The following is a 57,671-nucleotide window of genomic DNA, read 5'->3' on the forward strand; positions in this document are numbered from 1 at the left end:
CATCTTCATCCAATTCATCTTCAGCTAAAGGCAATTGAGCATCAACGGTTGGAATGACTTCCTCCTGCAGTTGTTCGTCGTCTTTCCGGTCTTCCTCATCTACGACTTCTGGTGTTTCAGCACTAATTTGAGAAACAGGGGTTTCTTCTTCTGAGTCCTGAGACACTGGTTGAGAGATGAGATTATCTTCACCTTCATCTTCATCCAATTCATCTTCAGCTAAAGGCAATTGAGCATCAACGGTTGGAATTGCTTCCTCCTGCAGTTGTTCGTCGTCTTTCCGGTCTTCCTCATCTACGACTTCTGGTGTTTCAGCACTAATTTGAGAAACAGGGGTTTCTTCCTCTGAGTCCTGAGATATTGGTTGGGAAATATTATTGTCATCTTCATTGAAGATTTGTTGAGCATTTACTGCTTGAATTGCCTCCTTGTCTTCATTGATGACTGTTTCAGTGCTATGTTCTGAGACTTCTACTTCTTCTGTAGGCTGAATAAAAGTTGATTCTTCAGACTCTTTAGTCAGTAATTGAGAACCATCACTAAAAACAGGCTCAGCAACTTCATGTGTTTCTTCTGGATCTTGAGCCATGACCTTCAAGCCTTCATTTTCTGGCTTGACTACACGGTCTTTGATAGCCGCCATAGCTGCTTGCCAATCCATGTTCAATACTGTTACTGGTAATGCTTCAGGCTCTTCATTTTTTTCATTGGTTTCTTCCATAACTAGAAGGAATTCACCAATGCGGACAACATCACCAGACTTGAGTGCATAAACTTGGTCTGTCTCAACAAGTTTATCGTTTACTAACGAGCCATTTATACTACCTAAATCAGAGTAATAGTAATTCCCATCACGCAAGAAGAACTTGCCATGTTGACGACTCACATCAAGACTATCAAGAACTAGACCGGATTTAGGAGAACGTCCAATAATGTACTCGTTGTTTTCATTGGGAATGAAGTTAAGGTTAACTTCGTTGATTTTACCCAAGGTTTCTGCATTCAAAACTCTGACTTTCATCATAAAATCTAACTTTTAATAGATTGACTTGAAGGATATAATTTTGCTTGGAGTGTGGCATATAAAATATGCCTATATCCAAACTAATCATTTGAGGTAATGCGCTTGTACAGAATTAAGTTTTTAGAACAAATTAAGCTTTTATTTGCTGATTAATTTTATTAATTTCTGTTACCCAGCGCTGACGAACTTTATGTTCGAGATTCAAAATTTCATCTTGTGACCAGTGAAAATGGTAAGCAAGAAAAGCTACCTCTTCATATAATTTATTTGAAGGGTAGCTTAAGGCTCCCCCACAAGTTCTAACTCCACTGCAAACTCATTATTGCAATGGGGGCACAAGGCAGGAATGCGTGCATTTCCTTGTTGGTTGACACGATTATAAAATTCTCGCAAATAGGCGATGTCGCGGATGACTAACTTTTCTAAAAAATCAGGAGTGACAGAATTGAGACTACCCAAGCGTGTAATAACTTGTGAAAGCATCACTAAGAAACTATAGCCAGGATTATCCCGAACACTAGGATGCTGTTGGGCTAAAATTTCATCTTTTGCTGTCGCCAAACGCATCACGCCTTGACGATGAACTCTGTTTTGATTATCTGTGATACCTTGCGGAAGAATAAAAGTAAATTCATTGTGCAGAGAATCTTTACGGGACATAGGAGTAAAAAGTAGGGAATAAACAACACAATTAAAGTTAACTAGTGAGGAGCGTCATTGGTCATTTGTCATTCGTCGTTAGTAAGGGTTTCAAGTGTATTTACCTAGTTACCTATGCGTTAATAAGTTGTTCGGTAACTTGAGATGTATCTTTAGCAGATGAAACTTCATTCCCAAAACCATTGATACAACGGTAAAAATCTTGAAGATAATTCATGTCTTGAGCATAAAAGTTTTCTACAACCATAGGGCTAAGTTCAGATAAAGCTCCTAAGCAAGTAATAACACGAGACAAAATGATAATTGTGGCATAGGCTGGATTAGACTTGACGCGAGGATCGCGTAAAGGTGCAATTTCATCTATAGCTGTTGCTAGTCGCATAACTCCTTTACGATGGATGTTACCGTCAGGGTCTACATAACCTTTGGGTAGTGTAAATTCAAACTCTTTTTGAAACATAAAGTTGACCGCTCCCTTTTTGCATGAGTAAATTGCGAAAGTTAATGATTGTTTGTGTTTTTCAGGTTGAAAGGGTTCTAATTTGATGCCACGCGCTTAAAGTTCTCGAAAGCAATTTCTAGTTCTTCAATCGCCATGTCTGCCTTACTAGCATGGAAGTCAGTAATTTTGTAATTGGTGACCCAACCTCTCGAAAATTGCAATCTTGTTTGTACTGTATTGGTAGAGTCTTGGATAGTTAAAGAAAAATCTCTACGTTTATTTGCCCAATTGCCTTGTTGAACATCTTCAAACCAGTTCCAAAGTGTCATGGAGTGGGTGAGACATCTACGAAGATTTATATTCCCCATTTTAACATTACCGGGAATTTTAGTTCTTACAGGAAGACCTTGTTGTGCTGAACCCCACTTACGAGGAGTCACTTCGCAAATTTCAATTAAGTCTTGTGAGTATGTAAATCCCGAACACTCCAGAAAAATGGCATCAATATTTTCTTGAGAACCATTTAGTGATAATTCTACATAGAAGCGATTCGTTAGAAGATTTTCAGGTAATACGCCTACAGCCATTGTTAATACTTGAAGAAATGATGACATCAAGAAGGAAATATTTTGAAAAATGGAGTCATAAACCCGTCTAGAAATTAAATATCTCGGGTCGTCATTAGTCATTCGCCATTTGTAAGGGTTTTAATGCATTATCTGAAAGTTCTGGTAGGGCGCAAGGCATTATGCCTTGACATCTTTTTTACCAGATGTCTATTGCGCCCTGACATCTTTTCTGAAAAGATTAACCAATTCCTTCATGCATTAATCGTATATGCTCAACAACTACACTGTTAGCACCAGCAGATAAATCACCCTCTAGACCGTGATGTATGGGATAACAATTAGTAATAGTAAATTGCATTTTAGGCTGTCCTTGAGTATCTGTTAAAAATACAAGACCTTGACCCTTGTTTTTGGATACTTGTGAAACTCCTCCATTCTGAGGGTTGCATTTTGTAAACCAATCCTTCAAACTGGTATCACCATCTGCAATAACTTTGACTTCAACAGGCTCTGGGTTATTTTGTAAACCAGGTAGAGATTGACGGTTTACGCCTTTATTGTTTCTACCAGTAATTTGCTCTCCAGCAGCTTCTACTGTTCTCGATAGATTGTTAATCGCAAAAATCATTTTACTATTAGGAACATAGGGATCTATAGTTAGATACCAAGTATTCCCACGTAAAGGTTCAGCTTGACCAGCCATATTTTCACTCCTTTTGAAGATAATAAATTACAAACAGTTCGCGAACAATGTCAAAAAGATGGGAGTTTTAGCGTTTTATACCAATTGAAAAACAGATTTCTAGGTGAAATCTCGATCGAAAATCCAAAATGGTATTAGCTTTCATTTTCTGCTTCGTAACCATTCCATTGGCTGATTCGGAAAACAACAAACTCAGCAGGTCTTACAGGACAAACGCCTATTTCAATATATAAACGTCCTAAAAGTCTAGTTTCTGGAGGGTTTAGTTCTTCATCACACTTGACATAAAAGGCTTGTTGTGGTGTAGCTCCAAATAAAGCGCCTTCACGCCATATACGCTCTAAAAAGTTACTAACATTGCGTGTAACACGCGCCCATAGGTCAAAATCATTGGGTTCAAAAACTACCCATTGTGTACCTAATTCCAATGACTTTTCAATATAACTTATGAGTCTCCGCACGCTAATATAACGCCACTCGGTCTTGTCTGGCTCAACTAAAGTTCGTGCGCCCCAAATGCGGATTCCTCGATTGGGAAAGTTGCGAATACAGTTGATGCCAAGAGGGTTTAAAAGCTCTTGCTCGCGGAAATTAGTGTCATAGCTCAGACCGATGACGCCTCTGGGAACTTCATTTGCTGGTGCTTTATAAACTCCTCTAGCTTCATCAACGCGACCCCACACGCCCATTACATGACCAGACGGAGGTATAAGAATTGGTCTACCAGCATTGCGTGGGTTAGGCACTTTTATCCAAGGGTAATAAAGCGCTCCAAACATGGAACGGCGGTTAAAATTGTGTAGCCAATCCACAACTTCTTGCGGTTTGACACGATCTGGTGGTGGATCGAATACGACCATGCGATTGGGTGGGTTGGGAATATCTCCACTAGCAGAACCTTCACACATACTGAGCATCAATTCCATGATGCCGTGAACTTGTTCTAAGTTCATGAGTCCTGCTTCATAGACTCGCATGAGATCGGGGCAAGAAATCATGGTGATTTCATCAATTTCAAACAGCCCCCTTACTCCCGTGCGATCGTCGCGTACTCCTTCTACATCTCGCATAAAGCGATCGGGCGAAGATGGCACAATGGGAGGAGCAAGTTCGTACTGACCGTTCGCTGGTCTTCGTGCTAATGGTCTTCCTGTCGAAGTCGCTTCTACTACAGTGACATACATGGAGTTGCGTAATGCCGTGACCGCATAAGTTCCAACTTGAGGAGGAACTTCAGAGTTCATAGTTAAGTTCTCATACTGTTCGAGAATTTCTTCACCTCGACGGATTTGAAGTGTGAAATACTCCCCTGTATTTGGAGGTGCTTCCCCTTCAACGCCTTCCGGGAGAGCACGAGGCGAACTATCACTAATTAAAATGTTAATTAATCCTCCGGCTGCTTGCTCGGAACGCAAGCTGAGAGTGAGGGATAAACGGTTCCCTCGACCATTGATTTGCACAACAGCTGGTTCTGGCGTTGTTAATTTAGTTGCATTGGGTAATTGAGTTCCAATACTCGCTATCCAACAGCGACCACCACCATTTAGAAAAAAGCCGTAAACTGCAAAAGGTAAGTAAGCGTTGAAGTCAGTGAAACCATCCGAGTTCGGACGAGCAAAATAGTTCAGATATTGCGTCCAATTGGTTATAAGCGTGGGCTTGAAGACTTCAGCGCCGTTTCGCACATCTTCTGTAAAGCCAACAAATCCTGCAACCGCAGTGCTAACACCTTCAATCGGTCTGGCACCCCGGTCAACTTCTTCAATGTAAACACCAGGTGCAAAGTAATCCAGTCTTGCCATGAAAATTTCTCCGTATCAAATCAGTTGTCAGGACGCTTTTGCGTTGCGTCTTTAACGCTGTATGTGTCAGTTCTCTTAAACAGGGGTAAGAAAAACTTCTTTAAATGTGAAAGTGTTGCCATCTACTAAGATGTTGCAATCTTGAGATAAATAACCGGAACAATCAAGTCTGACAACATAATTGCCCAATCGCAAGTTCTCAAAAAAGAACAATCCTTCTTGATTGCTTGTTGCTGACTTTTCCGTTCCCATCAAAGTCACTTTGGTTTCTGCAAGTGGTAAATTTGTCACTGCACTTTTAACAGCGCATGCAATCGAAACCCGCTTGTGGAGCATACGACTGTTACCATTTTTTTCCACTTCTGCGCTCAGACCAACAATTCGTTGCCAAATTAAAGGTACTGAAGTTTTATCCGGCTCAAAGGGTACTGCGATCGTTAAATACAACGCTGGACGCAAAGGAACATTTAAAGCACTCCATAAAGAACCTGCTTCAATAAATGGCGTGGCTGCAACATGTATGAATAAATTGCCAAAACCTCGTAGTTCTGGAGCTAAAAATTCTTCTCGGAGCGAACGGTGACGTAGTAGCAAGGTCAACGCTTCGTTTAAAAGATGATACTCTCCTAAAGCTGTCCGATTCCAAGCAGTCAGTATGAGCGATACATCAAACCAAATCGGTAAAGAACTTACATTAGCAGCTGATAAACCTCCTTCTGATATTCTGCGGTCTATCTGCCTTCCTGTTGATTGCACTTGTATGCTCTCTCTAATATCGTACAGGTAAAGATTTAGAAAAGGGCTTGCACTGTCATCCCGTCTAGTACCAGGAATATTAAAGTCAATTTGCTCCATACTGGTGAGAGAGGTTCCTCCAACCAGAATTTCTGCTAAGGTTTGGAGAAGAGCGATAAGCATAGCGGAAGCAGATAATCTGTATATTTTTAGATTAGAATCAAAACCCTATAAACGTGAATAGACTTTTGGCGAAATTCAGTTGAAGATCGCTTAAATATTGCACCAATTTATTATTTAGCTTAACTGGAACTTTAACTGGGTTATCTTGCCTGGTCAAATCTGATATTTTCATAAAATATAATGAATATGTCATTTGGTTAGATAAATGTTTCTAGAAAAGATGTAAGGGCGCAAAAGGTACAGAAAAAAGCAATTAACCGCAAAAGCAATATTTGAGACTAAACCCATGAGCAAAATATATCAGTTACACAAGTGACAGGCTGTTTTCTAAGCCAGCATCTAACGGTATGCAAACCATACTACAGTTTCAAGATGCGGATGGAGTTCGTTACTTTGACACAGCAGGATTTCCAGGTCGAACTGTAGGATTGAATGAAAATAACTTACACGAGATTGAGTCATTTGAGAACAAAAAGAGATTACTGAAAAATTATTCTTGAAGGAGATACTTCAATGTCAATTGTTTTAACTTTTACAAGCAATACTGTTGTTTTTAGGCAAGATCCCCGAAAACCATCTCAAGATACAGAGCATGCTAGTGTTAATGTCGATGAAACAAATATTGAGTTTTCTTCTATTGAAATCACTGATTTTCAAGGAATACCGTTCGCAAAACATTTGAATTTAAAAGTTCATATAGATGGGGATGGAATTGTATCCAATCAAGGGAATCAGATAAATACCTGGTTTATCAGTGTAAATGATGTATCTCAAATAAAATGTGATTCTTAAAAGCTAGGATACTGCGTAAACATAAGTCGATTTACCCCTTTATTTCCCCTTGTAAAGGGGAAAACTAAATTTTACTATTTTTTATGACTAAACTCTACAATACCAATCGGTTTGATAAAAAATTATGGATTGGGTTTCTTACTTTGGCTCAACCCTACTGGTTTCCTCTAGGAAAGCATAGTGCTTTGATAACTTTAGGTCTTCTATCATTATTGTTACTATTTGTTGGTATATCTTTATTTTTATTAGTGACTGCTTTTATATGGATAAGCCATTCTTTGTTTCCTCACTTAACAGAACAAATAGCTCCTGGTTTATTTAAGTTGCTAAATCAATTAATGACTTTTCCCAGTCTCTATTTAATAGCAAGTGGTATCATCATACCTGTCTTATTTTTCATTTTTTTTAGAAAATCATTAATTGCTCGGTGGCAACCTTGGATTTTACTTGCTCTTTTGCTATTTCTTTCATTAGCTGTCAGTGGCTTAAATGTCATTATTAGCTATGTGAGTCGCTTTTTTCAAACAGATTTAGCGAACAGGGATATCCCAGGATTTTGGAGATTTTTATGGGTCTATTTTAGTGTGTTTGTGGTTGGCATACCCATAACAGTCTATTTTAATTACGTACAAAGCAAACTAAGCCTATACTGGCGCGAATGGATGACTTATCGTTTTCTTGAACGCTATTTCCAGAACAAAGCTTACTACACAATTAATAATAATGATACAATAGACAATCCCGACCAGCGAATTTCTGAAGATATTAATTCTTTCACTAATTATTCTCTTTCTTTTCTGTTAGTCGTTCTCAATTCTATTATTTCTTTAATTTCTTTCATCGGAATTCTTTGGTCAATTTCTGTTACTTTAGTTTTTCTCCTTGTTGCCTATACTACCGTTGGTACAATATTTACTGTTATCCTCGGTAAGCGTCTCGTGTGGTTAAATTTTAATCAATTACAACAAGAAGCCAATTTTCGCTACAGCCTGGTTCATATTCGTAACAATACTGAATCTATTGCCTTTTATCGAGGAGAGGAACAGGAATTTCTTACTATTAAGCAACGGTTCATAGAAGTTTTAAAAAATTTTAATTTATTGATTGGTTGGCAGAAGAATTTAGGTTTTTTTACGACAGCCTATGGATATTTAAATGTTATCCTACCTTCTTTGATTGTTGCTCCTTTATACTTTGCACATAAAATTGATTTTGGCGCAATTACTCAGGCGGGTTTTGCCTTCGATCAAGTCTTGGGAGCTATGTCTCTTATTGTTAACCAATTCGATTCTTTGACGACTTTTGTTGCAGGTATTCATCGTCTGGAGGGTTTTCAAGAAGCGATCGCAGAACCATCAGAATCCCAGAGAGTCTTTGGAACAACTTTGGATGTGAGAATTGACAATAAAATTAAGTTAGAACACGTGACATTGCAAACTCCTAATTATGGGAAAAAATTAGTTAGAAATCTTTCTTTTGAGCTTCCATCGGGTCAAGGACTCTTAATTATGGGTAGCAGTGGAAGTGGTAAAAGTTCGTTACTGAGAGCGATCGCTGGTTTGTGGAATAGCGGTACGGGTTTATTAGTCCGTCCACCTCTCTCTGAAATGCTGTTTTTGCCCCAACGTCCTTATATGCCTTTAGGCAGTTTAAGACAACAACTTCTTTATCCACAAACCAGTCGCAATCTAACAGAAAAAGAATTATATGGCGTGTTGCAACTAGTCAATTTAGAAGATTTACCAGAACGAGTTGGTGGTTTTGATACGGTTCTCAATTGGGCAGATATTTTCTCCTTAGGCGAACAACAACGCTTAGCCTTTGCACGCTTATTATTAAGCGCTCCTCCTTACGCCATTCTAGACGAAGCAACAAGTGCTCTTGACGTACAAAATGAAGCTAAGCTTTATCACCTACTACGTACAACTCAAACGACTTTTATCAGTGTTGGACATCGGTCCAGTCTGATTCAATATCACGATGTGCTATTGGAGTTGGATGGTCAAGGAGATTGGCAATTACTTCCTTGTACTTAAATTCCTAAGAGATTTTTTCAAATTGCAATTTCCAACTTCTTGACAATTGCGTCCCAAACTAAAACTACTTACTTCTAAAAGTTTACACTTGAGCATTGGAGAATTTTATGCTGAATCCTTTTTCAAACTTTGAGTTAAATGTTGCTATTGAACTTGGTTATTTGGTTGATGCTGCTTACAATCAGTTCAATGCTAAAAAACAGAAACAAGTATGGACACCTGAAGTCTCAGGTGTATTGAAAATAGATGATGAAAATGAGTATAAAATACTAGCTACTTATGAAATACACGAACCATATAACTTTCTTGATATTTTAGATCGAGATATTGTTCCTTTTGGTTTTATTGCTGCAAAAGCAAATAACATATACATCGTCTTCCGAGGTACTGAAAATCCTTTAGAATGGTTCCGAGATGGAGAAATTCGACAAGTTCCTTATTTAGAGAATTGGGGAAAAGTCTCATTCGGTTCGCAAAAAATTTACCAAACTATTTCATCAAAAATTCTTGAAACGTTAAACGATCCAAACAAATGTGCTCCTGGCTCAAAAATTTTTGTCACGGGGCATAGTTTAGGGGGTTCTTTAGCCAGTTTATGCGTTCCAGATATTATTACTCATACTAGCTTTCAACAACCAATTTTGTATACCTTTGCTAGTCCGCGCACTGGAGATCCAACATTTGCTCAAACTTTTAAAACATCTCATATAGAATGTTATAGAATTGCCAATTCTGAAGATATCGTTCCTAATTTTCCTGTGTCTACATTAGATTTACCAGCAAAAAAAATCAGCTTTTTAAATAAGTTTGTAGCATTTCAAGTGACTAAAACTCAAGAACGTATTACCACAACTAGCTCCTCTATAAAGTCCGTACAAACTCAACCCGTTCAAAAAAATCTTGAAGTCAAGGTTGAAACAACAAGAGGACTTATGAGTGATTTAAATATGTTCAAATATAATGATACCTTTGAACATATCGGAATTCCTATTTATTTCACGGTTCAAAAGAATAGTATTGCTAATAACCACGATCTAAAAGGAACTTACATTCAAGCTCTTACACAAGATCTTAAGGTTTACTAAATGAAATAATCGCACAATCGAAATTGAGCACTTGTCAAGTAGAAATGGCAGTTTTTTTGAAGTTAACTAGATAATAGTCTTTGGACGATCGCCACTGCATTGGCAACTCCATCTTCATTTCTAATTTTTTCTCCCAAACTCACTGCACGCTGACGCATCACTCCATCGGTTACAACTGTTTGAATTGCTTGAGCAAGTCGTTCTGCCGTAAGTTGTTGGCGAGGGATTGGCTTTGTTCCAACCCCTAAGTCTGCAACCCGTTGTCCCCAAAAGCCTTGATCGCCAAAAAATGGAATAATAATTGTCGGCACTCCTGCCCTGAGTCCGGCTGCCGTAGTACCCGCACCTCCATGATGAACAACAGCCGCAACACGAGGGAAAAGCCATGCATGGGGAATGGAATTAACTAGGAAAGCGTTATCTGGTAAATTTTCTTTGTGCATTCCACTCCAGCCAGCGAGCATGATTGCGCGTTGCCCAGTTTTTTTAAGAGCTTGCAAAACCAGATCGGCAGTTTCTTCCGGGTTGCGATTGCCCATACTGCCAAACCCAATATAAACAGGCGGCGAACCTGCTTGCAAAAAGTCCACAAGGGCAGAAGATGGAGTCCAATCAGGTGCAGCGTCTAAGAACCAGTAGCCTGTGACACAGGTATTCTTCCAGTCTGATGGCTTGGAAATTACAGAAGGGCTGAAGCCGTAGAGCGTTGGATAGCGATGAAGATCGGAAGATTGACGAGGACTAAAAAATGAGGATATCGGTAAGTTAAGCACTTGCTTGCGGGCTGCTGTATCCCCCGAACGAGAACTTTGCCAAATAATTTGTCTGACCACTTGATGGGATAACCAATTGACAGTGCTTCCCAATCGGGTAAGCGATTGAGGAAACAGAACCCCAGGAAAGGTTTTGGTTGGGGTAAAGGGAAAAACGAAAGCTTGCAGCAATGGAATTTCTAACTTTTCAGCTAATGCCAGACTCAGGTAAAGCCCTCCAACACCCGCTATCAGTAAATCCATTCCTCGACAAGCCTCTACACCTGCTTGCGCCCAACAGGCTGCCACCCGTTCCGTTTCTTTTGCCATCCTCAAGGTTATGGTGATAAAGTTTCCTTTCTGGGAAAGCTCGCGCATTTCTGGCGTTTCAATCAGTTCTTGTACGTTCCCCTGCATAGCGTAGAACTCTAATCCGTGGGACTTGACGAGTCCCTCAAAGTTCTCGTGGGTCAATAGATGGACATCGTAACCCGCCGCTTTCAATCCCTTGCCTAAAGCAATGTAAGGTTGAACGTCTCCCTGGCTACCCAAAGCAATAATTGCAATACGTATCACAAATACTCCTGTTATTCCAAATTGAAGCGTGTTGACTTAATAAATGACATACCTGTCATTTTGATGATATTGTCATTTTGATAGGAGTGTCAACAATAGGGTATGCTAAGCTCAAGATATTAAGTAATCCCTTATGAAGCCATCTCGTCGAGCATCTATTGGTATGGAAAAACGAGAACGGACTCGATCCAGTTTGATTGAGTCTGCTTATCGAGTATTTGCTCGAAAAGAAATGGATGCTGTCACCGTTGACGATATCATTGCTGAGGCAGGTGTTGCCAGGGGAACGTTCTACAACTATTTTCAGACACGCGAAGATGTGTTGAGAGCCGTTGCAGCCTCCTTAAGTGATGAAATGAATCAAAAAATTTGGGCACAGTATGCAAAGGTTTCAGACCCAGCTGAACGTATGGCGATCGCCTTGCGTCAGTTTTTACACCAAGCGATGCGAGATGACACTTGGGGATGGGTCATTGTTCGCATTGGATTAGTGGCAGCCCCCTTGAGTGAAACGATCGAACGGGGTTTGATGTCGGATCTCGAAGCAGGGATACGGTTAAAGCGGTTTCAGGTTGATACCATGCAGGCAGCGCTCGATTTAGTTTTGGGAACAGCACTGATGGCAATGCGTAGTATTCTAGAAGGACATACCGAACCCAATTACCCAGAACAGATCGCGAAGTTGATTCTGAAATCTCTGGGAGTATCTGACGCTGAAGCCGATGCGATCGCATTCAAAACTTTGGTACCCTTACCTCAAAAAAGTGGACAGTAGGAGATTACCGAGTTATTTCTGGAATAGAAGATAATGTTTTATTAGTCACTGTGATTCGAGTAGGGCATCGTAGTAAGGTATATAAAAATGATAGTTGACAAATTAAGAATGCAAAATTCTTATCGACATTTGGGTTTCCCATTCTCACCCTGACTATCAAGACTGGAGCGATCGAGTTAGCGATCGCTTGTTTCCGAACCCGAGCCGAACAATGTTCCAATAAAATAACGATGAAACGATTGAGGAAGCTGATGAAAGTCTTCATCAACAAAAGCTGTGGGTAAATTTCTAGAGTTATAAGTGTTCCAGAAAAGAATTACCTGATGTTTGATATCTTCTTGGTTAAGATCGTGAATTAGGGCGGCGAATGCCTTTCCAGTATACGTGCCGTCTAAAGGAATATTTTCATAATTATTCATCTGAGTGACGGCTTTCATTCCTGACTCTGTAAAATGAGCATAGTCTTCGCCAAAGAATTCATGCCGAATACACAAATCTTTTTCTGTTATTTGCAAGATGGGAAAAGTAGAGTCTAGGGAGTGTAAAAGTGAGTTGGTTTGATTAAACAATCTGACTATTTTCTTTTCATTTGCGAATTGCGCTTTTACAACTCGAACAGCAATGACTTTTGACTTAAGACCAATCGCTTTTAAGCCTAGTACCAGCCCTGTAGCAGTTCCCATAGTTCCTAATGGTAGGTAAATCAAGTCTGGCTCGGGCATATAACCTTGCATAATTTGTTCTTTTAGCTCAAATGCTGCATTGACATAGCCGATTGTACCCAAGGGTGAAGAACCTCCAGGAGCAATAATGTAAGGTATGCGAGCTTCTTTTAAGGTATAGCGAACAAGTTGGGATACTGTGTGAAAAAAGAGTGCAAGTTGGTTCTGGTGCTGATGAAGATCTGCCTGATAATAATAACTTGTAAGAAGATTACGACGGACATAGCTAGCGTTTATTTGGGGCATGAGCATTGAAGTCGTGCGAATACCAAGAGAATGGGCATAAATTGCTGTTGCTAAGGCATGGTTAGACCCAGCAAAACCAAACGTCAATACTCGCTTTGAATGTTGGTTAAGAACGTCTCCCAACAGAAATTCTAATTTGCGGATCTTGTTACCCCCATAGATCGAACTACTCAGATCGTCTCGCTTGATGTAAAGTTGTTCTGCATTAAGTGTCTTTTCTATGTTATTCAGCTTATGCACCGGGGTTGATAATTCAGCTAACGATACATAAGGCAGTTTGGCTTGTAATTGTGGATAAGCCTTAAACAAAGGAAGCATTTTTCTGTCTCCTAAATAATTTATCATGAAACGTATATGTGTACGCTATTACATTGTTTGTAAGTGTTTGTTTGAATTACTATTTTCCAATCTTCTTCGTAATGCTTTCATTATGTGTAAAACACTGGTGTGATATACAGTGTCAGCAGTTGAGAAAATAATAAACCTCCTAGTAGTAATAGCCCCAAACAACCTTTTTGTATAAATGTAAGTTTTTGTAAATATTTTATAATGACACTCATGGCTTATTAGGAATACTTTTTTATTTATGGTTGTAGATAACATATCTACCTAAATTATGATTAACCCTGACTTATTATCTAGTTTCAGTTTCAAATCTTGGCTTGAGAGTGAAGATGAATCACTTAACAAAAAGTTAATGGTAGATTTATATTAATAGCTGTCAAACGGCTTAAATAGTTTGGAAGAAAATGTACCCTCCCTGTTATTTTTGTAAATTACAGGGAAGTCAAAACAATTTCCAATTCTTCCAAATGATTGAGGACTGCCATATTAACTAATTAATTGGTAGGTACAAAAGACCGCCTGACATTAGGTTGGCATAGGTAATATATAATTGTTACATGGATGACAGCGCTTATAACAGTTAATCCAGCAGTTGTTCGCGCTTGATAAAATACAAAGAAAAACGCAAATAAACCTAGAATTTGAAAAATTAAACTGATTAGCCAACCCCAATATTTGAGAGTAAATAGACCATAAGTTAGAAGAAAACTAATCGAGGAAAGAAATAGGAGAAATCCACCAATCAATTCTGCTACATTGCTTGGAAGTACTGGTGTGTGAAGTAGTTGATGTAAGTTGGAATTTTTGAGGAATAAAATTACTACTCCTTGAAATAACAGTGAAACACTGTTTATCAGTTGTAAGGAAGCGAGAATAGTCACACCTATTGGTCGTTGATTCATAATCGTTCTCCTTTGAGTTCAATATTTTAGTAAGGGATTGTATAGAGGTGATATTAATGCGGTCATAGCAGTTAACAAAGCAGCGGTTTCATGATGATTGGTGTATACTTTGGCTCCCACATTGCCTCTTTAATTGCTTTTTCAGCATCTGCAACTAAATCTGCTAAACCTTCTTTTTGTGCCTGAATTGCTAAAGCAGTGCCAATTGCTCGCGATACCTGATGAGATTCTTCTAACACTAGCATCACTAGTGCATAAGAATCTTTATACACAGGGCATAGCTTTGCCATTGCTTCTACAGCTGCATCATCGTTTCAATTCCAAAATTTGTATGTACTAGCTTTCACTCTGTAAATATTGCTGTGACAGATTGAATAAACACACTCTTAAAGTACAGTTTACGAGCTTCCCTAAGTTTGTACCAGCTAAGATGAACCAGTTAAACCCCTAACTTAACTGTGGAGCGGAGTTTAAGATGAATGCTCGTCAAGATAACATAAGGCACGAAAACGCAACCCAATTAATTGTTCGTACAGTGGATTTAGCTTACACAACGGAGGAATATGGATAGTTAAGTTACCAAACAGTTGTATGTTCCGTTCAAACGGACAAGAGTCTGGGATGAATTGGCACAAAAAGTTCGCCAATTGAATATTATTAATTTCAAATGCATCTAGCTTTTGCTGTAATGGTTGTAGTAAATTCAAATGATATGTATTCATGACGAGTTCCTCTTTGATGTTCGGTTTTTTCTCTTTGATTACCAAGTATCTAGAAAATATCAAATGAGTTCAAGAACAGATATTCCACTTACAAATCAACTGACCGTCAACTATGTACCAGTTAGCAGCTAGTTTTCTTGTTTGGTGCGATGTGTCAACTTTAGTTAAAGAACTGATTGTTGATTCAAGTTTTTGAGAAGATACAGAAATCATGATTGTGTCCATAAGTAATGGTTGTAAAAGTTGTACTTTAAGTTGGTGTGTCATGATTTCAATTTGCCTTCTTAAGAAAGCTATATGGGTGAAGAAAGTTAAGTTAGTCTTGAAGTTAGAAAAAACTTAAATACTCAGATAAAAAATATAAAGGCGGCTTATAAGCCAATGGAAATCCTGTGGGACAAGCATCCTTGCCCGTCTAACCATACTTCACTAGGATAAAGTTACAGGAAAAACTCTTCGTTATCTTTACTCTAACTTATCCTTCTTCGCCCATAGAAGTGGTGCTGTACGTGGAAACTAAGAACATCAGCACCTAAAAATAATCCTTCATCGAACATGGTACTATGATTCAGACTTCGACAGACGCAATGACTGTATATTTGCAGCAAATTAGCCAAATTTCTTTACTGATTCGCGATTGCGAAATTGAGTCCGGCAAACAACTGCAGTGAGCGATCGCATTATATGTAGGCTCTTCGCTGTAGGTTCGTGCATCCTCTTTAGGAATTCCCTCACTGTGTAAAAATCTTACTGTCAAAGCCAATCTTCCCAAGTTCTTAACTTTTTCTTTCTACAGTTGAACTAGAAATATAAAAACAATGAAGACTATGAATAATTTAAACCAAGATACAAAAATTGATTTTTAGCTAATTGATAAGTTGAATTTAGTTGGTTGGGGTTTGAATCCCCAACGCATATGTTCCTTCTGCCCTCTGCCCTCTGCCTCCTACCTTCTTCAAATATCTTGTATAATTTTTAGGTTTTAAACTTATGTCTGTACTTAACGAGCGACAACCAAACGAAATCCAATCGGGAAATTTTTGGATTGAATTCGTCAAAACCATTATTTTTAGCTTGGTTATTGCCTTTGGAATTCGTACCTTTATTATTGAACCGCGTTATGTACCATCTGGATCGATGGAACCAACTATTCAACCAGGAGAGCATTTACTCATAGATAAATTGAGTTATGATTTTACTTCTCCTAAACGTGGTGATATTGTTGTTTTTAATCCTACAAAAACATTAGAAGAAGACAATTTTCATGATGCTTTTATTAAACGTGTTATTGGATTACCTGGAGATAAAGTTGATGTAAAAAATGGGCAAGTTTTCATTAATAATGTACCCATAAAAGAAAATTATATCGAAGCTAAACCAGATTATACGTGGGGACCAGTTATTGTCCCAGCCAATTCTTATTTAGTTCTTGGAGACAATCGAAATGATAGTTTTGACAGCCATTATTGGGGTTTTGTTCCCCGTAATAAAATTGTCGGTCGGGCAATTTTCTCCTTCTGGCCTTTCAACCAAATTGGAGGAATACATAGACCTACTTATAACTTGAATACAATAAATGCTAATAAGAAGGTGTAGAAATTGCCATAACCCTTTCTTTAGCTCCAAGCCAAATCCGAGATTTTATGATATTCTCTCACAGACATATTTCTCTAGAGTTGCGAGTTGGAGCAGACAGAGACACAGAATTGCAAGAAATGTTAGAGGATGAAGCCCATTCTCCTTTTAATTATGTTTTGGAAAAATCTATCCATCAAGACCTTCATGGCTTACTATCTAGGTTGTCTTCTCAACAAAGAGAAGTTAAACGTTTGCGCTTTGGTTTTACAGATGGACATGAACTGTCTTTAGCACAAATCGGTCATGGTATGGGTATTACTCGAGAACGAGTACGATAAATAGATATGAAGGCTTTGAGTATCCCGCGCCGCAACCGAGATAAAATAAGCGATTATTTAGCTAGTTAAAGTTCTACAAACTGTAGGGGCGCGGTGGTTTTGCGCCCTTACAAATAGTGTAAGTACACATAATTTTATACAGCTTTCGCTCGCTCAAATCGAACAACATTCATGTTGAGTAAATTCTCTTTCTTTCTAGAGGGGTGCTGAATGTTTAAACGGTCGAATTCATAGCGAGTTGTATCAATTTGGAGATATTGGCACAGATTCATCAAGTTACTACCACCATAATATAGTAATTTTTTATCTTGGTCGAGTAATACTTCTAGGATTTCCTGAATTTGCTGTTCTTGTGCTTTTTGAGAAGGAAAACTAGTATGAAAAGAGTCAGCGATCGCGTGTAAAATAAGTTTTTCTTCTCTTGTTTTTTCAATATCTTTAACTGTGTTTTTTTCCAGTGCATAGCTCATAAAAAAATTAAGTTGTTTTGTCTTTAATTCAGTAAATACCTGCTCAATGATGTGGTTTTTTACATATTCCATAATTAATGGTTGCAGTGTATATTGTCCCAATTGCATTTCAAGCAAAGAACGCCTAATAAGCCCCTCCAAAGCCTCCAATAAATCTACTTTTGAAACAGTAGGTATAATATCGTTAATTAAATCTGTAATGGTTGTCCAGTTGCCATTGATTGTCAACCAGTACATAATGGTTTGCTCCAAGTGTGAGAGGCGATTGAATTGTTGTTCTAACAAGCGACGTATACCATTGAAAACAACAGTTCTTTGTTTAAGGAATTCTTTGATATTACCGTCAAATAAGTCTAGAATTGAAGTCGCAACAATTTTTATGACTTGAGGGCTATTACCATAGCGATCGCACAATTGTTGTTTTTGTTTTTCACTCCCTATTAATCCTTTTAGTTCGAGTATAGAAGAAGCAGCTTCCTGACAACCCCCTAACTTCAAAGAATGCACGGGTACATCAGTTCCTTCGCTAGAGGCTATCTCAGAAGGCTTTTCACGACTAGTCAACATCAAACAGCTTTGATGTGTTGTTTCTCCAATCACTTGGAGTAATTGACTATACCCTTCATAACCGGGAAGGTATTGTCCTGGGTAACCAGGATCTAACACTGATTCCAAATTATCTAAAATCAACAGACATCGAGAATTACGCAAATAATGCATTAATCGTCCAATATCGCCTTTGGTTTCTTTATGATTAGACAAAAAGGAAACCAAGTCTGCAACCAAAGTGTTGAGCGAAGGCGCTTTTGATATAGATCGCCAAATGAGGTATTCAAACTCATGCTGAACTTGTCGCGCAAACTTGCTTGCAAGAGTTGTTTTTCCAATTCCTCCCATCCCGAGGACTGCAATTAGACGACATCGATCTATTAGTACCCACTGTTGCAACTGCATGAGTTCTTCATTGCGACCTTGAAAAACTCCAATATCTGCTGCTTCAGACCAATCAAATGCTTGAGGACCACCACATTGAGTATAATCTCCTTTGTCTAATTCTATACCAAAGGCTTGAAAACAGTATTCTAACGATCGCTTGTCTACCTTCTCTGTACGTGCCAGGATGCGGGAAATGGTGTGTAATGATAAGTTGGTGCGATCGCTCAGTTCTTCATAAGAATAGCGATTCCCGTTATTATTTTGCAACTCAAACTCGCGTTTAGTGTTCTGGAATTTGTTCCAACCGTTAGTCGTCAGAATAACACCACGTTTGCGGGCTGATTTTGCGGCGATAGACATAAAATTTTCCCCAGTAACGTTTTGCTGACATTTTCAAGCGTAGAGCGTACTCCAGAGTAAAGTCTTGTCCTTTCGCGCAAATGACTTTCCGAATTCGGAAAGTTGCATTGCCAATTTTGGCAATTTTCAAGTTTAATGGCAAAGACGCCCCAGCAAAACTTCTCCATTCGACATTGGATAAATACCATCAGGTTCCGTGTAAATAAATCCTCCTTCATCAGTGAGTGCATCACTCTGGTTTTGTGCTGGTACAGACTCTATCTCATAGGTTGGGAAGGGAGAATTTAGCAAGTCATCAGGTAAAGTAGGTAAGCTCCCATTTGCTGTAATAATCAATCTACTTTGGGGACTTTTGCGAGCGATACATCTATTAGCAATGAGCGTACTTCTATCCAAGACAACTGCAGGCAATTCCACCAATCCATTATTGGGGGTAATATCTTGAACGTTAATTTGAACAATTCCATTGAAGGCAGAATCCTTTCCCGTGGCAGTTATATCGCTCAAAGAAGTATTTTCCGAGCGAAACTGGAAACCCAAAAGAGTATTGGTATTAATATCAACATTTCCCCCACGAGCGTTTGCAGAATTAGCACTAATGTCGCTATTTTCTTTGGGTACAGCTACGAGTGAAGATGTTCTGATACTAATATTACCACCATTACCAGATCCAAATGCCGAGGTAGTGATTTGACTGCCACGTTGCATGAGGAGCAGATTTTTTACTTGTAGATCTATATTGCCTCCTCGACCGGATGCAGTCGCAGATGTTATTGCACCCCCACGATCTAAAACGATAGAATTTGCCTTAACTTGCAGCGTTCCAGCATCACCTGTCCCCTGGTTACTCGCTTCAACACTTGCACCATTGGTCACACGTAACCTTCCAGTATTGATAATAATATCTCCAGATGAGCCTTGAGGTACTGGTGACAGCCGATAAGCCTGTTGCAATTCTCGATCGGGAAGAGGAGCAGACACCCGCACGCTACTTGGTAGCCCCGAATCAAATCCTTTACCATCGATATCAATCGAGACTGTAGCATTGATGACTGCACTACCTGCGTTACCAGATGCTACGGTAGAAGAATTCACTGTTCCCCCATCTCGAAGAACTAACTTTCCCGTGTCGATCGCGATCTTTCCAGCATTTCCATTCCCTAGAGTGGCGGCTGATATATTGCTCGACAAGAAAGCATTTCTCGCTCCAACGATTTCTATCGAGTCAAAAGCATTTACAGTTACCTCCCCTCCTTCCCCATCTCCTAACGTCGAAACTGCAATACCACCTCCATCGCGAATTGTTAATTGCCGAGTTGATATACTAACGCTACCCGCATCCCCAGAACCTAACGCCACAGAAGCGATGTTGCTATTTCTCAAGAGATCTAGAGGCGAAAATCCAAGCACTTGCACTGAATCAGAAGCATTGACGATCGCCCGACCCGAATTACCAGTTCCAAAGGAACGAGCACTCACTGCAGCCCCATCTCGAACGATTAATTGTTGTGTTGCGATCGCAATATCTGCTCCCGTTCCACTTCCCAAAGTTTGCGAGTCCAACCCACTACGAAGTCTACCATCTAGAGTTGTTGAACTCATATCCAAAGAGCGAGCATTAACATTTATACTTCCCCCTTGTTGTTCTCCTTGGTTTTGAACTAGCATCTGCGAGCCATCTGTAAGGGATACCCTTTCTCCCCACACTTGAATTGAACCGCCACCACTGCTATCAGCTAAAGCTTTTTGAGAGAATTGAATATCTTGAAAGTTTTGAATTCCTTGATAGCTCAAAGCCAAGCTTTGAGAAACAAGACTCAGCTCAACTTGTTGTCCGGTTCCGACACTCCCTAACTCAATTCTTCCTTGTTCTGCTGTTAATGTACCGCCCTGAATGTCTATATTTCCCCCAACTAACGCCAAGGTGTTTCCAGGTAGCACAACTAAACCAGTAACGGTGTTACCTTTAATTGTCGGGGAACCAACGGCTCCCGGAACAGATAAATCGTAACCATTTCCCTGCACGCGAATGGTTTTAGGATTTTGTCCGAATTGCAAGCCAATAGGAACGCTCATGGTTAACAAGGGTGCGGCTTGGGGAGCGGTAGCGCTAAATTGAAAACCATCAGCAAAGTTAATGGTATTGGCGGTAGTACCAACAAACGAACCGCCTATATCGAGTCGAGCATTTGGACCAAATACTATTCCATTGGGATTCAACAAAAATAGGTTAGCCTTACCGTTTGCTCGGATTAACCCATCTATATTAGACACTGACCCACCTGAGATCCGACTGAAAATATTTTGGATATCTCCTGCATTGTTGAAGTAAGCAGAACCTCCACCAGAGATAGAAAACTGGCTGAAACTGTGAAACAAATTATTTCCCCTTCTTGCGCCTCCGTCTATCTGAAAGTTAGGATTGCCCGAAACTTGCGTTCGCTCTTGTGCTGACAATGTTTCATCGGGTATAACCTCAGCTATTGCCACTTTCGCCACATTCAGCAAGTCGGACAAAATTATGCCACTTACAGCTAACAGCCACTTGCCAAGACAGTTTCTAGCAATCATTTCCCAAAGGAGGAATACACTATTGAACTTTAATACAGAAGTTTACTATCTGAGTAGGGAAATATGCTCAAAAGTTCTCTATCTAAAGTTGTATTTTTCAGCAACAAATGTATTTCTTCACTATCGTAATTGTATTCTCAATTTGGGTGTTGGAGGTTTGCATGGGCTTACACCAGTGTTTGAAAACTAGCCGCCTGCTGAACCTTTTCTTTCTCTGTAGCTTTACCATCTGCTTGTGTTTGGGTCAAGTTTCCCTGACATTTAGGCAAATACAACTTGGTGGAGTGGTAATTGCTCGATCGCTCGATTGGAAACACTTAATGCAACAAGGGTTAAATTTCTATAGAACCGGAGACTTTCAAGGAGCAATTTCGCTTTGGGAAGCAGCTTTAAGCAGCAATTCCCAACAAAAATCTGAAGATACGGTGACAGTTTTAAAGTACTTGGTACGAGCTTATCAACAAGTTGGTCGGATAGATCGAGCGATCGCGACTCTCAATCAACTCATAGCCCACTATCAAAAAGTTGGCGCGAGTCTACAGCTAGGAAGAATGCTCGCAGAACTTGCTCAGGTATACAGTAGCTTGGGACAGCAGCGCAAAGCGATCGCTCTGTTATGTGGCGACAGTAAGGTAGACCCAAACTGCATCAAAGAAACTGCTTTGAACATCGCCCGCAACCATTCAGATACACTCTCAGAAGTCACCGCCTTGGGTAGCTTGGGTAATGCTCACCGTTTGCAGGGCGATTACGAACAAGCTATTAAATATTTTGAAAAAGTATTGACAGTAGTGGATTATAATGATTACAAATTGCACGTTATCTCTGCGTTAACTGGTTTGGGAAACACCTACACTAGCCTTGCTAAACGCGATTATCGCCGACTTCAGTTTGCCAAACAAGCAGCCGATAAAATGGCAGTGGAAAAATTTGCTCGCAATGCCAATGATTGGGATAGCAAAGCGATCGCCTTCTTTGAAAAGAGCATTGCCCTTGCTCGCAGACATAACGAGCCGATAAATGAACTGCGATCGCTACTCAACCTATTCATACCCTATCATCGGAGTCGCACAGACGTTTCTTTAGGCAGCACTCTACAGCAAGCGTTGAATGTCTTAAAGCGGCTACCAGATTCCCGCGATAAAGCTTATGCAGCCATTCGGTTGGCTAGTTTATATCAACTCCTGAGCTTACCTCCTGCAACTTCGGATGCTGTTTCAGCAACTCGCTGTTTAAGTACAAATGTGCCTTTTGAAACAGTAGAGCTACTCCAGCAAGCCATTGCGATCGCTCAACGCTTGAAAGACCAACAATCTGTATCCTTTGCATTGGGTCGTTTAGGACACGTATATGAATGTCGTCAAAACTATCCTCTTGCATTGCAACTAACGCAACAAGCACAATTGGTTGCAGGAATGCAGGAGAGCCGTTATCTGTGGGATTGGCAAGCAGGGCGAATTTTACAAGCGCTTTCAAGAACTAAAGAGGCGATCGCGTTCTATAAAAGCTCAGTTAAGACTTTAAAAGAAATTAGGGGAGATTTAGCGATCGCTGGACGCGATTTCCAATTTGATTTCCGTGACACTGTTGAACCTATTTATCGTGAATTAACTGAATTGTACCTAGAGCAAGCACAGGGAGATAGAGAAAATGGAAAATGGGGTGATGAAAAAAATCACAAATCCATTGAGTCTGCTCTAGAAACAATTGATAGTTTGCGTTTGGCAGAACTACAAAATTATCTTGGGGATGATTGTTCCTTAGAAGCGATCGTAAAACCCGTCACCCTAATTGATGAAAAAACAGCTGTCATCAGCACCATGATTCTTAAAAACAGAGTTGCAGTCATCCTAACTCTACTAAATCAAGATAAAAGCTTTCAATCACACGTGTATTGGATACCAGCAACAAGTCAGGACGTAATTACAACCGTCAACCAACTACGTCTCAAGCTTGAAAAGCGCTCTGATTTAGCAAATACCTATCAAGAAAAATCACAGCAAGTCTACGACTGGCTCATTCATCCCTTCGCCAAATACTTACAACAAGCACAAATTGAAACTTTGGTCTTCATTCAAGATGGAATTCTCCGCAGTATTCCAATGGCAGCACTTTATGATGGCAATCAATTTTTAGTTGAGCAGTATGCCATTGCCAGTACCCTGAGTCTCACCTTAGTCGATCCAGCCCAACTTAACAGAAAATCTCTACAAGTTTTAGGTTTTGGTTTGACGAAACCTTCTGTAGTTGAGGGACCAACCTTTTTTGAACCATTAAATTATGTCAAGTCGGAAATTGATAGCATCACAACTATCCTTCCCGGTAGTAAAGGATTAATTGATGATGCTTTCACTCTCGAACGCTTAAAACAAGAACTCACGAAAAATCCTTTTCCGATTATCCATCTAGCAACTCACGGGAAATTTGGCATCGATTCACAAGACACTTTTTTAGTAACTGGTAAAAAGTATATGGGAGACAAGGACGCATTAAATCAAAACTTAAAACTTGGAACTTATAACTATAATGAAAAGCTAACTATGAATCAACTTTATCAAATTATTCAGGAGGTGTATCGAGACAAATCATTGGATTTATTAACACTAACAGCTTGTGAAACTGCAGCAGGTAGCGATCGCGATGCTTTGGGTATTGCTGGGATTTCGCTCCAAGCAGGCGCACGCAGTGTTGTTGCTTCTCTTTGGCAAGTGGACGATGAGTCTACCGCTCAACTAATTACTCAGTTTTATCGCTTTCTGGGACAGGGAATGAGTCGAGCAAAAGCGCTGCAATCTGCTCAAAAAATTTGGCTTCAGGAACATCGAGGCGATCGCAGCCATCCCGGTTATTGGGCGGCGTTAATTTTGGTGGGAAGTTGGCTGTGAAGTGAAAACAGTTCCGTAGATGGGGTGGGCTGGAATTAAGAATGGTCAACTTCTTACCCTTGCACAAACAGAGTTTGATGTTTTCATCACGGTCGATCGTAATTTGTCGCCCCGTCAGGAATCTACCACAATTCAATATCACTGTAATTGTTTTACAGGCACCATCCTACCAATTGGCAGATCTGAAGCCTTTAGTACATAAAGTTGTGGCTATCTTACCCACTCTGGCAAAAGGACAAGCCACTGTAGTTAGTACGTACGCAGCCATATTGACTGAATAATTTGAGCGTTTGTATTCACTGCAGTTAAACCACGACTATTTTTTGCATTATCTTTGAATGAGATAAATTTCACTGTTTCGTAGCATTTGCCATTCTTTATCATTCTCGCCAATTTTGTCAAGTAGAGATAACCGAATAGTTTTTAGCTTGGCGTCGTTACTCTCAGAAGTGAAAGTAACTCCCAAAAGGTCATACCAAAGATTTGCCTGTTCGTACAGGGTTGCGCGTTCAAGGGAAGTCTTTGCACGCTCCAATTGAGTCTTTAAATTTAGTGGTGTTGGTACGATTTCAATATCGGATGTTGCAAAGATATTACTGGAAGGACGGCTGGGATCGCAAACGATCTCTACTTGCCAGCGATATTGCTTACCTACTGTTAGTTCTGGATAGGATTGGGTTAGTGATAGCACCGTAATGCCTGGAGCAGTCTTAAAGTTGTCGTCTTTAATCTCCGTGACTAACTTGAAGCGATTCCCGTTTTGAGGAGATGTACCGTTTTCCCGTTCGTATAACCTGAATTCGGCTGCCATAGAACCAGTATCGCGTACAAACCAAGCAAATTTTGGACGAGTGGAAACAGTTTGTCTGGGGTATCCGTTTGGAGCTAGTAGGATGAGTGCTGACACGTTTGACTGTGCGGATAGCTCTGGTGTCCCGCATCCCCTACCGCCGGACGATCTACCACTCGAAGGTGCTCGATCGTCAGGTGGCGTTCTGTCATCTGCTAGTACTGTAACAGGTATCAGCGAAAGCCCAAAAAAAATGCCTGCCATTAACCCAGCAGTCACTTGTTTTTTGAATGTTACCTCTTGTATCATGGCTTTGAGTTTCCTTTGGAAGTTTTTGAATTCGTCTTGCGGAAAAGCAATCGCCACCATGGTGTGATTTCTCTCCAAGTTAATTCACAGATAACTCCTTGGGGTACGTGCGATCGCCTCTGAAATTTGCCTCCTAAAGACCTCGCCAACTCTTTAGCTCGGTATGTACCTCGACCGCTTTTAGGGTTTTCGTTGGGAATAGAGTTAATTCCATTATCAATAATTTGTAGGGTGTAAAGGTTTGGCGATAAGTGGGGTACGCCTTGAGCCAAGGACGAACGCGTACAAACGACATCCAAGCAGCTTGCGTCGAGTGCGTGTTTACCGACATTACACAAAGCTTCTTCCATAAAAATACACAAACCTTGCTTTTGCTCGGCAGTGAGAGTACAGTCTTGGAGCGGGCTAAAATCAGGTGGAATGTAAGTCTTGATGGAATCAAAACCCGGTAATTCTCGCTTTAGCGTATTATCATAGACTTCATATAGCAATTCTGAAATAGAGGCTTGAATGTAACGATTATTACCTGTTGACAGTTCTTTATTCATTAACTCGTAAACCGAGCGTAATTCCTGATTGAGTGACTGTAGTTGCGATCGCATCTTAGTATATGACGGTTCTTCATCAAGACTTCTCAATATAGCAGCGATGGTTTGTAACGGACCGTTATGCACAGCATCATAGGTGCGCTTCAGAGTTAAACTACGCTGTTCTAACAGAATTCGGGAATCTCGATCGAATAATGAAGTCGTCAAGCCAGCAGCACACAATGCTAACAAAGTAGGTACTATAGGAACCCACCAGCTTAAAATTATCAGCCCGTAGCATATTCCTATTAAACAAAGGCTGCAAAGAGCTAACGTTAAAAGAGTCTTCCAAGGAGATTGCAGCAGCAAACCTAAAATGATACCCAACAATCCCCATGCAAAAATCCAAAGGTATTCCCAAACCTCTGACCATGTATGGAGGTGCGGTCTGTGTTTGAGAACTGCGTTAATAATTTGACTGGTGGCGTGCGCTAAATACTCAACTCCATAAATCAACTGGTACTGCTTTGAGTTTCCTATTGCATCCGTCAGCAAGGTACTTTTGGTTGCTGAGGTCATAAATGTATCATTGACACTGTTAGAAGCAGTCATTCCAACAATGACAATGCGATCGCGAATTAACTCCGGCTTGACTTTTCCTGTAAAAACATCTGTCAGAGAAACGATTGAAAAAGGATGTGGATGGCTGTAAAAATTCAGCAAGATTTGGTTACCTCCAGCGTTTGCTCCTACATAGCTACCAGTGTTTGTTTCAAAGCGGGGTAATTGAGTATCACCAAATTGAATGGGATTGTCAGCACGAGTCCCATGTTTAATTGCGATTCCTTGCGATCGCAAATACATCTGTGCAAGAAGTAAAGGAAGAGAGTATTTGATTCTACCGTCGTCAACTCTACTAGAGAGCAACCCTCGTCGTAATTTACCATCATCATCGAGAATAATATCAGCAAGGGCAACCCGATGAGAAGGTAACTCTGGGGGTGGTTTCACTCTGAGATCCGATTGAGAAGCTAAAGCAGCTTCAATACCAATTATGTTGGAATTACTTCTTAAAAGTGTGCCTAATTTAACTCGGTCTGGAGCGCTGTTCAAGTCGCGAAAAAGATCCAACCCAATTGCTCTAGGTCTATGACTTTGGATAATTTGTAATAATTTAGCGAGATCGCGATCTGGAATGGGATATTTTCCAACAGCTTTAATATCCGTTTCATTTATACCAACAATGGTAATTAGCCCATCTGGTGCTTCTACCGGACGCAGTTGCAGAAATTTATCAAACGCTATCCACTCCAGAATTTGGAGAGAACCAGTTAGCCGAGCAATAGCAATACAGCCCACCACAACCAATCCTGGTAAAGCTGCGGTTCGCCAAATCTTCGCTTGTTGCTCGATCTTGTTCCACATTCCTAACTGATTAATCCTAACTTTCTTGCTGCAATTTCAATTTAAATGCGTAGTTCCTTATTTTTTACCTAATTTCTAGTTTATACCAGGCAAGATAAAGCTTTTTAGCATTAATTTAGAAATCAGTGACCAGCGATCGGTAACGAGTAAATAAGGAACGCTACAACGATGCAGCAGTCAAGATGGGAACGACGGTGGCGACGAATGCATTATGAGAGCGTAAAGGCGATCGCATTACCGGAGCCGCCTTAATTATTGAACCTACGGGAACAAATGTAATCGAGCCTAGATGGTATGCACAACTCACTCAACAAAATCACCTGATTTTGAGAAAGGATGACAGTTCGTTCCTTGTTAGCTGAAACGATCGATTTCTCAGAAGAATTCCGAAATTGAGCGCTCGGCGAGTGTAGCTCTAGCGGTTCGCGATTCTAATTCAAGAGATATGTTTCAAGTGGTTAAAAAAGCTTGGCTTTACACCTTTTGCTTGTTTCTACTGAGTGTTGGTTGCACAGAGATTAATTCCAGCAACAGCAAAGATACCTCAAACAGTCAAACAAGTACGCCGAGCGAAGTCACAACCGCCAACACCCCTCGCAGCAACAAATTGCGCGATCTCATTGAACAAATCTCCCATGCGGCTCAAGGGCGGGTGGGGATGACAGCCACAGTGGTCGAAACTGGAGAGTCAGTATCTCTGAATGGAGATCGGCGATTTCCGATGCAAAGCGTTTATAAGTTTCCAATTGCGATGGCGGTTTTGGCTCAAGTAGACCAAGGAAACCTAAAGTTAGACCAGAAGATTCGGGTTGCGGCTAGCGATATTGTTCGGGACAGTCGGATTCTAGAGAAGAATTCGCAAGGGAAGGAATTCCGTCTGGCTGAACTCTTAAAGTACATGGTTTCTGAAAGTGATAGTACGGCTTGTGATGTGCTGTTACGACTCATCGGTAAACCACAGCGTGTCACGGAGTATTTACGCAATCTTGACGTCAATGACATTGTTGTCGCAAACACAGAGAACGAGATCCAGTTCGGGAAAGATCGAGCATTGCAGTATCGTAATTATGCAACGCCGGATGCAGCCGTTAATTTATTACGTGCTTTCCACAAAGGGCGAGGGCTTTCAAAATCCACTCAAGCCTTACTGCGGCAATGGATGATAGAGACTTCGACAGGTCCAAACCGTATTAAAGGACTGTTACCTAAGGGAACAGTTGTAGCGCACAAAACGGGGACTTCAGCTACCGTCAATGGCGTGACGGCTGCAACCAATGATGTGGGAATCGTGACACTGCCGAACGGACAACATCTGGCGATCGCAGTTTTTGTTTCTGATTCTCAGGCAACCAATGCAATCCGCGAAGAAGTCATCGCAAAATTGGCGAAAGCCGCCTGGGACGAATGGAGCAAATGAATGTAAAATGACACTTCAAACACACTATTGGAAAGACTTTCTAATATTTTCTAATACCATTATCTCAATCTCAGGTAGTATTTCTTGAAGATAGTCATGCTTTGTACCTGCATATTGCATTAATTTGAAATCGGCTTTAATTTTGTGTAGAAAATCTGTAACTTTTTCAGGCTGTATGGCATCTATAACATACCAATATATACTTTTTAGTAATTGATATAGCTCGGCTCGGTGTTGAAATTGATAAAGCGACAGATTATGGAAAGATTTTTCCGATGTGTTTACAAAAATACACGCTGTGACTCTGCTGAAAACAGTTTTCACATTGATATTACAGTAATGAGATTGGTCATTTAATAAAATTTTGAAGTGAAACTTATTATTTTTCTATCAAAAAATATAGAGGTATTTTCTAAGAAAGATAAATTAAAATCTGAAAATAAACTTTCTGCAAATTCGTAATGAGAAAATCCAGCCATATATGTAATGAAATTACTCTCAGCTTCAGAAAATTCTTGTCTACACAAAAGTGCCGTTCTAAGTAGCTAAATGGTGGGTTTTCTACATAGATTTATTAGTTCCTCAAGTTTTTTATGCACAGTTACATACCTTAAAGTTAATTATGAAAGTATTCGCTAACGCTGCTATGATAGCGCTAGAGGTTGGGCGAAATCGATCCGTTTGTCATAAAGCGATCGCCAGGCGCAAGCTGTACCGAGCGTATCGCCCCCTCAAAACTCCGGCAGAGAACTCCACGCCAATCACCACGTTCTAGATATTTGCTCGGTGCCATAGCTCAAGGTATTCGACGAGTACGGAGTGTTCTATTTAGAGTCATAAAGTTTACGAACCCCTGTCAGCCAAGTTTCAATGTCAGCAAGACTTGTAAAATCAAGTAGTGCTTCCCCCAACGCTTCTAGTTCCTGTACGGATAAATTTTCAACTTGCTGTGTGATTGTTTCTGGCAGTTGTCCTACTCGCCGATTAAGTAATTTAAGGACAAGAGATTGTGTTGCCTGTAATGTTGCTCGTCTTTCCCAACTAGTAACAATTTCCATAATTCCCTCTTTGTCTTGTTCTTTCAGTTTACCAATTTCTTCCTGAAACCTTTGCTCCTCTTGAGTATTCAGTTCCAAATATGTATCGACAAATCCAGAAATTAATCGTGTTCTTGCTGGATCTAATCGCAATGTCGCTAGTAGCCGCAAACATTCAGCTTTCACTCTTGGTCGCTCTTCTGGTTGAATTTGCATTTTCGCCATTAAGGCTGCTGCTACAGGGTTAGGCTGTCGCACAAAGTCTCGCCAATTTAAGCGATTTAGTTGAATTGAAGCAAAGTTAAACTCTAACACCTTCAAATCAGTAAACTCTACCGTATGTTGATGCACTTCTTCACGACGAGGTTCATTAAAGGAAAACACGACGATAGGATATACACGTTGTAGATACTTTTGATACAATCGCGAAAAGTAAAAAAACATACGACGAGCAAACTCTGTTTCCGTATACGATTGAGCCTCGACATGAAGTAAAAAACCTACATCTTCACCTGCTTGCTTGACTTCTACTAACAAATCAATGATTTTATCTTCACCTGATGTCAAATCTGCAAAATACTCCTGGGGAAGAAAATGAATCGATTCCCGGTCAATTGTACTGGCAATCTGGGGAAAAAATAATTCGATAAATTCAATAAAAAATGTTGAAAGAAGTTCTTTAAATAATCTGTCGTGGTCTATCATTTAACAAACTATGAGAAGTTGTGTAGCTTCTTGAAGAAGAAAAGTACCTCAAATAATAGCATTTAAATCCAAGAATTTTCGCTGAAAAATTTTTATAAACCTTTTTGTCGAACTTAGACCACTTGTTAAAATCTTTAAATGCACTTGGTTCAAATATATCTCTGTGACAGTGAAACCTCAGCTTTAAAACAGCAAAACCACACGTGTGAAGCTTGTGGGTTGAAATTCCTAACAAATGAAAAACTTTATTGGCTATGCGGTTACTCTTCGGGATACTGAAGTTCGTGTTTTTTGGGCTTGTGGGGTTACGACTCAAACTGCAATTCTTCAAGCAAAGCCTGAATTCGCTATTAGCTATGCACCAGGACATATGTTTGTCAGCGATTTAAAGGACGAGGAGCTTTCTATTTAGAGTCATAAAGTCCGCGATCGCTCAGAAATGTTCAAGAAATCATTATCCATCTTGTGGGATGGGCGTCCTCGCCTGTCCAAGATAATTGGCGGGCTGTGAGCACCGCATCACAAGAGATTTGGAACATTTTTTATTTGACAGCCCCCCATCAAAATTCACCTAATGAAAGATTAGACAATATTTTGGGAACAATACACCTGATGTTTGCAGCCATTTTCTGGCTCGGTCAACAGCATGAGAGTGCCATTACCCAAAAAACACCTGACATATCCTTGCTCTCCCCTTCTACTTTCTAAGGGGTGTGGGGAGGAGCGTATCTGTCAATTTATATTTATTCTTGCCGTTTTCTGCATTTTATGCATTAGCTTGATATTTATTCCAGTACAAAGTGATGCAGCCACTACAGAAGCAACTTATACAATTAACACGCTGCGCCAGCAGCAACAAATGGTTGACCAACAGCGTCAAAGCGTCACCCAAGAACGCCAGCGCTTGAATAATTTACAAGAAGCCGCACAAAACCGCCTCAACGGTTTGGAACAAAACCTGCAAACAACTGATGTTCAAATTCAAGATAGTGAATTTCGATTGCAAAGAGCGATTCAAAGACTACAGCAATTACAAGCGGATCTAGCGACTGCTGAGGTTTCCTATCAACAACGTCAGGAAGCAACTATTGCTCGTTTGCGCTTTCTCCAACGGAATCGTTTGAGCCAAGGATGGGGCGTTTTGCTGCAAAGCCAAGACCTGAATGATTTTTTAGATCGTCGCCGTCAGTTGAAGTTAGTTTATAAAGCCGACCAACAAGTTCTGGCAAAACTGACGAAACAAGCCAATCGGCTGAACGCTCAAAAAATACAGGTAGAAGAGCAAAGAAATGAAATAGGCTTAATTCGCCAACAACTCTATGCCCAAAAAGCTGATTATCAAACACAAGCACAGTTACAGGAGGAATTAATACAACGTCTGAGTAGCGATCGCTTAGCTCTAGCCGCCGCCGAAAGTCAGCTTGAGAGAGATTCTCAGGCATTGAAATCCTTAATTCAGCAAAAGGTTGCAGAGGAAGAAGAGAGACTGAAAACAAACAGCCGTAACAGCGTGATTATTCGGGGAACAGGTATTTTTGCTTATCCCAGTTCTGCTCCGACAAGCAGTCCTTTTGGATGGCGGATGCATCCGGTGCTTGGTTATCGTCGCTTTCACGCTGGGTTAGATTTTGCTGCTAGCTATGGCAGTACAATTCGTGCTGCTGATTCGGGAACGGTGATTTTTGCTGGATGGTATGGTGGTTACGGTCGGGCTGTGATTATTAACCACGGCAATGGGATTACAACTCTTTACGGTCATACCAGCGAATTGTTTGTTTCCGAAGGACAAACAGTAGAGCGAGGACAGGCGATCGCGGCTGTTGGTTCTACGGGATTATCCACCGGTCCGCACCTCCACTTTGAAGTGAGAAAAAATGGTACGCCAGTTAACCCCATGAATTTCCTTTAACCTAGGTTCGTAGTTGCGCCGTATGCGAAGACAGCGCAACTACAAACCTTTTAACAATCTTAAATTACATACACAGTTAACAGAAAAATGCTATATTAAAAAAAATTGTGGGCGTGTAGCTCAGTGGATAGAGCAACAGATTCCGGTTCTGTTGGTCGGGGGTTCAAATCCCTCCACGCTCGTTCTGACGACGATCGATCGTCTTTTGCCACATTATTTGTCCGCATTGACAGATTACTATCTGTATAAACAAATTAAGTTTTGGTGCGATCGAGGAAGATGTTTTAGCACCGATTAGTTGATGCGCTAATTTTATTGCTGTAACATTTCACTATCAGGAAAATAGCTTTGCAGGTAGTTAAACACTAACCGTTTAGTTTCTCCTAGAAGACGCTGGCGGAATAGCTGTTCTTGGCTCAGAGATAACCATAACAGTGTACCGATCGCTTTCACGAGCACAAATGCAATTGTCTCACAATCGGCACGGTCTAAATTTGAATCTCGCCCAGATAAGGAAGTTGCTAAATCTTGAATGAGTTTGGTATCGGCGGCGTTCTCAATCTCCTCTAGTTCTGGTATGATTCCTTGCACCTGCATATAGATCGCATGATAGCCAGGATAATCGGTAAAAAATCGATCCACTGCATCAATCATCCGGTCAACATAGGTTGATAAAGGCAGATTTGCCATTTCAGAACTATCTAGCGCTACTAAGTATTGGTGCAGTTTTTCGGTGTAGCGCGTTGCTAAGGCTCGCAAAATTGCTGCTTTGTCAGGAAAAAACTGGTAAAGCGAACCGATCGCCACTTTAGCACGAGCGGCGATCGCGTTTGTTGTGGTGGCATTATATCCTTCTGCAATAAACATCTGTTCAGCCACATCTAAAATCTGGTTGACCCGTTCTTGGCTGCGAGCTTGTCTTGGTTGTCGTCGCATTCCAGACGGTTTGGGTAAGTTCGCGGTCATTTATGTATTCTTCCTTGACAAAACATGAGTAATCCTCATATTATAAAAACACGAGCGATACTCATATTTTAAGCAAATCAATGTCGCTTGAAAAACTTTTTTAAGGAGAAAATTGCAATGAGTCAGGATCTGCCCACACTATCTGGTGCTGAAGAAAACCGAGTGCTTGCAGAATACAGTCAAGACCCGTTGGGGTTTATAACTCGATGCGCCCGTCAATTCGGAGAGATTGTTTCATTTCGCATTGAAGATCGGCTCATTTGTTTGCTCAAATGATTATCAAAGAGGCAATGCGGCTTTACCCACCAGTTACAGATGTGAGTCGGGAAGCAACTAGAGATTGTGAAATTGGTGGATACTCGATCCCGAAAGGTTGCACCCTGATTGCAAGTCAATGGGTTATGCATCGAGATCCGCGCTATTTTAGCAATCCAGAAGTATTTAACCCAGAGCGATGGGAGGACGATCTCGAGAAGCGATTGCCACGCGGTGTTTATTTTCCTTTTGGTGATGGTCCGCGCATCTGTATCGGTAAAAGTTTTGCCCTGATGGAAGCAGTTTTAATTCTGACAACAATCGCTCAAGCATTTCAATTAGAGCTTGTGTCAGAGCGAGAGATTGAACTTCAACCCTCAATTACCCTGCGTCCCAAACATGGCGTTCAAGTCTTACTGAAAAAAGCCTAGATCGTTCAAATTCATCAACGTTCGATGATTATACTTTTTTTATATCGAGCGTTTGAAATCCAATTATTTAAGCTTGCATCTTTATGGAACCAATTACAATTTGCCCAAATTTTCTTAAGTGCTGCTACACCGGATTTCGCGTCCTGCACTACAAGTTTCATCCCTGGATTGTAGTGCTCCTCGCACCGATCAAAGTGCTTGCTTCCTCAGGTGTTAACCGCACATACGAAAAAATTCGCTGCATAAGCGCGATGAGCAAAATTGACTTTGCTAGTTTTTACGGTTTAATCAACGATTTGTTGTGGTAAGAGCGATCGTGCTGTGTTTTATACTGCAACTGCTGAATTTTTTAGCAGGTTTGAATTGGTATGTGGCAGTTCCAAACCGTAACAAATTTTAAGTACTGGTTGGGCAGTGACTGCCCACCATACTTCATCTTCAATAAATTCATTTCCCTTGCAACAAATAGCTTGGATTGCTTCTTCAGTATAAATACTGTTACGAGCCTTTTTATTAATGGTTATTATTTATACGAAATTAAATATATTGAAAAATGACAAGAAATGCTTGTGGCAAAACGAAATTGCTCATTCAATGGTTTGGAATTGTCATGCTTGTAGCCATTGCAATTATATTTTTCAACCTTGATATAAGTTCCATCGCTTCAATTCCATTTGCAGACAAACAGCAAATTGCCCTCGCTCAAAATGATGAGAATAACGAGTACTACATTATTAAGGACGAAAATCTCAAGTTTACACATTCATCAGTTAAAGGAGATTTTCGCATTCACGCGCTCAATGGAGGATTTTGCGTTGCATGGAAGGAGTTTATTGTCGCTAGAGACATGGAGGGGCGCAAACTCTGGGATATCAAGGGGTTTGGTCGCGCTGTTGCTATCAGTCCGGATGGCAAACGTGGCATTACTAGCAATGGTAAAACTTTTATGTTTTTCGATACAAAATCGGGTAAGCCCGTTCAACCAATTCAAGATTTTCCAGAGCCAAGTACTGTAAAATCTGCTTCGGTACAAGATGATTGGTTTTTTCATGACTTAATTTGGTTGAAATCGGGGCAAATTATTGCCTGGTCGAGCGATGCGATCGCTATTTTGGATGAGTCGGGTACAGTCAAAAAACTGCTGACTAAAGCAGATTTAAATCGTCTTGGTATCGAATTTCTCAGTGGTATTGCTCCCGATCCGAGCGACCAAAGCATTTTAATAGCTTTTGGTGGAAATAGTGGAAATCTTATCAAGTTTAAACCCGATACCTTAAAAATTATTGCACAAAAGACCAATCTGAGAAACTCACAAATGTTTTTCTCTCTTGATGGAGAAACTCTCATTTTAGAAACTATGGAGGGAGTCGCATTAAGATCGGCACGTTCGCTTAACGAAACGTTTAGCGCTACAGATTTTGGTTACAGTGGCGTAAAACGCAGCTCGCGCAGGAATGAAACCGCATGGGTGGAATGGACGCGGTTGTCTGACCTTAGTCCGAACAGTCGCTATCTCCTTGCTATTGATGGTAGCGGTCAATTGTGGTGCTTTGATACTAAAAAACCAAGCGCTACTAATGTTGTACGCGTGTTCGAGCGATCGCTGTTAAATTATGTATACGATGTGATGTGGACAAGCGATCGCGAATTTATTGCTATTCTCAATCAAGGCGGTGTTATCAAAATGAGTGTGAACGGAACGAAGCTTGAGTTTGTAAAGAATGATTTTGAGCCATCGCAGAATTTATGGATAGAATCTAGTGACTATTAATTGCAACCACGATCGCGAATAGCGCCTGTAGAAACGTTCCATACTACCCCCTAAATCAAACAGCAACATTTATATCTGAGCATTCAATGTACTAAACTCTACAAGAATCAGAAATGCGCCCTCAAAATGCATTCAGTATATTTACTGTAAACTAAAGTATAGTTTTGAGCTAATATCTACTATGATATGGGAATCATTACATCACGAGCGCGAGCTGTTTTAGAAAAGATGCTGGCACCCCAATTATTGCCTCGAATCGTTCCATCACCACCAATAGCTCCATTAGTATGCTGGCGTCCTCACAAATCTCTAGTACATGGAATTGCCTGTATGCCTGACGGAGATACAATCGTCACCGCTGGTGAAGACACTCAACTGCTTGTCTTGTCAATCCGCAGTGGTGAGGTTCTGCACCGTTTGGAGGGTCATCACGGACCTGTCAACTCGCTGACGCTAACACCTTCAAAGCAACGACTTATTACTGGGGGCGATGATACAACGGTGCGAGTGTGGGATACCTTGACCTGGAGACTGCTTTATACGCTTGAAGGTCATTCCGAATACGTGCGTAGTGTCGCTGCCACTGACACTATAGCCGTATCCGGTGGAGAGGACGAACGGCTGTGCGTTTGGGATATCGAGCGCGGGATGCTTCTACACGAGAAGATGGAACACCCAGAAAACGTCATGACCGTTGCTATATCCCCTGACGGGCATTTCGCCGCATCAGCATCTCTGGACAACGCCTTACGGTTGTGGAATCTCCACACAGGGCAGTTAGAACGGGTATTCTACAACGCGGAAGCTATGGTCACGTGGGTGAGAGGCGGTCTTTACCTGGCATCGAATAGAAACAACGTTCCTCATAAAAATACACCACGAGGGCTTTGCTTTACCTCCGATAGCTTAAGCTTGTTGTCTGCAGATCGGGAAGTGTTACTCTGGAACATATTCACGGGCGAGAAGCGCGAGATTGTACCTTTATCCGAGCAAATTACCCAAGCCCTTTGTCTGCATCCGATTGCCAAAACCCTCGCGCTCGCTTTTTACTCCAATTCATTACAAATATGGAACAGTGGAACATCCAAACGTTTGGCTGTTCTGGATGTGGGTGGGGAGGAGCATACAGCGATCGCTTTTATAGATGACAGTTCTAAACTGCTCTCCGGTACCCGTTCAGGCGAAGTTTTCTTGTGGGCTTTACCCTCAAGCGAAACCTTTAATGAAGGCAATCACCCCAGTCCAGTCCGTCAAACTATCATCACTATACGTAGCGACGGCACACCTATCGCTGCTTCTGCCGATAATAAAGGGGGTATCAGGCTGTGGGATTTTCTGAAGAATAAGCTGGTGGCATCGATAGATTCTCATCCCACAGACTGGGAGTGCCACATTGCCTTTTCCAGAGATGGAACAACGCTGGTTTCTTCTACAGACGAGGGAAAATTGAATATTTGGGACACAACAACAGGTCAGTTGGTGCGAACAATATCGCCTAATTTTGACCGTCCGAGGTCAATATCAAGTCTGCAAATGTTAGACGAACAGCACGCTGTGGTAGGAAGTGGCGACCATCTGATTTTATACGACATCAGTGGTGAAAGCTTACCCGTAGTATTTGAAGGACGCACGGGATTGGTGAGTGATATTCAAGTATCAACAAATCATCAATTAGCGTTCAATCTTGCGTACTTCAATCCGGACCCAAATGATGATAGTTGGGACAATAATGTTAATCAGTTACAGTGCTGGGATTTGCACCAACATCGTCTTCTTTGGACGCAAACTGCTAAAAAATTAGGAGATCGAAGCCTACATTTTGGCTTTATTGCAGTTGCACCCGATGGCAATAAATTAGTAACGCTGTCTCATAAAGTTAAGAGAAAAATAGCTATTTGGGATGCCAAAACTGGTTTACAGCAAGGAAGTTTGGATATTCCTGGCGACTGGGTTATGTCGGCGCAATTTGTTGACGATCGCGTCATGGTTTTGGTTTCTGGAAGTAAGAAAGGTACGTTTTTGTGTCGCATCAATATTGAAACCAAACAAGTTTTAGACACCGCTCAATTTCATCTAAAAGACTTGCGTTCTGTCAGTATTGCAGAAGACGGTCAAACCGTTTTAGTTGCCTCCGAACGCTCGTTACAATCAATTAACACTGCGTCCAAGACAGTCGAGGATACATACAATGGGTACGCAATCTTCTATCAGTGCGCCCTTTCATGCGATGGACGTTATGCGATCGCTGGTGATTCTAGCGGTGGAGTTCACCTGTTAGCAAGGGCTTAGTGAATGAGTATTCGTACCAATCGCAGAAAGGGTGAGCGTTGCAATGAGAAAAATCTCGATATTATGACAGCACAGACATTTTTCTACCGCTATTTAGCAGGCGATCGCGAAAGTGTTTGGAAGGAACTTCAAGCATTGGGTGAAATCGTTGAGCCTTCTTTAAAGGCTGATGCTTTAGCCGTTGCACGCGAGACTATGAGGCGTGCCAAACTCAATTTAGAGATAATAGTACATCGGCTCAAGAAATTAGGTTTTGAATTTTCACAGCCAGAGCAGGTGATTGTTCCAGTTCAATCCCAGACCTTACAACTGTTAGATGATGTTGAACAACAATGGGGAACACTACCCTTTTCTGTTCGTGCTTGGTATGAATGTATTCATTCAGTCGAACTGTTTGCATCAAAACCAATATCAAAAGATTTAATTGAGTCACTTGAGCCAACTGCGATCGCGCTAAGCTTTTCTAGTTGCTCAAATCTGTCTGATGACTTAGATGACACGGATGAACTTCGTTGGTATATACAAGGAATGACCTTTTTGAGTTTAGAAGAAAGCTTGACAAAGGTTTTGGAGTCAAAAGAAAAGTTTAGGCAAGATTGGAGAGAAGGAAAGGTCGATGACTGGACTCGCAACTATTGCCTTCAAAACAAAATAGATCCAGAGGTTTTGACTGTAGACTTCTTACCAGTTGGTATGTCTATGAGTACTTGTGAGCCAATGGGGTTTGAGGTTGGTATGGCTAAAGCAGACTGTACTATAGCTGACGACGGTGATGAAATGGGATTTGTTGATTTCCTTAGGGAGCGCTTACTTTTGGGAGGATTACTACACGGACACTGCGCCAAGAATCACCTCTACGACTACCTGTATATTGGCAAAATGCCCAATCACCTTCAAATAACTTCTGAGGTTTTTGAAGAATTATTATTATTTTAGTTAAGTTTAGCAAAGCTTGGCTGTTGCAACCAATATGTGAGGAATATTTAGATCATTCCAATAAAAAATTATTCACTTCTGCCATTTCAATATCTTCTGCGGCGTAGGTAATTCTAACTCTACCTTGACCCAGAATATCGATAATTCGATACCGTTGTGCAATTATATCTCCTATCTGATGCATCCTACCTTGCCAGCAAATGTTTAAACTAAACTTTAGCTATTTTAGTAAAGTTGATTTTAAATGCCAGGAGTATTCTTTCTGAGAAATGATGAAGAAATCTTTAATGCGATCGCACTTCACGTGTATACCTCTCCCCTAGTTTTCCCCGATTTCTTCTTAAACTATCAATGAGTTTTAATCCAGTAATTTTAACTAAGTCTAAGTTTTGAATATTCTATTATGGATGAAGATGTCAAATTCTTTCGTATGTTTGGTTCAATATTTGCTGGTATTGGTAGCATATTTGCTGTCACGGGTATAATTATTGGCATAAGTACTCGTTCCTTCGTAGCCTCATCAGTACTAACACAAGGGAAAATTATCGCGTTGGTGGAACGTTTATCAACAGATAGCGACGGTGACTCTTCTTTTGTTTACTATCCAGTCGTGAGATTTACCACCAATGCTGGTGAACCAACAGTTTTTGAAGCAAACGCAGGTAGCAACCCACCAGCATTTACTCTAGGTCAGCAAGTAGAAGTGCTGTACAGTCCTCAAAACCCAAAGGAAGCGAGGATTGATTCTTGGCTCGAATTATGGTTGTTTCCAACCATCTTTACCAGTATAGGTTTAATTTTTGTGTTGATTGGAGGAATTGTACTTATCAAGTCATTCCCCCGTTTGATGAGTTTTAAGCCATGAAAACTTCTGTTTCTACAAAACTGGTATCGGGTAACACAACTTGCAAAAGCTTTAAATCTCATTCATCCCCATCGCAAGACGGATGAGATAGCCCTAACGGCTTGATTAAATTAATTAGCCTTACTTCCAATGGCACCACTCACAGGATGCAGTCAGAAACTCTCATTGTGAATGGTGAGATCTGCCATTGGTTGCTTGTGAGAAGCCAATGAAAGCGTTGACACAAGAAAGTGTATTGACTGTTAGATAACTTCCCCAAAGTTGTTAGAAATTAGCAAACCAAAAACGGTGAAAACATTATGACTCAAACACAAGAATTACAACCGCCTCAACATCAGAATCCGCCTGGAAGAGAAGGCGAAATGACGCCAAAGCCCCAGTCTCAAAATCCTCAATACAAAGGAAGCAGCAAGCTAGAAGGTAAAGTAGCGCTAATTACAGGTGCGGATAGCGGTATTGGTCGCGCAACAGCAATCCTCTTTGCTAGAGAAGGGGCGGATGTGGCTGTTGTTTATCTGAGCGAACAGCAGGATGCAGAAGAAACCAAGCGTTTGGTAGAAGCTGAAGGTAGGCGTTGTCTGTTGATTAAGGGAGATGTTGGTGGCGAACCGTTCTGTCAGGAAGCTGTACAGCAAACTGTTAATCAACTCGGACATCTGGATATTCTCATTAATAATGCTGCAGAACAGCATCCACAACAGAGTATTGAAGACATCTCAGCCGAGCAATTGGAGCGGACTTTTCGCACCAATATCTTTGGTATGTTCTTTATAACTAAAGCAGCACTACCACATCTTAAAGAAGGTAGCGCTATTATCAATACCACTTCAGTCACCGCCTATAAAGGCAACCCCCAGCTGCTGGATTATTCCGCGACTAAGGGCGCGATCGTTGCTTTCACTCGTTCTCTATCACAATCCTTGGTTGAGAAAGGTATTCGAGTCAATGGTGTAGCTCCCGGTCCTATCTGGACTCCCTTGATTCCCTCCACTTTTCCAGAAGATAAAGTCAAGAGCTTTGGCGCTCAAGTTCCCATGCAAAGAGCCGGACAACCAGAAGAAGTAGCACCTTGTTATGTGTTCCTGGCATCTCATGACTCTTCTTATATGTCAGGTCAAATTCTGCATCCTAACGGTGGCGAAGTTGTCAACGCCTAGTCATTTTATCTTGGTCGTTACTATCTTTTTCTCAAAGCTTCTGAGATATCTCAGAAGCTTTTTTATACTTGCAATGTAAAAAACCCCCGATACAACCAGGGGTGAATGCAAACTCAGATTTGCTCCTCTTGTCTATTTTGCTAGCGAGCAAATTATTAAACCTCACTCAGAAGATATAGCCATATTATTGTAATTTTATATACATCATGGCATTGGATGAAAGAGAAGGTCTGGAAAAACGTAGTTAAACAAAGCCCAAGTCGTAAAAGCAACTGACACTGAAACAACAGCAAGAACTGGTGCTAGAGAAAGATACTGAAGAAAATAGTTTGTTTGGTCGTTTCGCTTTTGCATGGAATACTCCTTAAAGAACTAATAACTATTAACTCAAGCGACCTCACTATAAAGCCACTAACTTTGCACTACTAACTTGACATTAGAATTTTGCAGACCGGGTTGTTTGATTTGGCTTAAGGTCTTATTAATTGCGTACTTTTGATTAATAGAATGAATAAGCTGGGCCTGATTGTGTTTGATAGCAACACCCGGTATGTCAGCAATCAGATCGAAAGTTCCATCATTATTACGAGACCAGCCAAGGTCACATTCTCCATCAAGTACAGCCACAATATCAGCAGAAACTCGCTGACCGTTAACGCCACGGACCGTACCATTTACGATCGCATGAAGGCCTAAATCGCGTAGCGTTGTTTTCAGAATTTCAAGATCGGTGAGTTTAGTGGGAAAACTACGAAAGTGAGACACGGTTATTTCCTCCTAGAAAAATTTGAGAAAAATGGCTTTTGGACAGGTTTATTCTTGACGCAAAAATCAGAACAATTGATTGCTTCTTCAGTTAAGGCAAAAATTGGGTGTATAGTACACTTAAGACGATAATCGCCTGTAAAAAATCGACAGTTTGAGCATTGAATTTGATGCAACCGTTTGATAGTGGCAAATCCAATCCCTGCAGCCCGCCACATCGACCACAACATAAAGACAGTTAATACACAAATAGTTATAAAGCAAAGAAGGCTAATAACAGGCGGTAAAAGCTGAGTTTCAGAAGACAGTGGTTGAAACATAATTAGGCTTTAGCAACAAGAAAACTTTCAGTAGTTACTTGAATTGGCATTGTGAATGTTCCTAAACAAATCTCAATATTGATGTGATACATTCGATAGTAGTTACCTTAAACACGACAATTCCCTGTCTGTAGATTTAAACTACAGGCAACCTTAAGGACGATTCTCTAGTTTAAAAGGTTGTATTCTGGAACACAATAAGCTAAGTGAACGCAAGAGAAAGGTTTTCAATGGGCTAGGTGAAATCGAATCTTCTAACTGGAGTGAAGAGGATGCTCCGGAGATTGAGTGAGTTATCTTTATACTTGTTGTCAAGTACAGAAATTATTACCGAACAATCACGGTTAAATCTCAACACTGGATATTGTTCCAGTATTTTTGAATCATCTGTCTGTACATTTCAATCAGGTGTATATACGCTTTTGTAGCAGATGAGTGCCCTTGTAACGCCTGCACGAGCAAAGAAAGAATTTGGGTGTTCCCTTCCTCATTTAAAGTTTTAATTAATACACATATTTGTGACACTTCTCTAGAATACTTTAGGAATGTATAGTACTCTTCAAGAAACTCGCCATACTCAGGAGAAACAGACAGATAGTCTTGAGGATTGGGAAACATAACTGGTTTGTTTGTTGCTTCATAACAAAGTGAGCACTTTTGTTTCTATAAAGCATCCCTCATTAGAATTAATGAAGATTGCGATTCGCTATAAAGATAGCTACAAAATAGGACTTTAGCAAAAAACTTTGTAGGGCTTTATACCATTTAGTAGAGGCAAGATGACTGAGTTTGAAATAGAAATTATGTATACCTCATAAATGCCTTCTACTCTCTGCTTTTCTTTAAGAAGAAACTTGTAAAGATGTGCCATATTTTACACAATTTTTTGGAATCAAACAATGACTGATAAAGCAACTAAGCCAAAGAACCATCTTGTCGAGATTAAAGATTACGGTCAAAGTATTTGGATGGATAATTTGACCCGTGACATGATTCAATCCGGGGAACTCAAACAGCTGATTGAAAATGGCGGTATCCGTGGAATTACCTCTAATCCATCCATTTTTGAAAAAGCAATTAAGGGTAATGCAATTTACGATACTGATATTGAAGCTGGCGTTAAAGCGAAGTTACCAATTGATAAAATTTACGAATCACTCATCTTTGATGACATTCGTAATGCCTGCGATATCTTCAAACCTGTTTATGAAGAGTCAAACGGTTTGGATGGCTACGTTAGTATAGAAGTACCACCAGTCATTGCCCATGACACTGAAAGGACAATTGAGGAAGCTCGACGCTACTACCAAGACATTGGGCGGGAAAACGTGATGATTAAGATTCCCGGTACAACTCGGGGTTTACCTGCTGTGGAACAAGTCATCAGTGAAGGTATCAATGTTAATGTAACTTTGCTATTCTCAGTAAACAGCTATGTCGAGACAGCTTGGGCTTATATTCGAGGTTTGGAAAAGCGGTTAGCAGAAGGGAAGGATATTAGTAAAATCGCCTCCGTAGCGAGTTTTTTCCTCAGTCGAATTGATAACAACATTGATAAACGCATTGACGAAAAACTGAAAAAAGGTGTTGACGACATTGCCATGGAAGCAAAGTTAAAAGCTGTTAAGGGCAAAGTCGCGATCGCTAACGCTAAAATAGCGTATCAAAAATACAAAGAGATTTTTGGAAGCGATCGATGGCAAGCTTTGGCAGCAAAAGGTGCTAAAGTTCAAAGGCTATTGTGGGCTAGCACCAGCACAAAAGACCCCAATTATAGTGATGTTATGTACGTAGATGCGTTAGTGGGTCCCGACACTGTTAACACTTTGCCACCCAACACTATAGAAGCTTGCGCCGACCACTGCGCTCCAGCAAATCGTATTGACCTTGAGGTAGAAGAAGCCTACAACCTTATCGAAAACCTTAAAGATCCAGAGATCGATATTAATCTGGACGAGGTGATGAGCAATTTACTAAAAGAAGGAATTGACAAATTCATTCAACCTTACCAATCTCTCATCAGCTCCTTGGAAGAAAAGGTGAATCGTTTATCTCCTGTTTAATTGAAATTTCAGAAAAACATGGAGTAAGAAATAAGACCACGGGGTGTTTCCAATATCTTAGAGGATGCTTTAAAAGTAGTGGCTGAGGTATCCAAAACTATAGATCCTCTCTACCCTCCCTTAACAAGGCTACGGTGGTGTACACAAGTCTTCTAAAGGGCGTTCTTGAGGTTTCGATCCCCCCTAACCCCCCTTAACAAGGGGGGAAGTTGATTCTAATTCCTCCTTTTTTAGGATGTTTCATGTCTTTTCTAGAGATCTGTGTACGCCGGAGTCTTAAAAAGGGGGAAAATACTTTTAAAGCCACCTTTTTTAAGGGAACCCGGATGCCATTTCCTTACGGAGGGTTTCACTCCCTAAGGAACTAGCTCCCCAAAAGAGAGGCTCTCCTTAACAAGGAGAGTTTTAAAAGTACCTTATCCCTCTTTAAGGGGAAGTGAAAAAGTGCCTTACCCTCCATTTTTTAGGGAGTTGGGAGGAGCTAAAGCATTATAAGGCTAAACAAATTTAAAATATTACGCAGGCTAAACATTACAGACCTCATATACTTTTTGGTGAAAAATGCCTAACCTATAAGAGTGGAAATTTTTTAGGAAGAATTTACTAGGATTCTTATAGTAAAATAAACTCGAAAGTATATTTTATCTCCAACTATCAAATAGAAGCAGCAAGCGTTTGATGGCGAAACCAATCGTTCTAACAAAACGGCTCGGCAGACAGATCGTTCACTGGCTGCTCCAAGAAGACCGAAAAGACAAAGACGGTCCTTATCGTAAGGAAGAAGCACACCGCAGCCATCCTTGGTGGCAAGTCATGTGTCTGACTGGGGTAGATTATTTCTCGACACTTGGCTATCAACCGGGTATTGCAGCATTGGCAGCGGGTGCGCTCTCTCCCCTTGCCACCCTCATTCTAGTTCTGCTAACACTCTTTGGCGCGTTGCCGATCTACCGACGCGTTGCTGCTCAAAGCCCCAATGGTGAAGGGTCGATCGCAATGCTCGCCCACTTCCTTCCCTGGTGGCAAGGTAAATTCCTCGTGCTGTGTCTGCTTGGCTTTGTGGCAACAGACTTCATCATCACCATTACTCTCTCTGCAGCTGATGCTACAGCTCATATCATTGAAAACCCCCTCGTACCAAGTTGGTTTCACAATCAAGCGCTCGCTATTACTTTATTACTTGTGGCAATGCTGGGCGCAGTGTTTCTGAGAGGTTTCCGAGAAGCGATCGGTATTGCAGTCTTTCTAGTTATCGTTTATCTATCATTAAACTTAGTTGTCATTGGCGTCGGTGTATATCAAATCTTAAATCGCCCATCGGTTATTACAGACTGGCAAACTACACTTTTTGCAACCCATCACAACCCCATACTCATGCTTGGGGTAGCCATTTTGCTATTTCCAGAATTAGCATTGGGATTATCCGGATTTGAGACTGGGGTTGCCGTGATGCCCCTGGTGCAAGGCAGTAGCAAAGATGCTCCAGAACAGCCCAAAGGTCGCATTCGCAATACCTATAAGTTGCTCACATCTGCTGCATTAATCATGAGCTTCTTTTTACTTGCTAGCAGCTTGATAACCACTTTACTGATTCAACCAGAAGAATTTAAAGCTGGAGGCAAAGCAAGCGGGCGTGCTCTTGCCTATTTAGCACATACATACCTGGGCAATGGCTTTGGCACACTTTACGATATCAGTACCATCACGATTCTATGGTTTGCAGGTGCATCTGCTATGGCGGGTCTGCTCAATATCGTACCCCGCTATCTACCGAGATACGGTATGGCACCAAGTTGGGCATTAGCATCCAGACCATTGGTATTAGTTTATATGCTAATTGCCTTTGCCGTCACAATTATCTTTAAAGCGAATGTAGAAGCTCAAAGCGGAGCTTATGCTACAGGCGTGCTTGTTTTGATCAGCACAGCAGCATTTGCAGTCACTTTATCAGCCCACCACCGCAGAGCAAAGGGAAAAGTATTTGCTTTTGCAACTATCACACTGGTATTTATATATACGACTGTTGTAAATATTATTGAAAGACCCGAGGGGATTAGAATAGCAACGTTCTTTATCCTTACTATCATCTGCACCTCCTTGATATCACGCGTGTGGCGTTCAACTGAGTTACGCGTGGAGCGCGTTGAACTAGACGAAACCGCTGCTCGCTTTATCACAGAAGAGAGCCGGGGGACGATACGAATTATTGCAAACCGCTTGAATGCTGGCGATGTGCAAGAGTATCTTTTAAAAGAAAAAGAGGTGCGCGAAGACAACCACATTCCACTAACCGATCCCATTCTCTTTTTAGAGGTGTCAGTATCTGATGCTTCAGAGTTTGCAAATATCATCAGAGTCAAAGGAGTGGAAGTTGGTGGCTACCGGATTCTGCGTGCAGACAGTGCTGCTGTACCTAATGCTATTGCTGCTATACTTCTTTATCTTCGCGATCGCACGGGTACGATCCCCCATGCTTATTTTGGTTGGGCAGAGGGTAACCCAATCAAGTACCTACTGCGCTTTATTTTGTTTGGTGAAGGCGATATTCCTGTTGTCACCCGTGAAGTGCTTCGCAAAGCCGAGAAAAACAGCGAGATGCGTCCTGCGATTCATGTTGGAGGGTAGGGTTAATTGCTAAAGGCTAATGGCTAAAGGCTAATAGCTAATGGCTAATGGCTAATGGCTAATGGCTAATGGCTAATGGCTAATGGCTAATACTGAGTCCAGAGAAAGCAGGCGGGTTTCCCGCGCCCTGAGGACTGGCGAACCTGAAGGGCGTATAGCCCTGCGGGCATAGCTTCGCAACGCGTAGCGTCTCCGTAAGGAGATAGGGCTAATGATTAATGGTTAATAAAAACCTGGCAATTAACTATTAGCAATTAGCAATTAGCTATTAGCTATTAGCCTTCGTATAAAGTTGCGCTATCATCTCAGCACGTGATGAGACTGCAAGTTTGCGAAACATCCGCTTGAGAGCCTGCTTTACAGAGTTTTCTGTAATCCATAAAGATGCACCAATCTCCGCGCTGGTCAGTCCCTTTGCAACTAGTTCGGCAATTTGAGCTTCTCTCGGAGTCAGGCGATCGTAATTTAATTCAAAGACAACTGGTTTTGAACGCAACACTGCCAGCCGTGTAGAAAGATGTATACATAAAGCACTTAAATCTGCTAAATCATCTGCATTGAAAGCTGGATCGCTGCGGTGGCGTGTAAAGGCAATTCCCCCTACAAGTTGACCGTTGCTTACAACCGGACCCACCATTACATGCCCGTGATCTGCACGAGGACAAATTTTTTGCCAAACCCCAGGAGGCAAAATCACTTCATCATGCACGGCAGCATGGCGCTTAACCAAATAGCGCAGAACAGGATTATAATCTAACGATAACGCCAGTTTGATGGGGGCTGGAGTGTTGGCATCTACAGCAGGAAACTCATCTAAAAAAGTCAACCCCGAGCGTGTAGCAGCGAAATATTGTCCTACTTTTGCCATGATGGATTGTCGAAGTTCTTGCTCGTTCTGAGCCTGAGCGATCGCATGAAATAATGACTGTAAAGAAGTTACCATAATTCTTACCGAAAATATGGGTCTAAAGCCCCGTGCTTCTAGCACGGCTTTTTCTTTGTCTTTAAACTTCTAATAAGTTCTCTAAGTACATCTGATTTTGTTCTCCCCACAGAATTGCAATACTCTTCGAGTATGAGGAGTTCGTATTCTTCTAACCTGAAATCCAAACGTTTTTTCATAATACTGTACAGACTATTGGTGTACAATATTAGCATGAAAACACTGAAGTTCAAGCTGTACGAACACAAGCGGAATAGATACCTCAAGCGAACGATCAACGCTTCTGGGGCAGTCTATAACCATTGCATTGCTTTGCATCGTCGGTACTACCGAATGTGGGGCAAGCACTTGAGTTGTGCGAAACTTCAATCTCATGTTGCCAAATTGCGGTTCCGCAATCCATTTTGGCAATCGGTAGGCTCTCAGGCAGTACAGGATATCTGTCAGCGCATTGAAAAAGCATACCAATTGTTTTTTAAACATAATCAGAAGGGGGTTCGTCCACCAGGGTTCAAGAAAGTCAAGAAGTACAAATCGTTCACCCTCAAGCAAGCAGGGTATAAGTTTTTAAGTGGCAATAGGGTCAAGATTGGAAAACGAGTTTATCAATTTTGGAAATCCAGAGAGATTGAGGGAACGGTCAAAACACTAACCATTAAACGGACGTCATTGGGTGAATTGTTTATAGTCGTCGTGGTTGACTTCCCAGTTGAACCACAAATCAAATTCACGACTGGTAAGATAGCGGGATTTGATTTTGGTTTAAAAACATTCCTCAGTTGCTCTGATGGCTCTAGCATTGAATCACCACAATTTCTGAAACGGTCTCTCAACGTTATCAAAAAAGCGAGTAAACGACATTCTAAAAAGCTGAAAGGTTCATCCAATCGAGAGCGTGCTAGAAAGAATTTAGTACGCAAGTACGAAGATATAACCAACTCCAGACGCGATTGGTTTTGGAAGTTAGCCCACGACCTAACTAGTAGGTTCGATGTGCTGTGCTTTGAAACGCTCAACCTCAAAGGAATGCAACGCCTTTGGGGACGCAAAATATCGGACTTAGCTTTTGGAGAATTTCTGCAAATCTTGGAATGGGTTGCCAAAAACAAAGGCAAGCAAGTCGTATTTATAGATCGCTGGTATCCCAGCAGCAAAACTTGTTCTCATTGCGGGCATATCCTGGAAAACTTGGATTTATCTATTAGAGAATGGCGTTGCCCGTCCTGTCAGTCTGTGAATGGGCGAGACAAGAACGCCGCCAGGAATATTTGTACAGTTGGGGCATCAACTGTTGGGTTAGACGATGTAAGACGGGCAATGCCTGCAATTGTTGTTTGAGCCTAGAATCCTCACGCCTTTAGGCTGAGGAGTATGTCAATGCTCGTTCTGGCTGTTGCTACTGCGGCAAAGTGTACTCGTTCGAGGTCTATTTATCACTTAGCATAATGTACTATCTTAGCTTTGTGAAAACACAAAAGTGACTTCACAACTCATATCATGTTCGAGTAAATATTGATACTAGGTTTGTAGTTGCGCGTTAGCGCATATGTCGCAACTACGAACCACTTAATTTAAGTCATGAGCCGAACATGGTATTACAGAAGTTTTCAACTCAATGAACCATACTATGCTCTTGTGGGATGGGCGTCCTCAACCGTACTACTTTGTATGGTCTATTAATTTGAAAATTGTTGTAATTGAAACTTTACTTGAGTTTGCTTCAAATGAATACTCAAAATTCAAACAAACTACAAATTGGTATCTTTATCAGCCCCAACTGCTATATTCCAGACATCATTGGAGTCTATACCGTATTTAGCGTTGTTCCGGATTGTGATATCCACTTTATTTGGGAAAATACAGATCTCATTGTCGGGTATCCAAATTTTCCGATGCACGCTACAACAACCTTTGCGGAATGCCCGTCAGATCTTGATGTCCTCTGTATTGGAGCTTCTACAGGCATATTGTCAGATGAGGCTTTAGAATTCCTAGTAGACCGAGGCAATAAAGCGAAGTACTTAATTGGAATCTGCGGTGGTAGCCTCATGTTGGCTGCTGTAGGTTTGCTAAAAGGGTATCGCGCTACAGCAACTTTCTCACTCGTTGAAGAACTCCGTCATTTTGGGGCGATTCCAGTGACGGGGGGTGAAGTTGTCGCAGACAGAAATCGAATCACAGCAAGCCCAGTTTCTGGTTCATTTGATGCTGCGTTAATTGTTTTAGGAAAGCTACGCGGTGAGGATGCTGGCAAAGAAGTGGAATTGACGATTGAGTATGCACCTCACCCACCCTACGGTACGGGTAGTCCAGAATTGGCAGGGCATGAACTCACTCAAAAGGTGCTTCAAAAGTACGCAGTAGCTTTTGATGAATTCCGCAAAGTCGCACGACAGGTATCAGAACGTTTAGCAGGTGTGGAAGTTTGAGTTCATGTGCGGGCAAGGACGCCCGCACCACAGTCAACTCGAAGTCTGCCTTCCTTAACGATCGTGAGCCACCTAATGGAAGAGGTTGTGTCCATAACCTTGTATTCACTTCAGTTTCACCAATCATGGTCGCAGAACTCAACTACAGTTCCATCTTCCATAACAAGGTTATGGACGATAGTACCTTCAAAGTTAACAGTACTAATATTCTTGCCACCACTGAGATTCGCGTTACTCAAACTGGTGTTGATGATCTGAGCACGAAACAAATTGGCATCTCTGAGATCGGCATCTCTCAGGTTGACAGCAGTCATTTCAGCATTAGTCAAGTTAGCACCACTGAAATTAGTACTCCTCAAATTGCAGTTGGTCAATTGGGCACGAGTCAAGTTGGCACTGCTGAGATTAGCATGACTCAGATTGGCACCAGCCAAGTTGGCTTCATACAGGTTGGCACCACTGAGATTAATCCCACTCAAGTCAGCACCGACATAATTGTCATTCCAGGGATCGGAGCCGCTAATATTGACACCTCTAAGATTGAGACCGCTAAAATCTCTCTCCCCAGTAGCATATCTTCTTCTCAATTCTTCTCCATCCATAATTTAACTTCCACATTAATCAACACCTTTAAAGATAACTCACTAAACCTCTGGTCTACCTTATCAAACAAGCTCTAAGAGTGGGTATAAAATTAGAAATAGTTGTTTTTTTGAGCGTTCGAGCTAACTCATTGACTTTTTGACTTTGGATGCAGGAATGACGTGATGACTAAGCTTACTCAATTGATAAAGGCTATCAATGCTAATGACATAGCAACTGTTAAAACTTTAATTAATGAGGGAGTGGAGCTTAACTCTATTTACGATCTACCTCCTTTAGCACGAGCAGCAAGTGTAGGTAATGTAGAAATGGTTAAGTTACTAATCGAAGGTGGTGCCGACGTTAACCTCCAAATGGAAGAAGAAGCAGATACTGCTTTGACGATAGCAGCTCTATACGGTCAAATAGAAGTTGTCAAAATACTTGTTGAAGCAGGTGCAGACGTAAATATAGGAGATTGCTATGGAACCAAAGCTGTTGCTATGGCTGCCAGTAATGGTCATGAAGATGTTTATAATTTCCTGGCTCCATTAACTGTCCCAAAATTTGAACCAGGAGCAACAATCTTAGCAGAAGCAAAGCGTCAAAAACAAAGACGAAACGAAAAAGGAATATGGGTTTATAAAACGGAAGAAAATTCAAGTTGAAATTTAGGCTATCAAAATGAGAGTCCATCCGTAGTAGGTAGAAAATTTGCAAAGCGACTAAATTGGGATTTGAGCTTTCAGAATAGACCATCATTGGAAAATCAGGCTTGGTATAGCCCTATTCAAGACTCAAAAATACCCAAGGGTTTTACCTAAATAGAAGTATGCAATGGCTCAGAAATCTCATCGTAAATTGCAAATGAATAACCAAAAGCAGCAGCCCAGCACTGGTTTCCAAAATCGAAGTGCCACCATTCAAACTCATCAAACCGGAAACCTTCGGCAGACATGGCAGACCTAAGCAATCGGCGATTTGAGCAAATCTCAGCAGATCTTTCCTGCTGCTGTGACTCAAAGTAAAGTGAAGCAGCCTCCGGACCGAAATGGTCAAAATCGGTTCCCATATCAAGTTCTTTACCGTTTTGGTCAACCAGAGTTATATCTACTGCGCCCCCCGTAGAGTGTGGAGGAATCAAATTGATATCTGGGCGAGCAACAAAAATAGTCATCTCCTCATCTAGACGAAGCTTATCCCAATCGGGATGTTCGAACGCAAGCTTGCTCCGGTAATAATCGTAAAGTTTAGCCTGTAATGAGCGCGGTCTCCAAGTATCCCAAATTTTTAACCGATACCTACCAAGATTATCTTGAACGCGCTGAAGTTTATGGGCTACTTGCTCCCGAACAAAGCATACAGGTGAATTGCTTATTCCTTGCTTAAAGTATACTGGATCGAGCACAAAGTTAAACTTTGATAGGTCAATCATAGGCTCGCCGCACTCTTGGATTGGTGTCTGCTGCCAAACGATACGGAATATTGGGTTTTCCCGTATGGTTGCCATATAACTACTTGTTCGGATAGAAGAATTTAAGCGATGGGAAGATGAAGGAAAAATCAATTTATATTACTTAAATCTGGCTAATTCAAGTGTTTTTTTCTCACTTGTAAGAAATCCGGGATAAATACTATTTGGATGGACAGAGGATACCGAGGAGAAGAATTTATGCCTTGGGTGATGGATATGTTTCGCTGGATTGTGGAAATTGTTCTTAGACCGGCTGCCGATCCATTCTACTAAAATTTAAAAACAGGCAAGTAGATAATAATCATCATCCCAATTAAGTGAATTAAATTTTTGCAGCAGAGTATTATCTTGAGCAACAAATATTGAATGTCCGTAATCTACTCTATCTCGATCCAAGCCATAAAACCATTGAGTAGTTAAAAGAATATCATGAAGATATATTAAGTCAGAATAGCTATTACATCCTTCAGTTTTTACAAGCAAACTTTGCAATTTTTCTAAATCTGTGCCTTGAGGTACAAAAACTAACGTATCTGGTTCTCTAAAAGATAGCAGACACATTGATTCAAAAGAATATTGATTAAGTGGCTGATAAACACCTAATGGTCGATCGTTACCAGGAGGAATAGCTAGTTGCTGAATAAATTTATATTCCACTGATTCTCGCCCTATCGTTAAGAATGTATCATCATACAATAAGTCAGTAATTAGCCAAGGTGGAGTGATGTTGCACTCGCATACGTTCCACAGACGTTCGGCAGGTTCATAGTAACCACCAAATAGTATAGCTTTTGCTGATAAACTAAATTTACTATCTACCTCATAACTGGCAATTAATAAATGACTGGATAAGAGAGTTCCAAATTTACTTTCTACATCCCATACATTAGGTGTTAAATTCAGAAAATAGTCACGAAGAGTTTGTTCTCGCGATATAAAGCCAAAAGATAAAAATCTTCTTGGTCCAGCAAAAGGGAAAATAGACCAGGAATAATTAGTTGAGAGAAAATCTAGGAATTCATCAATTTCGTTAAAAGATATTTTATACTTCGGACTACCGCACCTTAAAATAGGTAAATTAAAGGATGAATGTGAATTTTGCTGAACTAAGCGATCGCCATGAATATACCAAGGGTGAGAGTAAGATTGACCTTGATGAGATGGTATATAGTCTACTGAGTTTAAGTGACTTTCTCCTTGCTCATTGCAGATAAAAACATCAGAAGATATTGTATTGATAAATTTATTTATTTTCTCAACAAGAAAAGGACGATAATCAATAAATAACACTAAGTAATACATAAGTGCCAGTAACAAATTAAAATGAATTTATTTTTATCAATAAATAATTTTACTCAAATCTCTCGCTGAGTGACCCAAAATAATGAACTTTTTTATTTATGTGCATTGTTCCCTATAACCGGAAAAATTGGGAAACCAGTTCATTTTTACTCTTTGTTTCCCCTATCAACTCTGGTTGACAAATAGGTTTTTACCTTAATTTAACACTAATGGCGGACGAGGACGCCCGCACTACAATCACAAGATAATTTATTTCTTGAAAATCGTTTATTTTGAAACGCAAAATCTGCTAAACACCAACCTTGCTGTTGTTGCTAGCAACTACAGATTCTCTCAATTGTTGACCCGAACTTGGGGATGATGGTTTGCGCCCTGAGAGATCGCGCAACAATCCCATAAGGGCGGGAACTACTGTTGGTGTGAGAATAGTGGAGAACGCCAAACCACCTGTGAGAACAACGCCCAACCCTTGATACAGTTCTGCACCTTGACCTGGTACGACTGCTAGGGGTAACATACCTAGCACGCTGGTTCCTGCTGACATGAAGATAGCTCGCAGGCGATCGCGTGTCGCATTGTACAAAGAAGCATCGTAATCTTGCCCCTCGTCTTGCTGCAACTGCAATGCCCTGTCTACCAGCAAAATCGCGTTGTTCACGACGACACCCGTAAGAATAATAAAGCCCAGTGCTGTAATCATATCCAGAGGTACAATCAAACCGGGAATGCGATTGGCAACGACCAAACTCAACAATGCACCGCTCATCCCCATGGGTATGGTTGCCATAATGACAACTGGGTAAAGGAAAGAGCGATACAGTGCTACCAACAACAGGTACGTAATCAATAACGAAAGTACAAAAGCAGCTGCTAACTGAGAAACTGTTTCTGCCAATCTATCAGCAGAACCAGCAAGTTCTATACGATACCCACCAGGTAAACTAGCTCGTATGGGTTCTAATATTTCATTATTGGTTCTCTCTACTAAAGCGCCAAGAGGTGCATCTGGTGCAAGGGATACCGTTAGGGTAATGGAACGCTCTAAGTCCACATGGTTAATCACGTCAAACCCTGTTGTCTCATTCACTTGTGCAACATCACTCAGCTGTACTTGTTGACCGCGAGTTGTATAAATGGGGAGTTGGCGCAGTTGTTCTGGTGTCTGCACAAAAGTATTCTTTAACTCTACCGATACATCTAGCTCTTCTTTACCATCAATAAAATCTGAAGCAATACGACCGCCCAATGCAGCTTCTACCATTGTTCCAACTTCAGCTTCAGATAAACCTACCTCAGATAATCTTTCTCGATTGGGAACAACTTGAAGCTCCGCAGATCCAGCAACAAAGTTGGTACGGACATTACGAACCCCTGTATAATCTCGCAATTTTGTTGTAACTTGTTTTTCCAACTCGCTCAATTGTTCGAGATCGGAACCAACAATTTGGATTTCAAACTCCTTTCCCGGATCTTGAAAGATGGAGAACCGAGTTGGAATCAAGAAGCGATAGCCTACAAAGCTATTACTTTGAGACCTCATGCGCTCTACCATTTCAGCCAATCCACTGCTTGTGGCAAATTCTGGTTTTAAAGTTGCAGCAATTCCTCGTCTTCCGGGACGCTCAATAAATAAGACGTTCTGAACTTCTGGTTGTGCTCTGAGAAAATTTCTTGCTGGTTCTGAGATGCGAATGGCTTCTTCAACACTTGTACCGGGGAGCGGTTCTGCTATCCAAAACACTAAGTTGCGGTTTCCTTCAGGCAAATAGTCAGCAGGTGGTAGTAGGAAAATACTTGTTACCAATAGAGCAATTGGAATCGATAAAACAAACAGCCTTCTTCCCAATCTTCTCCGCCCTAATGACCAACTTACAGTAGATGTTAAGAAAGATTCTAATTTGCCTTGTAGGAGGCGAAAGATAGCTGATGTGTAAAATACAGCATATTCAATTTTGGCAAAAAAGTTGCGGTTTGACCGTTGATTGTTGAGCGTTGACTGCGATCGCCGATCGGTTAAGAGCGAACTGTCATCCTGTAGCATTTGCATGGCTTCTGACTGTTTGAGGAACAATCCAGAGAGCATGGGTACAAGAGTTAGGGCTGCAAAAAGGGAGAACAAAGAAGAACAGGAAAGAGCGATCGCCATGTCAGCAAACAATTGTCCGGCTTCGCCTTGAACTAACACTAGGGGAAAGAACACCACCACGTTTGTGAGAGTAGAACCCAGCATTGCACCCCAAACTTCCTGCGTTCCTTCAATAGCAGCTTTCATGGGGGTTTTGCCCCGTTGCATGTGAGTGAAGACGTTCTCAATGACAACAATGGCATTATCTACCACCATCCCCACAGCAAACGCTAACCCAGCTAAACTAATAATGTTGAGCGATCGCCCCAACATTGCCATCACAATAAATACTGTCACCAGTGTGGTAGGAATGGTCAGCGCAATCACTGCAACTGTTCGCATGGAACCGAGAAACAGAACGAGAACTATTGTTGCTAGCAATGCACCGCTCACCAAGTTACCCTGTACTAGAGCAACCGATTGATTGATATATTCGTTCTCATCGTAGTTGTAGACAAAACGAATCCCTTCACCAGCACGGTCAAATTGCTGTTCCAATTCTGCTAGTGTTGCTCGAATTCCCTTAGAAACTTCCGGCACGTTTGCTCCTACTCGCCGGATAATGCCCATGGCAACTGTAGAATTGTTGTTAAATATCAGGGCGCTCTCTAGGGGCTTGCGACCCATCTGTACTTGTGCGACATCTCGCAAGTAGATCGTACCTGAATTGTCTCTTCGCAGGATAAATCCCTCGATTTGCTCGAGTCGCTGGGAACGGCTCACGGTACGAACTCGATATTCTCGCCTACCGAGAACTAAGGGACCGCCTCGGATATCTCTGTTGTTCTCTCGCAAAACTCGAACAACATCACCAATAGTGAGATTGCGATCGGCAAGGGCTTTAGGATCAACTCTGACCTCAACTTCCCGCTCTCTTCCTCCGGGAATATTAAACTGTCCTACCCCTTCAACTCGCCGCAGTCGAGGTACTATAGTCTCTTCTACAAGGTCGCGATAACGATCGGGGTCGCTTCTGAAACCGGGTTTGGGAGTCAGAGCAACCCACATCATTGGTGAATTGTTACCCCCTACGAGCTCCACATCTGATTCATTGGCTTCTTCTGGAAGGTCTTGTACTTGCTGCAATTTGTTGATAACATCCACAAGGCGCTCGTTAACATCACTGTTCCATGTGAACTCTAAAGTGATGCTGCTAGTTCCCGCACGAGAACTACTTGTAATTTCCTGTACCCCCAAAACTTCCTCCATCCGTTCCTCAATAGGTCGGGTAATGAGGTCTTCTACTTCTGAGGGGGCTGCACCGGGGTATGAGGTAGTGATGGTAATTTCCGGGCGATCGCCTCCCGGTTGTAATTCTAAAGGTAAATTTAACAGCGAAAGCACGCCAAAAAGCGCCAGCAGACAAAAGAGTACAAAAGTACCGTGACGCCACCGAACAGCAGTTTCTATGAAGTTCATCTTTTATCGCTCCATAACCTTTACAGCTGCACCATCACTCAGACCATCCCCACCTTTTAACACAATGGGTTGTCCGGCTCTCAGTTGTGGATGAGAAATCGCAACTTTTTCTCCCATGTCAGTCACCAGTTCCACCCCATACTGCTTGGCTTTACCATTAGCAACTGTAAAAACAAGCCACTGGTTTTGTCGCCGTGTTATGGCATCGCGAGAGACAACAAAGCTCGGTGTATTTGCTGGTAATTCTAAATTTCCTGTCACTGCCATTCCCGGTAACAAGCCAGAAGGCGGATTGTTCAACCGTACTCTCACCCGCTGGCGTCTTGATGCTGTATCGGCTGCGGGAACGACTCCTGTTATCCGAGCGCGACCCCGCCATTGAGGTAAAGCCCGAGTTGATAGTTCTACCGTATTTCCTGGCGTCACTCTACCACTAAGTTCTTCTGGCAATTCTAAGAAGATATCAAGTCTATCTCCTGCTACCAAGCTGACAATTTGACCGCCACTCTGTACTAAATCGCCAGAACTCACCAATCTTTGTTGTACGACGCCTCCTGAGAGTGCTTGAATACGGGTTCTTTGCAAGGCAAGTCGAGCCTGATTGACAGCTGCAGTGGCGGCGGCTA

At 41.2% G+C, this 57,671-nt stretch carries 53 protein-coding genes, 1 tRNA gene and 2 pseudogenes (1 of these 56 running past the window's edge); 25 read left to right on the forward strand and 31 right to left on the reverse strand.

All coding sequences use genetic code 11. From position 1 onward, the window contains the following. The 8 genes and pseudogenes from AB0756_RS24650 to AB0756_RS24685 all read right to left on the reverse strand — a co-directional run. Positions 1-1,024: FHA domain-containing protein (locus AB0756_RS24650; RefSeq protein ID WP_408104015.1), on the reverse strand; the 1,024-nt coding region annotated here is incomplete at its 3' end. A gap of 130 nt (positions 1,025-1,154) precedes the next feature. After that, positions 1,155-1,283: pseudogene (locus AB0756_RS24655) on the reverse strand (DUF6760 family protein); the annotation flags it as partial. A gap of 20 nt (positions 1,284-1,303) precedes the next feature. Continuing rightward, positions 1,304-1,684, reverse strand: a complete 381-nt coding sequence (locus AB0756_RS24660) for a hypothetical protein (RefSeq protein WP_038072850.1) — start codon at positions 1,682-1,684, stop codon at positions 1,304-1,306. A 112-nt stretch (positions 1,685-1,796) separates the two neighbouring features. After that, a complete protein-coding gene (locus AB0756_RS24665) occupies positions 1,797-2,144 on the reverse strand; it encodes a hypothetical protein (protein WP_038072860.1) in 348 nt (115 codons plus the stop codon). A 77-nt stretch (positions 2,145-2,221) separates the two neighbouring features. Next, entirely contained in the window at positions 2,222-2,815 is a 594-nt protein-coding gene (locus AB0756_RS24670) for a phage tail protein (RefSeq protein ID WP_237265963.1), read from the reverse strand. 118 nt (positions 2,816-2,933) lie between these two features. After that, positions 2,934-3,398, reverse strand: coding sequence for a phage tail protein (locus AB0756_RS24675; RefSeq protein WP_038072862.1), 465 nt, complete (start codon positions 3,396-3,398; stop codon positions 2,934-2,936). 134 nt (positions 3,399-3,532) lie between these two features. Continuing rightward, complete coding sequence (locus AB0756_RS24680) at positions 3,533-5,200, reverse strand: phage tail sheath family protein (RefSeq protein WP_050046704.1); 1,668 nt, start codon at positions 5,198-5,200, stop codon at positions 3,533-3,535. A gap of 75 nt (positions 5,201-5,275) precedes the next feature. After that, entirely contained in the window at positions 5,276-6,118 is an 843-nt protein-coding gene (locus tag AB0756_RS24685) for a Pvc16 family protein (RefSeq protein WP_038072864.1), read from the reverse strand. Positions 6,119-6,465: 347 nt separating this feature from the next. On the opposite strand from AB0756_RS24685, the gene AB0756_RS24690 reads away from it, so the two are divergent. From AB0756_RS24690 to AB0756_RS24705, 4 genes are all read left to right on the forward strand, one after another. Further along, entirely contained in the window at positions 6,466-6,618 is a 153-nt protein-coding gene (locus AB0756_RS24690) for a hypothetical protein (protein ID WP_153021437.1), read from the forward strand. Positions 6,619-6,631: 13 nt separating this feature from the next. Continuing rightward, on the forward strand, positions 6,632-6,910 hold the full coding sequence (locus AB0756_RS24695; RefSeq protein ID WP_038072865.1) for a hypothetical protein: 279 nt from the start codon (positions 6,632-6,634) through the stop codon (positions 6,908-6,910). A gap of 83 nt (positions 6,911-6,993) precedes the next feature. After that, on the forward strand, positions 6,994-8,946 hold the full coding sequence (locus tag AB0756_RS24700) for an ABC transporter ATP-binding protein/permease (protein WP_038072866.1): 1,953 nt from the start codon (positions 6,994-6,996) through the stop codon (positions 8,944-8,946). Positions 8,947-9,053: 107 nt separating this feature from the next. Further along, complete coding sequence (locus tag AB0756_RS24705; protein ID WP_050046703.1) at positions 9,054-10,031, forward strand: lipase family protein; 978 nt, start codon at positions 9,054-9,056, stop codon at positions 10,029-10,031. Positions 10,032-10,093: 62 nt separating this feature from the next. On the opposite strand, the gene AB0756_RS24710 is transcribed toward AB0756_RS24705, so the two are convergent. Beyond that, on the reverse strand, positions 10,094-11,359 hold the full coding sequence (locus AB0756_RS24710) for a glycosyltransferase (protein WP_237265964.1): 1,266 nt from the start codon (positions 11,357-11,359) through the stop codon (positions 10,094-10,096). A gap of 133 nt (positions 11,360-11,492) precedes the next feature. Between AB0756_RS24710 and AB0756_RS24715 the strand changes: the two genes are divergently transcribed. Beyond that, entirely contained in the window at positions 11,493-12,134 is a 642-nt protein-coding gene (locus AB0756_RS24715) for a TetR/AcrR family transcriptional regulator (RefSeq protein WP_038072867.1), read from the forward strand. A 176-nt stretch (positions 12,135-12,310) separates the two neighbouring features. Here AB0756_RS24715 and AB0756_RS24720 read toward each other — a convergent pair whose 3' ends face one another. From AB0756_RS24720 to AB0756_RS24740, 5 genes are all read right to left on the reverse strand, one after another. Next, on the reverse strand, positions 12,311-13,420 hold the full coding sequence (locus AB0756_RS24720; protein WP_167844779.1) for a 1-aminocyclopropane-1-carboxylate deaminase/D-cysteine desulfhydrase: 1,110 nt from the start codon (positions 13,418-13,420) through the stop codon (positions 12,311-12,313). A gap of 521 nt (positions 13,421-13,941) precedes the next feature. After that, complete coding sequence (locus AB0756_RS24725; RefSeq protein WP_038072870.1) at positions 13,942-14,349, reverse strand: hypothetical protein; 408 nt, start codon at positions 14,347-14,349, stop codon at positions 13,942-13,944. 71 nt (positions 14,350-14,420) lie between these two features. Beyond that, entirely contained in the window at positions 14,421-14,639 is a 219-nt protein-coding gene (locus AB0756_RS24730; RefSeq protein WP_038072872.1) for a hypothetical protein, read from the reverse strand. A gap of 180 nt (positions 14,640-14,819) precedes the next feature. After that, positions 14,820-15,071: a Mo-dependent nitrogenase C-terminal domain-containing protein gene (locus AB0756_RS24735; RefSeq protein ID WP_082051891.1), complete on the reverse strand. Its 252-nt coding sequence runs from the start codon at positions 15,069-15,071 to the stop codon at positions 14,820-14,822. 69 nt (positions 15,072-15,140) lie between these two features. After that, positions 15,141-15,338 (reverse strand): hypothetical protein, encoded by a 198-nt coding sequence (locus AB0756_RS24740; RefSeq protein ID WP_050046702.1) that lies wholly within the window; start codon positions 15,336-15,338, stop codon positions 15,141-15,143. A 723-nt stretch (positions 15,339-16,061) separates the two neighbouring features. On the opposite strand from AB0756_RS24740, the gene lepB reads away from it, so the two are divergent. Both lepB and AB0756_RS24750 read left to right on the forward strand, forming a co-directional pair. After that, positions 16,062-16,667, forward strand: coding sequence for a signal peptidase I (lepB, locus tag AB0756_RS24745; protein ID WP_050046701.1), 606 nt, complete (start codon positions 16,062-16,064; stop codon positions 16,665-16,667). Positions 16,668-16,675: 8 nt separating this feature from the next. Beyond that, positions 16,676-16,987 carry a sigma factor-like helix-turn-helix DNA-binding protein gene (locus AB0756_RS24750; RefSeq protein WP_272900273.1) on the forward strand — a complete coding sequence of 104 codons (312 nt, stop codon included), beginning with the start codon at positions 16,676-16,678 and terminating at the stop codon, positions 16,985-16,987. 134 nt (positions 16,988-17,121) lie between these two features. Here the strand turns inward: AB0756_RS24750 and AB0756_RS24755 are convergent, their stop codons facing one another. Together AB0756_RS24755 and AB0756_RS24760 are read right to left on the reverse strand one after the other, a co-directional pair. Further along, positions 17,122-18,753, reverse strand: a complete 1,632-nt coding sequence (locus AB0756_RS24755; RefSeq protein WP_050046699.1) for an NB-ARC domain-containing protein — start codon at positions 18,751-18,753, stop codon at positions 17,122-17,124. 132 nt (positions 18,754-18,885) lie between these two features. After that, positions 18,886-21,324: a two-partner secretion domain-containing protein gene (locus tag AB0756_RS24760; protein WP_050046698.1), complete on the reverse strand. Its 2,439-nt coding sequence runs from the start codon at positions 21,322-21,324 to the stop codon at positions 18,886-18,888. A 161-nt stretch (positions 21,325-21,485) separates the two neighbouring features. Here AB0756_RS24760 and AB0756_RS24765 point away from each other — a divergent pair, with 161 nt between their 5' ends. Next, positions 21,486-24,209 (forward strand): CHAT domain-containing protein, encoded by a 2,724-nt coding sequence (locus tag AB0756_RS24765; RefSeq protein ID WP_038072925.1) that lies wholly within the window; start codon positions 21,486-21,488, stop codon positions 24,207-24,209. 328 nt (positions 24,210-24,537) lie between these two features. On the opposite strand, the gene AB0756_RS24770 is transcribed toward AB0756_RS24765, so the two are convergent. Beyond that, complete coding sequence (locus AB0756_RS24770; protein WP_038072876.1) at positions 24,538-25,308, reverse strand: DUF928 domain-containing protein; 771 nt, start codon at positions 25,306-25,308, stop codon at positions 24,538-24,540. Further along, positions 25,305-27,260 (reverse strand): sensor histidine kinase, encoded by a 1,956-nt coding sequence (locus tag AB0756_RS24775; RefSeq protein WP_050046696.1) that lies wholly within the window; start codon positions 27,258-27,260, stop codon positions 25,305-25,307. Before AB0756_RS24775 ends, AB0756_RS24770 begins: the two co-directional genes overlap by 4 nt. Positions 27,261-27,705: 445 nt before the next feature. Between AB0756_RS24775 and bla the strand changes: the two genes are divergently transcribed. Then, positions 27,706-28,677, forward strand: coding sequence for a class A beta-lactamase (bla, locus tag AB0756_RS24780; protein ID WP_038072877.1), 972 nt, complete (start codon positions 27,706-27,708; stop codon positions 28,675-28,677). 655 nt (positions 28,678-29,332) lie between these two features. On the opposite strand, the gene AB0756_RS24785 is transcribed toward bla, so the two are convergent. Together AB0756_RS24785 and AB0756_RS24790 are read right to left on the reverse strand one after the other, a co-directional pair. After that, complete coding sequence (locus tag AB0756_RS24785) at positions 29,333-29,470, reverse strand: hypothetical protein (RefSeq protein WP_153021436.1); 138 nt, start codon at positions 29,468-29,470, stop codon at positions 29,333-29,335. Between the two features lie 31 nt (positions 29,471-29,501). Continuing rightward, a complete protein-coding gene (locus AB0756_RS24790; protein ID WP_038072885.1) occupies positions 29,502-30,419 on the reverse strand; it encodes a DUF4351 domain-containing protein in 918 nt (305 codons plus the stop codon). Between the two features lie 235 nt (positions 30,420-30,654). On the opposite strand from AB0756_RS24790, the gene AB0756_RS24795 reads away from it, so the two are divergent. The 4 genes from AB0756_RS24795 to AB0756_RS24810 all read left to right on the forward strand — a co-directional run bounded on the left by AB0756_RS24795 (position 30,655) and on the right by AB0756_RS24810 (position 32,510). Then, a complete protein-coding gene (locus AB0756_RS24795) occupies positions 30,655-30,831 on the forward strand; it encodes a D-glutamate cyclase family protein (RefSeq protein ID WP_082051888.1) in 177 nt (58 codons plus the stop codon). Positions 30,832-30,926: 95 nt separating this feature from the next. Next, positions 30,927-31,127, forward strand: a complete 201-nt coding sequence (locus tag AB0756_RS24800) for a hypothetical protein (RefSeq protein ID WP_167844578.1) — start codon at positions 30,927-30,929, stop codon at positions 31,125-31,127. Continuing rightward, positions 31,066-32,328 carry a murein hydrolase activator EnvC family protein gene (locus AB0756_RS24805; RefSeq protein ID WP_237265965.1) on the forward strand — a complete coding sequence of 421 codons (1,263 nt, stop codon included), beginning with the start codon at positions 31,066-31,068 and terminating at the stop codon, positions 32,326-32,328. Before AB0756_RS24800 ends, AB0756_RS24805 begins: the two co-directional genes overlap by 62 nt. 109 nt (positions 32,329-32,437) lie before the next feature. Further along, positions 32,438-32,510 (forward strand) — tRNA-Arg (locus tag AB0756_RS24810). Positions 32,511-32,640: 130 nt separating this feature from the next. Here the strand turns inward: AB0756_RS24810 and AB0756_RS24815 are convergent. Beyond that, positions 32,641-33,294 (reverse strand): TetR/AcrR family transcriptional regulator, encoded by a 654-nt coding sequence (locus AB0756_RS24815; RefSeq protein WP_038072893.1) that lies wholly within the window; start codon positions 33,292-33,294, stop codon positions 32,641-32,643. A gap of 117 nt (positions 33,295-33,411) precedes the next feature. On the opposite strand from AB0756_RS24815, the gene AB0756_RS24820 reads away from it, so the two are divergent. From AB0756_RS24820 to AB0756_RS24840, 5 genes are all read left to right on the forward strand, one after another. Beyond that, a complete protein-coding gene (locus AB0756_RS24820; protein ID WP_153021435.1) occupies positions 33,412-33,570 on the forward strand; it encodes a hypothetical protein in 159 nt (52 codons plus the stop codon). Beyond that, positions 33,567-33,980, forward strand: a complete 414-nt coding sequence (locus tag AB0756_RS24825; protein WP_038072895.1) for a cytochrome P450 — start codon at positions 33,567-33,569, stop codon at positions 33,978-33,980. Before AB0756_RS24820 ends, AB0756_RS24825 begins: the two co-directional genes overlap by 4 nt. A gap of 553 nt (positions 33,981-34,533) precedes the next feature. Then, the gene (locus tag AB0756_RS24830) at positions 34,534-35,751 is read left to right on the forward strand and encodes a hypothetical protein (RefSeq protein WP_038072897.1); all 1,218 of its coding nucleotides are present in this window, start codon (positions 34,534-34,536) and stop codon (positions 35,749-35,751) included. A 186-nt stretch (positions 35,752-35,937) separates the two neighbouring features. After that, positions 35,938-38,040, forward strand: a complete 2,103-nt coding sequence (locus tag AB0756_RS24835; RefSeq protein WP_050046695.1) for a WD40 repeat domain-containing protein — start codon at positions 35,938-35,940, stop codon at positions 38,038-38,040. 3 nt (positions 38,041-38,043) lie between these two features. Beyond that, a complete protein-coding gene (locus AB0756_RS24840; protein WP_050046694.1) occupies positions 38,044-38,976 on the forward strand; it encodes a hypothetical protein in 933 nt (310 codons plus the stop codon). Positions 38,977-39,028: 52 nt separating this feature from the next. Here the strand turns inward: AB0756_RS24840 and AB0756_RS24845 are convergent, their stop codons facing one another. After that, a complete protein-coding gene (locus AB0756_RS24845) occupies positions 39,029-39,160 on the reverse strand; it encodes a hypothetical protein (RefSeq protein WP_272899937.1) in 132 nt (43 codons plus the stop codon). 219 nt (positions 39,161-39,379) lie between these two features. Here AB0756_RS24845 and AB0756_RS24850 point away from each other — a divergent pair, with 219 nt between their 5' ends. Both AB0756_RS24850 and AB0756_RS24855 read left to right on the forward strand, forming a co-directional pair. Further along, entirely contained in the window at positions 39,380-39,841 is a 462-nt protein-coding gene (locus AB0756_RS24850) for a DUF3592 domain-containing protein (RefSeq protein WP_038072902.1), read from the forward strand. 299 nt (positions 39,842-40,140) lie between these two features. Beyond that, complete coding sequence (locus AB0756_RS24855; RefSeq protein WP_038072904.1) at positions 40,141-40,998, forward strand: SDR family oxidoreductase; 858 nt, start codon at positions 40,141-40,143, stop codon at positions 40,996-40,998. A gap of 204 nt (positions 40,999-41,202) precedes the next feature. On the opposite strand, the gene AB0756_RS24860 is transcribed toward AB0756_RS24855, so the two are convergent. The 3 genes from AB0756_RS24860 to AB0756_RS24870 form a co-directional block, all read right to left on the reverse strand. Further along, positions 41,203-41,352 (reverse strand): PsaJ protein, encoded by a 150-nt coding sequence (locus tag AB0756_RS24860; protein ID WP_050046693.1) that lies wholly within the window; start codon positions 41,350-41,352, stop codon positions 41,203-41,205. Between the two features lie 57 nt (positions 41,353-41,409). Next, a complete protein-coding gene (locus AB0756_RS24865) occupies positions 41,410-41,763 on the reverse strand; it encodes a DUF1257 domain-containing protein (RefSeq protein WP_038072906.1) in 354 nt (117 codons plus the stop codon). A gap of 671 nt (positions 41,764-42,434) precedes the next feature. Then, positions 42,435-42,701, reverse strand: a complete 267-nt coding sequence (locus AB0756_RS24870; RefSeq protein WP_038109262.1) for a hypothetical protein — start codon at positions 42,699-42,701, stop codon at positions 42,435-42,437. Positions 42,702-42,982: 281 nt separating this feature from the next. Here AB0756_RS24870 and tal point away from each other — a divergent pair, with 281 nt between their 5' ends. After that, on the forward strand, positions 42,983-44,146 hold the full coding sequence (gene tal / locus AB0756_RS24875; RefSeq protein WP_038109264.1) for a transaldolase: 1,164 nt from the start codon (positions 42,983-42,985) through the stop codon (positions 44,144-44,146). 678 nt (positions 44,147-44,824) lie between these two features. Next, the gene (locus tag AB0756_RS24880) at positions 44,825-46,771 is read left to right on the forward strand and encodes an APC family permease (protein WP_038109267.1); all 1,947 of its coding nucleotides are present in this window, start codon (positions 44,825-44,827) and stop codon (positions 46,769-46,771) included. A 268-nt stretch (positions 46,772-47,039) separates the two neighbouring features. On the opposite strand, the gene AB0756_RS24885 is transcribed toward AB0756_RS24880, so the two are convergent. Beyond that, positions 47,040-47,714 carry a LuxR C-terminal-related transcriptional regulator gene (locus AB0756_RS24885; RefSeq protein ID WP_038087526.1) on the reverse strand — a complete coding sequence of 225 codons (675 nt, stop codon included), beginning with the start codon at positions 47,712-47,714 and terminating at the stop codon, positions 47,040-47,042. A 213-nt stretch (positions 47,715-47,927) separates the two neighbouring features. Here AB0756_RS24885 and AB0756_RS24890 point away from each other — a divergent pair, with 213 nt between their 5' ends. Both AB0756_RS24890 and AB0756_RS24895 read left to right on the forward strand, forming a co-directional pair. After that, positions 47,928-49,052, forward strand: a complete 1,125-nt coding sequence (locus tag AB0756_RS24890; protein WP_038087593.1) for an RNA-guided endonuclease InsQ/TnpB family protein — start codon at positions 47,928-47,930, stop codon at positions 49,050-49,052. A 386-nt stretch (positions 49,053-49,438) separates the two neighbouring features. Continuing rightward, positions 49,439-50,143: a DJ-1/PfpI family protein gene (locus AB0756_RS24895; RefSeq protein WP_050046692.1), complete on the forward strand. Its 705-nt coding sequence runs from the start codon at positions 49,439-49,441 to the stop codon at positions 50,141-50,143. 116 nt (positions 50,144-50,259) lie between these two features. On the opposite strand, the gene AB0756_RS24900 is transcribed toward AB0756_RS24895, so the two are convergent. Beyond that, positions 50,260-50,745, reverse strand: coding sequence for a pentapeptide repeat-containing protein (locus AB0756_RS24900; RefSeq protein WP_050046691.1), 486 nt, complete (start codon positions 50,743-50,745; stop codon positions 50,260-50,262). Positions 50,746-50,904: 159 nt separating this feature from the next. On the opposite strand from AB0756_RS24900, the pseudogene AB0756_RS24905 reads away from it, so the two are divergent. Further along, positions 50,905-51,393: pseudogene (locus tag AB0756_RS24905) on the forward strand (ankyrin repeat domain-containing protein); the annotation flags it as partial. Positions 51,394-51,545: 152 nt separating this feature from the next. Here AB0756_RS24905 and AB0756_RS24910 read toward each other — a convergent pair. From AB0756_RS24910 to AB0756_RS24925, 4 genes are all read right to left on the reverse strand, one after another. Continuing rightward, positions 51,546-52,235, reverse strand: coding sequence for a M15 family metallopeptidase (locus tag AB0756_RS24910; protein WP_050046689.1), 690 nt, complete (start codon positions 52,233-52,235; stop codon positions 51,546-51,548). 240 nt (positions 52,236-52,475) lie between these two features. Next, complete coding sequence (locus tag AB0756_RS24915; RefSeq protein ID WP_038081703.1) at positions 52,476-53,501, reverse strand: hypothetical protein; 1,026 nt, start codon at positions 53,499-53,501, stop codon at positions 52,476-52,478. A 289-nt stretch (positions 53,502-53,790) separates the two neighbouring features. Next, the gene (locus AB0756_RS24920; RefSeq protein ID WP_038081705.1) at positions 53,791-57,045 is read right to left on the reverse strand and encodes an efflux RND transporter permease subunit; all 3,255 of its coding nucleotides are present in this window, start codon (positions 57,043-57,045) and stop codon (positions 53,791-53,793) included. 3 nt (positions 57,046-57,048) lie between these two features. Further along, positions 57,049-57,671: the 3' end of an efflux RND transporter periplasmic adaptor subunit gene (locus AB0756_RS24925; protein WP_038081706.1), read on the reverse strand. The gene runs 718 nt beyond the window's last position; 623 of the gene's 1,341 nt are visible here — the last part of the coding sequence; its start codon lies off the right edge, out of view — the gene reads right to left on this strand; its stop codon occupies positions 57,049-57,051.

It is taken from the genome of Tolypothrix campylonemoides VB511288_2 (genome assembly GCF_045999855.1).
In the GTDB taxonomy this organism is placed as follows: Bacteria; Cyanobacteriota; Cyanobacteriia; order Cyanobacteriales; family Nostocaceae; genus Scytonema; species Scytonema bouteillei_A.

Excerpts from the sequence above, each read along its gene's own strand:
- bla (WP_038072877.1), top strand. The coding sequence starts at position 27,706 with ATGTTTCAAGTGGTTAAAAAAGCTTGGCTTTACACCTTTTGCTTGTTT.
- AB0756_RS24885 (WP_038087526.1), bottom strand. The coding sequence starts at position 47,714 with ATGGTAACTTCTTTACAGTCATTATTTCATGCGATCGCTCAGGCTCAG.
- AB0756_RS24795 (WP_082051888.1), top strand. The coding sequence starts at position 30,655 with ATGAAAAACTTTATTGGCTATGCGGTTACTCTTCGGGATACTGAAGTT.
- AB0756_RS24785 (WP_153021436.1), bottom strand. The coding sequence starts at position 29,470 with ATGGCACCGAGCAAATATCTAGAACGTGGTGATTGGCGTGGAGTTCTC.
- AB0756_RS24825 (WP_038072895.1), top strand. The coding sequence starts at position 33,567 with ATGATTATCAAAGAGGCAATGCGGCTTTACCCACCAGTTACAGATGTG.
- AB0756_RS24860 (WP_050046693.1), bottom strand. The coding sequence starts at position 41,352 with ATGCAAAAGCGAAACGACCAAACAAACTATTTTCTTCAGTATCTTTCT.
- AB0756_RS24770 (WP_038072876.1), bottom strand. The coding sequence starts at position 25,308 with ATGATACAAGAGGTAACATTCAAAAAACAAGTGACTGCTGGGTTAATG.
- AB0756_RS24805 (WP_237265965.1), top strand. The coding sequence starts at position 31,066 with ATGAGAGTGCCATTACCCAAAAAACACCTGACATATCCTTGCTCTCCC.
- AB0756_RS24735 (WP_082051891.1), bottom strand. The coding sequence starts at position 15,071 with ATGAATACATATCATTTGAATTTACTACAACCATTACAGCAAAAGCTA.
- AB0756_RS24895 (WP_050046692.1), top strand. The coding sequence starts at position 49,439 with ATGAATACTCAAAATTCAAACAAACTACAAATTGGTATCTTTATCAGC.
- AB0756_RS24815 (WP_038072893.1), bottom strand. The coding sequence starts at position 33,294 with ATGACCGCGAACTTACCCAAACCGTCTGGAATGCGACGACAACCAAGA.
- AB0756_RS24700 (WP_038072866.1), top strand. The coding sequence starts at position 6,994 with ATGACTAAACTCTACAATACCAATCGGTTTGATAAAAAATTATGGATT.
- AB0756_RS24900 (WP_050046691.1), bottom strand. The coding sequence starts at position 50,745 with ATGGATGGAGAAGAATTGAGAAGAAGATATGCTACTGGGGAGAGAGAT.
- AB0756_RS24765 (WP_038072925.1), top strand. The coding sequence starts at position 21,486 with ATGGGCTTACACCAGTGTTTGAAAACTAGCCGCCTGCTGAACCTTTTC.
- AB0756_RS24760 (WP_050046698.1), bottom strand. The coding sequence starts at position 21,324 with ATGATTGCTAGAAACTGTCTTGGCAAGTGGCTGTTAGCTGTAAGTGGC.
- AB0756_RS24880 (WP_038109267.1), top strand. The coding sequence starts at position 44,825 with ATGGCGAAACCAATCGTTCTAACAAAACGGCTCGGCAGACAGATCGTT.
- AB0756_RS24675 (WP_038072862.1), bottom strand. The coding sequence starts at position 3,398 with ATGGCTGGTCAAGCTGAACCTTTACGTGGGAATACTTGGTATCTAACT.
- AB0756_RS24725 (WP_038072870.1), bottom strand. The coding sequence starts at position 14,349 with ATGAATCAACGACCAATAGGTGTGACTATTCTCGCTTCCTTACAACTG.
- AB0756_RS24890 (WP_038087593.1), top strand. The coding sequence starts at position 47,928 with ATGAAAACACTGAAGTTCAAGCTGTACGAACACAAGCGGAATAGATAC.
- AB0756_RS24850 (WP_038072902.1), top strand. The coding sequence starts at position 39,380 with ATGGATGAAGATGTCAAATTCTTTCGTATGTTTGGTTCAATATTTGCT.
- AB0756_RS24740 (WP_050046702.1), bottom strand. The coding sequence starts at position 15,338 with ATGACACACCAACTTAAAGTACAACTTTTACAACCATTACTTATGGAC.
- tal (WP_038109264.1), top strand. The coding sequence starts at position 42,983 with ATGACTGATAAAGCAACTAAGCCAAAGAACCATCTTGTCGAGATTAAA.
- AB0756_RS24790 (WP_038072885.1), bottom strand. The coding sequence starts at position 30,419 with ATGATAGACCACGACAGATTATTTAAAGAACTTCTTTCAACATTTTTT.
- AB0756_RS24830 (WP_038072897.1), top strand. The coding sequence starts at position 34,534 with ATGACAAGAAATGCTTGTGGCAAAACGAAATTGCTCATTCAATGGTTT.
- AB0756_RS24690 (WP_153021437.1), top strand. The coding sequence starts at position 6,466 with ATGCAAACCATACTACAGTTTCAAGATGCGGATGGAGTTCGTTACTTT.
- AB0756_RS24670 (WP_237265963.1), bottom strand. The coding sequence starts at position 2,815 with ATGACTAATGACGACCCGAGATATTTAATTTCTAGACGGGTTTATGAC.
- AB0756_RS24720 (WP_167844779.1), bottom strand. The coding sequence starts at position 13,420 with ATGCTTCCTTTGTTTAAGGCTTATCCACAATTACAAGCCAAACTGCCT.
- AB0756_RS24660 (WP_038072850.1), bottom strand. The coding sequence starts at position 1,684 with ATGTCCCGTAAAGATTCTCTGCACAATGAATTTACTTTTATTCTTCCG.
- AB0756_RS24835 (WP_050046695.1), top strand. The coding sequence starts at position 35,938 with ATGGGAATCATTACATCACGAGCGCGAGCTGTTTTAGAAAAGATGCTG.
- AB0756_RS24665 (WP_038072860.1), bottom strand. The coding sequence starts at position 2,144 with ATGTTTCAAAAAGAGTTTGAATTTACACTACCCAAAGGTTATGTAGAC.
- AB0756_RS24915 (WP_038081703.1), bottom strand. The coding sequence starts at position 53,501 with ATGTATTACTTAGTGTTATTTATTGATTATCGTCCTTTTCTTGTTGAG.
- AB0756_RS24855 (WP_038072904.1), top strand. The coding sequence starts at position 40,141 with ATGACTCAAACACAAGAATTACAACCGCCTCAACATCAGAATCCGCCT.
- AB0756_RS24775 (WP_050046696.1), bottom strand. The coding sequence starts at position 27,260 with ATGTGGAACAAGATCGAGCAACAAGCGAAGATTTGGCGAACCGCAGCT.
- AB0756_RS24910 (WP_050046689.1), bottom strand. The coding sequence starts at position 52,235 with ATGGCAACCATACGGGAAAACCCAATATTCCGTATCGTTTGGCAGCAG.
- AB0756_RS24920 (WP_038081705.1), bottom strand. The coding sequence starts at position 57,045 with ATGAACTTCATAGAAACTGCTGTTCGGTGGCGTCACGGTACTTTTGTA.
- AB0756_RS24680 (WP_050046704.1), bottom strand. The coding sequence starts at position 5,200 with ATGGCAAGACTGGATTACTTTGCACCTGGTGTTTACATTGAAGAAGTT.
- AB0756_RS24705 (WP_050046703.1), top strand. The coding sequence starts at position 9,054 with ATGCTGAATCCTTTTTCAAACTTTGAGTTAAATGTTGCTATTGAACTT.
- AB0756_RS24715 (WP_038072867.1), top strand. The coding sequence starts at position 11,493 with ATGAAGCCATCTCGTCGAGCATCTATTGGTATGGAAAAACGAGAACGG.
- lepB (WP_050046701.1), top strand. The coding sequence starts at position 16,062 with ATGTCTGTACTTAACGAGCGACAACCAAACGAAATCCAATCGGGAAAT.
- AB0756_RS24755 (WP_050046699.1), bottom strand. The coding sequence starts at position 18,753 with ATGTCTATCGCCGCAAAATCAGCCCGCAAACGTGGTGTTATTCTGACG.
- AB0756_RS24845 (WP_272899937.1), bottom strand. The coding sequence starts at position 39,160 with ATGCATCAGATAGGAGATATAATTGCACAACGGTATCGAATTATCGAT.
- AB0756_RS24695 (WP_038072865.1), top strand. The coding sequence starts at position 6,632 with ATGTCAATTGTTTTAACTTTTACAAGCAATACTGTTGTTTTTAGGCAA.
- AB0756_RS24730 (WP_038072872.1), bottom strand. The coding sequence starts at position 14,639 with ATGGCAAAGCTATGCCCTGTGTATAAAGATTCTTATGCACTAGTGATG.
- AB0756_RS24870 (WP_038109262.1), bottom strand. The coding sequence starts at position 42,701 with ATGTTTCCCAATCCTCAAGACTATCTGTCTGTTTCTCCTGAGTATGGC.
- AB0756_RS24820 (WP_153021435.1), top strand. The coding sequence starts at position 33,412 with ATGAGTCAGGATCTGCCCACACTATCTGGTGCTGAAGAAAACCGAGTG.
- AB0756_RS24685 (WP_038072864.1), bottom strand. The coding sequence starts at position 6,118 with ATGCTTATCGCTCTTCTCCAAACCTTAGCAGAAATTCTGGTTGGAGGA.
- AB0756_RS24840 (WP_050046694.1), top strand. The coding sequence starts at position 38,044 with ATGAGTATTCGTACCAATCGCAGAAAGGGTGAGCGTTGCAATGAGAAA.